Here is a 54,372-nt window from a genome sequence, read left to right on the forward strand (position 1 = left end):
GTCAGCTATCGCCTGCCCGTCGCCAGCGCGCAGGTGAAAAGCGCGGTGCTGCTCGCCGGACTGAACACTCCGGGCACGACCACCGTCATCGAGCCGGTCCCCACGCGCGATCATACCGAGCGCATGCTGCGCGGCTTCGGCGTGGATGTGGAGGTCGAGGAACAGAAAGGCGAGCGCATCATCAAGCTGACCGGACCGTGCGACCTCAGTCCTTGCGACATCACGGTGCCTGGCGACCCGTCCTCCGCAGCCTTCTTTGCGGTGGCTGCCAGCATTGTGCCGGGCAGCGACCTTACAATCGAGAACGTTGGCCTCAACCCTACCCGCAACGGCATATTCCGCGTGCTCGAACAGATGGGCGCGAGCATCGACTATCTCGACGCCCGCGAAGTCGGCGGCGAGCCGGTGGCCGACCTGCGGGTGCGCCACGCCCCGCTCAAGGGCATCGAAGTCGACCCCGCCATCGCGCCGAGCATGATCGACGAATTCCCCGTCCTCTTCGTCGCCGCCGCGCTGGCCGAAGGAACGACTGTCACCACCGGGCTCGAGGAATTGCGGGTCAAGGAGAGCGACCGCCTCTCCGCCATGGCCGCCGCGCTCGCGCTTGCCGGCGCCAGTGTCGAGGAGACCGAAGACGGGCTGACCATCCATGGAACCTCCGGCACGCCCCTGCCCGGCGGCGGCCCCGTCACCACCCATCTCGACCACCGCATCGCCATGAGCATGGCCGTTGCAGGGCTTGCGAGCCAGGGCGGTGTCGAGGTCGACAGCACCGAACCGATTGCGACCAGCTTCCCGAACTTCACGAGCCTCATCGAGCAGGCCAGCGCATGAGCGGGCAACTCGACATCTACACGCTCGTCGGCTTCGTCGGCATGGCCTGCATCATCGCAGCCTATGCCTACCTGACATATAAGGACGAGCCGAACCCCTTCGTGCTCCACGGCACGAACCTTACCGGCGCAGCCCTTTTGACGGTCTCGTTGCTCGTCCACACCAATTGGCCGAGCCTCGTGCTCGAAGGTTTCTGGGCTGCCATTGCGATTTGGGGCCTGGCGAAGGCCATGAAGGAACGGCGGAAAGCCGGGAACTGAATGAAGGCAGCGATCGTCCGGTTCTGGCGCAGGTTCAACGACGAGAACCTGCTTTTCAGCTTTCATGGGCGCGCCACGCGGCGTGAGTTCCTGTTGTGCCTCCTTATCGCCATCGCGTCGCTCGTGCTGACGATAATGGTGGGCGACGACGGCTTTTCGCTGTTCGTCGCGCTGCTTTGCTTCGGCATCTTCTTTGCGGCAGCGGCCCGGAGGTTACACGACGCAGGCAGCAGCGCATGGACCGCCCTTATTATCTTCGTTCCCTATGCAGGTATTGGCTTTTTGGCCGTCATCATGCTCAAGGGCGGCATGGAAGGTCCAAACGAGTTCGGGCCAGATCCACGCAACAAGCCAAAATACTACTGAGGTGAGCACCTGCATGATTATCGCCGTCGATGGACCGACAGCCTCTGGCAAGGGCACGATTGCCAAGGCCCTGGCTGAGCATTTCGGCCTGCCCCACCTCGACACCGGCCTCCTCTATCGCGCGGTCGGTCGGCAGGTCTTCCTCGACGGCGGCGACCCGGATGATGGCGATGATGCGCTGGCAGCGACGGCCTTCCCCGACAGCCTGCTGGACGACCCGCATCTACGCAACGAGGAAACCGGCGGTCTGGCAAGCCGCGTGTCGGTCCACTCGGCTGTGCGGCAAGCCCTCTACGAACGCCAGCGCAGCTTCGCGATGCAGGACGGCGGCGCAGTCCTCGACGGGCGCGATATCGGCACGGTCATCGCGCCCGAAGCCGAAGCCAAGTTATTCGTCACCGCCAGCGTCGAGGCGCGCGCCCAGCGCCGCTTCCTCGAGATGCGCGAGCGCGGCGTGCAGGTGACGCTGCTCGAAATCGAGGACGACTTGCGCCGCCGCGATGAACGCGACCGCAACCGCGACGTGGCTCCCCTCGTGCCCGCAGCCGACGCCATGGTCATCGACACAAGCGCACTCGGCAAGGAGGAGGCAATCGCGGCGGCAATCGAGGCGGTAAAAAGCGCCTGCTCGCAATAGGTCTTTCCTACATGCGGACCTCGGTGGCAGCTCCTCAGCCATGCCATCGAACACGCCCCTCAAACCCGCGCAATCCCGCGAAATCAGGGAGGGAATGGGCGGCCCGATTTTTTCGCCCATGGACCGTGTTCCATGTGTTCCATCCTGTAGGACGGCAGGCCACCAATTTCCTTGCTTTTCGGCGCGTTTCAGCCTAGGCGCGCGCCCGTTCACCAAATCTATCGGATTCGATGAACCTTCGCGGCGGCATCCGGCCTCGCGGAGAACTCGGCCCTCTTGCCCCGTACGGCCCGCGCAATGGTGTGCAGGCAGACGGAGAAAGACCCCGGTAAAACCGGTGGCCGGTAGCAAACGTTAGTTAGGACTACACAACTCATGGCAACCTCAGCCAATCCGACCCGCGACGATTTCGCGGCAATGCTCGACGAGCAGCTCGGCGGCGCAGACGAAGGCGGTTTCGAAGGCCGCGTCGTCAAGGGCACCGTCACCTCCATCGAAAACGGCATGGCCCACATCGATGTCGGCCTGAAGAGCGAAGGCCGCGTCGATCTCAAGGAATTCATGCGCGGCGAAGACGAGCACGGCCTGGAAGTCGGCTCGGAAGTCGAAGTTTTCGTCGACCGCATCGAGAACGCAGACGGCGAAGCCATGCTGTCGCGCGACCGTGCACGCCGCGAAGCCGCGTGGGACAAGCTTGAAAGCGAATTCGGCGAAGGCAAGCGCGTCGAAGGCCGCATCTTCGGCCGCGTCAAGGGCGGCTTCACCGTCGACCTCGACGGCGCCGTGGCCTTCCTGCCCGGCAGCCAGGTCGACATCCGCCCCGTGCGCGACGTCACCCCGCTGATGGACATGGCCCAGCCCTTCCAGATCCTCAAGATGGACCGCCGCCGCGGTAACATCGTCGTCTCGCGCCGTGCGGTCCTCGAAGAGACCCGTGCAGAACAGCGCAGTGAACTCATCGACAAGCTGGCCGAAGGCCAGGTCATCGACGGCGTGGTCAAGAACATCACCGATTACGGCGCCTTCGTCGACCTCGGCGGTATCGACGGCCTGCTCCATGTCACCGACATGAGCTACAAGCGCGTCAACCACCCCAGCGAAATGATCGAAATCGGCCAGACCGTGACCGTCCAGATCATCCGTATCAACGAAGACACCCAGCGCATCAGCCTCGGCATGAAGCAGCTGGAATCGGATCCGTGGGATGGTGTTTCGGCCAAGTACCCGGTCGGCATGAAGATGACGGGCACCGTCACCAACATCACCGAATACGGCGCATTCGTCGAAATCGAGCCGGGCATCGAAGGCCTGGTCCACGTTTCGGAAATGAGCTGGACCAAGAAGAACGTCCACCCCGGCAAGATCGTCTCGACCTCGCAGGAAGTCGAAGTCATGGTCCTCGAAGTGGACAGCGAGAAGCGCCGCATTTCGCTCGGCCTCAAGCAGGCCCAGCGCAATCCGTGGGAAGAATTCGCCGAAGCGCACCCCGTTGGCGCCAAGGTCACCGGCGAAGTCAAGAACGCCACCGAATTCGGTCTCTTCATCGGCCTTCCGGGCGACGTCGACGGCATGGTCCACATGTCGGACATCGCATGGGGCATCTCGGGTGAAGACGCCCTCGCCCTGCACCGCAAGGGTGAGGAAGTCGAAGCTGTCGTTCTCGATGTCGACATCGAGAAGGAACGCATCAGCCTCGGCATGAAGCAGCTCGAAAAGGGTGCTCCGACCGAAGCCGGCGCACAGAGCGACCTGCGCAAGAACCAGGTTGTCACCGTCACCGTCCTCGAAGTCCGCGATGGCGGCCTCGAAGTCCAGGTCGGCGAAGATGGCGCGACCGGCTTCATCAAGCGTTCGGACCTCGGCCGCGACCGCGACGAACAGCGTTCGGATCGCTTCCAGCCCGGCGCCAAGGTCGACGCCATGGTCACCGGTTTCGACCGTTCGAAGAAGCCCACCTTCTCGATCAAGGCACGTCAGATCGCCGAAGAGAAGGAAGCCGTTGCACAGTTCGGTTCGTCCGACTCGGGTGCATCGCTCGGCGACATCCTCGGCGAAGCGCTGAAGAAGAAGGAAGACTAAGCTCTTCCACCCTTCTCAAGGGTAATCAGGAAGGCCCGCTTGCCAGACCGGCAGGCGGGCCTTTCCTATTTGGGCTGACACGATTAGCCTCGGCGCCCTCAAGTACCGAAGCGGTAGGACAGACAAGAACCCATGCTCGAAATTCACCAGTTCCCCTGCCTGTCCGACAACTATGGCTTCCTCCTCCACGATCCCGATAGCGGTGAAACGGCTGCCATCGACACACCCGATGGCGCGGAGTACTTGCGACAGGCGGATGCCAAGGGCTGGACGATTACCCAGATCTGGAACACGCACTGGCATCCCGACCATGCGGGCGGAAACAAGGCGATTGTCGAGAAGACGGGCGCAAAGGTCGTCGCGCCGCAGGAAGTCGAAAAGCTGAGCGCAATCGATCGCGTGGTCGGCAATGGCGACCGTGTCTCGCTGGGTGACTGGCAGGCGCGCGTGATCGACGTCTCGGGCCACACCAACGGCCACATTGCCTATCACATTCCCGAGGCCGACACCGCCTTCGTGGGCGACAGCGTCTTCGCGCTCGGTTGTGGCCGCATGTTCGAGGGCGAGCCCGAGCAGTTCTGGCACAGCCTCGAGCGGATCCGGCAATTGCCCGACAACACGCTGCTCTATTGCGCGCACGAATACACGGAGGCCAATGCCAAATTTGCGCTTCACGCCGATCCCGACAATGCCGAGCTGCGCCTCTATGCTGGCCGGGTGGAGGAGAAGCGCGCCAAGGGCGAACCCACTGTGCCCACCCTGCTCTCGCGTGAACTCGCCACCAATCCCTTCCTTCGCGCCGACGATGCGGACATCCGCGATCGCTGGGGCGGATCCACACCCGCAGAGACATTTGCCACGCTGCGTGCCGCCAAGGACAATTTCTAGCCTGTGAAGGCACTTCGCGTATCGGAGTTGTCGGACGACCTGTCCGGTGCGGCGCTCACCGACGTCGATGACCCTGCGATTGGCGCAGGCGAAGTGCTGGTCCGCGTGCGCGCTGCCTCGCTCAACTATCCCGACCTGCTGATGACGCAGGGCAATTACCAGTTCAAACCGGAGCTACCCTTCACCTCAGGCCTCGAACTGGCAGGCGAAATAGTGGAAGCCAGTTCGGGCAGCGGGTTCGCTGTCGGGGACCGCGTCATGGGAGGTGCCAATACGGGGGCATTTGCCGAATTCGCTGCCCTGCCCACCACGGCTCTCCGGCACATTCCACAGCGGCTCGACTTCGCACAGGCCGCTGCCATGGGGGCGGCCTATCACACCGCCTATGTGGCGCTGGTGGAACTCGGCGGGCTTGAGGCGGGGCAGACAGTCCTCGTGCATGGCGCAAGCGGCGGTGTCGGCCTTGCCGCATGCGATCTCGCCAAAGCACTCGGCGCACGCGTCATCGCTGCGACGCATCGCGAGGAAAAGCTGGAAGCGCTGCGCACCATCGCCAAGCCGCAGGCGGCCATCCTCAACACGGGACGTTTTCGCGAGGATATCGCGCGGCTGACCGATGACAGGCTCTGCAACCTCGTCTTCGACCCGGTCGGCGGCGATGTATTCGACGAGAGCACGCGCTGCGTCACCTTCGGCGGCAAGCTGCTGGTGGTCGGTTTCGTCGCCGGCCGCATCCCCGAAATCGCGGTCAATATCCCGCTCATCAAGGGTTTCTCGGTCGTGGGAGTGCGCGCGGGCGAATACGCACGGCGCTTCCCCGAGCGCGGCAAGCAGGTGGCGGACGCCATCGACAGACTCGCTAGCGAGGGCCGCGTTACCCCGCACATCGACCGCATCCTGCCATTGGACCAGTGGCGCGAGGCATTCGAGGCCATGCAACGTGGCGAACTAGTCGGGAAAGTGGTCCTCGTCCCCTGAACAAAGGGGCCCTGAAACGAAAAAGGGCGGCCATATCGGCCGCCCCCATCGTTCCCGTCCAAGGGAAAATCAGATACCGGCGATGACCTTGTCGGCCAGGGCCTTGTCCGCTTCGGCATCATGCTTTTCGGCAATCAGCTTGCGGCTTGCGCCGGTGGCAGCAGAAACAGCGCGGTTGCGCACGTCCTGCACCGCTTCGCGCTCGGCAGCGGCAATCTTGTCTTCGGCCATGCGCTTGCGGCGTTCGACCATGGCCTTGCTGTCGGCTTCTGCCTTCTCGAGGATGGCGTCGGCTTCATGCTGCGCATTGGCGAGCATTGCCTCGGCATCCTTTTCGGCACCTGCGATCTTGTCAGCATATTCCTTGCGCAGGGCTTCGGTCTCGGCGCGGAGCTGCTTGGCTTCTTCGAGCTGCTCCTTGATGGCCGCGATCTTGTTGTCGAGGCCGCCGGCAATGGTCTTGTGGACCTTGGCGCCGAAGAAGGCGAAGATCAGCAGGACCAGCATCGAGATCGAGACGACCTGGAACGGCGCGAGGCCCCACAGTTCGGGCTCGACATGCTTGCCAGCGCCGTGATCGATTTCGGTCGTTGCTTCCGGGGTCTCGGTCGCGAAGACTTCGGGAGTAGTGGTGGTGGTGTTAGCCATGAGCCATCTGCTCCTTCACCGCCTTGGTGGCGACCGGCTTGGTCACCTTCACACCGGCGAGCGTCTTGACGATGTCCTGCGCGGCTTCGACGGCCACGGCTTCGACTTCGGCCAGCGCCGCAGTGCGGGCTTCGGCGATACGGGTTTCGGCATCGGCAAGTTTCTTGTCGATCCGGGTCTGGGCAGCCTTGAGCTTGGTCTCGCTCTTCCTGGCGCCCTCTTCCTTGGCCTTGGCAACGATAGCCTGCGCCGCAGCGCGGTTTTCGTTTTCCTTGACCCGCCAGGCTTCTTCCTGCTCGTCGGCGGCGTCGCGCGCGGCCTTGGCAGCGGCGAGGTCTGCGGCAATCTGTCCGTCACGCTGGGCAACGGTATCCATCACCTTAGGGACCATGCCCTTGCCGATGACGAAGAAGGTAATGCCGAAGAAGACCAGCAGCCAGAAGACCTGGCTGGACCATGTTTCGGCAAGCTGTGCTATCTGGGGCATTGCAGCTCTCGAAAAGCGTGAGGCAGGAAAGTACGGGGCCGGTCAGGCGAACCCGACCGGCTCCAATTCAAATCTCGTCGATTAGGCGACGAAGATCAGGATCATGGCAACGACGAACGCCAGCAGGCCGAGAAGTTCGGCAGCGGCGAAGCCGATGAACAGGCGGCCCTGCTGGCCGTCTGCTGCGCCGGGGTTGCGCAGGGCGCTTTCGAGGAACGAACCGAAGACGTTACCCACGCCGATTGCAGCCATGCCTGCACCGATTGCAGCGAGGCCAGCACCGATAAGCTTTGCAGCTTCCATTTCCATGACAAACTCCTTTGGAAAAACTTGAATTTAAAAGACTTAGTGAAGGTTCTCGGCGTCGTTGATGTACAGCGACGTCAGAAGGGCGAAAACATAGGCCTGGATGCCGGCGACCAGCAGTTCCAGGGCGCAGATGCCGATCATGAGCAGGAAGCTCGGCAGGCCGACCAGAAGGCCGAAACCGGCACCGGCATTCGTACCGTCGATGACGAAGCTCGACAGCACTTCAAGCAGCACGTGTCCGGCCATCATGGCCACGAAGAGACGCAGGCCGAGGCTGAAGGGACGCACCATGAAGGAGATGAATTCGATCGGCGCAATCACGGGCACCATCGGCAGCGGCGTGCCGTGCGGGACGAACAGGCTGAAGAAGTGCAGACCGTGGCGCCAGAAGCCCACGATGAGAACGATCGAGAAACTGATGATGGCCAAGACACCGGTGATGGTGAAGTGGCTCGTGAAGGTGAACGGGTGGATCCCGATAACACCCAGCGGCAGCAGGCCGAGGAGGTTCGCGAACAGGATGAACATGAACAGGCTGAAGACGTAGGGCACGTATTTGCGCCCGGCCTTGCCGATGTTCGCTTCGAGCATGTTGTCGATAAAGCCGGTGAAGCTTTCGACCATCATCTGCCAGCGTCCGGGAACGAGCTCGCGACGCATGCCGCCGAGCACGAAGACGAAAAGCACCACGGTGGTGATGAGCATCCACAGCGCGCTGTTGGTGAACGCGATGTTGAATCCTTCGGCCAGCTCCCACGATTCCGAGCCGCCGAGCGGCTTGATCGTGAACTGGTACATCGGATCGACTTTGGCCTGTTCGGCTGCCACGTCTGAAATTCCCTAAATCCTGTAACGAAAGCCCCGCAAAGCCCCTTTCGGGGTCACTCGCCGGGCTTCTGATTTGCCGCGCGGATAATATTCCTGAAGGCGACCACTATTCCAAGGAACAGCCCCACCAGCAGACCCCAAGGATTGGTATCGGTGAAATAGCCGATGGCGTAACCGATGACCGATCCCCCAAGAAGCCCCCCGAGCAAGTCTGCCAGAACACGGTTGCCGCTGCGATAGTTCGCATCGGCCCCGGAACCGGTCTTGCGGTTGCGCTGTTCTTCGCGCTGCTGGGCGGCACTGAGCCGCTTTTCCAGCGCGTCGATCCGCGCATCCTCCTCGATGGGTTTCCGTGCGGGTTCGTCGTCGCTCATGCCTTACTCCTTTGTGGGGTTGCGCGGCACGCGCAGGGACTTGCCCGCCAAGGGCGCGGCCCCCTTAGATGGGGGCTATGGGCGAGTCAACATGGAGCGGGCCCCAGATTGCTCCGAGTGTAACAAAAAAGCCTCCTGCCGGGGCGGTACCGGCAGGAGGCTTCAATATTCTGTGCGCAACAACCGTTACGGGCAGCGCGAATCGCGCATCGGAGGTGCGCTGGTGCGCGTCTGCCAGCTACCGTCGGGTGCCTGGTATTTTTCGCCCGGAACAGTCGCGAGGATCGCCTGGCAGCCGGCTGCGAGCGCATATTCCTCGAGCGTCGCATTCGACGCCTGCGCCTTTTGCGAATAGACCGCGCGGCGCTTGATGTTGATGTCGTTGACGATACGGCGCAGTTCGGCCGTTTCAGGGCCGACGATGCCGAGATAGCCGTCCATCTTTTCCCCGACTTCGCCGGCAGCGCGGGCTGCGGCATAGGCAGGGTCGCGCTGGGCATAGGCCGGAGCGGCGATGCCGCCGAGAGCCGTTGCGATGGCCGCGCCCGAAAGGACAGCCTTGGTGAGTCGCTTGGTCATAAGTTCACCCATCAGAAAATATCCGCATTCTCTTCGATCGTATTGCCCGCATCTTCGGCGAGGCGATAAATCACTTCCTGGCGGATGTTGACGTTGAGCTCGATCACGATGGGTTCCGTGGGTGCTTCCACCGTCACGCAACCTGCCAGCGCGAGCGAGGCCAAGCAGGCCGCCGCCGAAATCTTCAGACCCTTCATGGCTGCGTTCCCCTGCATATCGCAGTTTGTCGCACGCCCCTCGTGGTCGGTCAATTCATGGGGTTTCATAGCGCTTACTCGCTTTCCTGGTCCTGAATGGTGGGTTCATCGGGGATAACATCGGAAGGGTCGATATCGGGTTCAGCTTCCTCGCCGGTGATCGAGCGCCGAAGTAGGCGCTGGCCGTCGTCGCTCAGCAGGCCCAGTTCACGCGGGTCGCGCACCGATGACGGGTCGTACATTGCCTTGAGCGAGGTAATCAGCTGGTAGAACTGCGCGCGGATATTGATGCGGAACTGGATCGGCAGCTTGGCGAGCTGCTTGGTGATGAAATTGCTCTTCGCATCCTCGCCCTGCCGCACGCCATCGAAGCGCACCTGCGTCACGATTTCGCCGGTCAGCGGCCCGTTCATGGTCAGGCTCATCTGCGTGTAGTCGAGACTGCGTAGCGCATCGAAGGCGAAATTGGCGATGGCCGACAGGTCCTCGTAGGTCAGCTCGCCGACGTAGGAGATATTGCCGCCCGGCGCGCGCGAGATAAGCACGCCCTGCTCGATGCGGCCATTACCGTCCGCACCGAAGATAATCGGCACTGTCCCGTCGAAAATGCCGGTTGCCGAGATATTCTCGAGCTCCATCTGGGCGACGAATTGCGCGGCATTGAGGCCGACAATCTCGAAGATGTAGGAACGCTCCTCGCTTACCCCCAGATTGAGGTCGACTTCGCGCAGGATGAGTGTGCCGCCCATGAAGGGCCAGCTGCCTCCGCTCACCGCAAGCAGTTCGCCGTTCTGCAGGCTGAACTCGATCTCGCCATCGAGCACTTCGATGCCCGGATTGACCGAGCCGATGCGGATTTTCTGGTTCGGCGCGGTGGTGAGGCCAAGCAGGTCGGTGAACTCGACCGTACCGCTCGCGCCCGTCACCGGACCGAAAGCGGCCGCGAAATCGAGATTGTCGGAAGAGAAGGTGCCAGTGCTGGTGACCTCTCCCGAGGGCGACCAGTCGATCCGCCCTTCCCCCGTAATCGTGCCGTCCGCATTCGCGATGACACCCAAGGCCAGGTAGCTCAGGTCTTCGGGCTGCAACTGCTCGTCGAAGGTAAGTCCCTCGATGTCGAGATTGGCAAAGCCGCCGCCTGTGGAAAGGTCGTGCCGGATATCGACCAGCGTCACCACGCGGTCGGTCTCCGGATTGCGCAATGTGGCATCGGCATCGATGATATTGTCGACGAGCGTCAGCGATGCACCGCGCGCGACAAGCGGTTCGAACCGCTCCGGGCGCTCGCGGTCGACAAGGCGGAAGCTGGCACCTCCGATGGTCAAACGCCCATCGGTGTAGTCCCAATTTCCCGCAGTGTTCTGCAAGGTCATCGGCACCGCAGCGAGCGCGATTTCGGCATCGTCGAAGGTGCCGGCGATATTATCGCCGATTTGCGCGTCGAGGTCCGAAATCACAAAGCGGCTCGCCGTGTCTGCGGGGCCGAGCGTAATGTCGAGATTGCGGGCGGTCAGCGTGCCCGGATAGCCGAAGCCGACCGGCCCGCTGGCGATGCGGATGGGCGTGTCGCCGAGCGCGCCCTTGAGGTCGAGCGATGGTGCACCTGCTGCAAATCGCAGGCCCGCACTGCCATATTGCAACATCGGTTTGCCCGGCGGCGGACAGAGCGTGAGGCCCGGCCCTGCGAGGTTCAACTCGGCAAACGCCAGCCTGCGGAATTCAATACGCGTGCATTCGCGCCAGAGAGCCAGCTCGCCGCCCGGCTCCCAGCGACCGTTGACCGGAACGGACAGCCGGTCGACCGCGCCACCGGGAAGCGGACCCGTCGCCTCTACCTGCCCCGCAAAGCCCAGCGCCCCGGTGCTGCCTTGTGCGATGGACATGCGCGGGATGGCAATTTGGGACCCGCCCGCTGAGTAAGGCGCCATCGACAGCCGGAACAAGGCATCGCCGCTAGGCGCGCGCTCCATCCGACCGTTGATGCGCGGCAGGCCCGGACCACCCGTGGCGATGTTTCCCGCGATGCGCGGCGTTTCCCCGTCGCGCGAGGTGAACTCCATGCGCGACATCGACAAGAGCCGCGCCCCGCTTCTGCCGACAAGCTCGCCCTGCGGCACGAGCAGCGAATAGCCCTTGCGGTCCGAGCGATAACGCAGGTCGGCCGCCAGCGAACTGCCGCGCGTTTCCGCTTGCAGCGCGCGGGTAATGCGCCCTGCGATGGGTTCGAGCAGCGTGCCCTCGCCCGCAGCCTGCATGCCCTCGATGGAAGCAATGAGCGACTGGCCGAGACGCAAGCCACTGCCTTCGATATCGCTCTCCACTTCGAGCCTGGCGAAGTCATCACGCGCACGCACAACACCCTCTGCGGTCAGGACCGTTGCGAGCACTTGCGGAGTCTCTAGCCCGCGCGCCGCGAAGGAATAGCGAGAATTCATCGCATCCCCCCTCATTCGCGCGCGCACAGTCCCTTCGAGCGATTGCGCACTGTTTGCATTGTAATGCGCCGAATCGCTGGAAATGCGCGCTTCCAGTTCAGGATCGGCCAGTTCCTCGTTCGCCGTGAGGTCGAGTTCTGCCACGAGATCGGAGACGGCAAGTTGCTGGTCCTCGCAGGTGATGGTCGATGCTCGCAAGGGGCCGCTGAAGGACGGCTCGCCGGAAGCGGTCCTCAGCTTGCCATAGAGGGTCGTTCCGTCACCCTCGCACCCGCCAATCGCCAGACGGGGCGCCGTGGCAGCAAGGATTCCGGAAAAACCATCGGCGACATTTCCTTCGCCAGCGAGTTTGAAAGCTACCGGTCCGTAATCTGTCTCGAGGAGCCCCCGACCGTCGCGAACGGCGAGGTCGAAGTCGGGCAGGCTCGCGGGTTCGTCGCTGCTTTCGTCGAACAGCATGCTGTCGAGGCTGCCAAAGCTCAACTGACCATCGGTATACCGGCCATAGATACGCGGATTGACGAGCGTGATGCTGCCGATTTCGGGGATGCCGAAGCGGTGCTTGAGGCCGACGATGACCTTCTCGGCCGTGAGGTCGGGCGCATCCGGGTCGCCGATGACAAGATCGGAAATTATCTGGGTTCGACCGCCAATCCTCTCGACCGTATACGTAGCCGGAAGACCGTTCGCCGCCAGCTGGTCGTCGATGAAATCATTGGCGATATCGATGCGGTTGAACCACGCGACGAGGCCAGCCACGATGAGCACCGACAACAGCAGCGCCGGCACGTTGTAGCGCTTCTTGCGCCACCGCGGTCTTTTCGCCGCTTGCATGTGGTCTTCGCTACCGTCCATTCATCCCTGCACTTGCGCGCATCGCACCTTAAAGGCAATGCAAGGCATTGAAACGTCTGGGGGGAAGAAAAGGTTGCCCGAGCTCGCCAAAAAAGCGCCGGAGCACGCAGGGGCCGGTCATCGCGAGCGCTTGCGTCAGCGCCTGCTGAAGGGCGGCGCAGAGGCGCTGGCCGACTATGAACTGCTCGAATACCTTCTCTTTGCCACCTTCAGGCAAGGCGATACCAAGCCGCTGGCAAAGCGGCTCATCGACCAGTTTGGCTCCTTTTCAGGGGTGCTGAACGCAGCGCCCGGAGCGCTGGCTCAGGTCAAGGGCATGGGCGAGGCAAGCGCGGCCTCGCTGCATGCGGTCTCGCTGGCAGCCCGGCGCATGGCTCGCGGCACTGTTCAGGAACAGCCGGTCCTCGGCAGCTGGCAGGCGCTGCTGGATTATCTCGCCATCGATATGGGTAACCTCAAGCACGAACGCGTGCGCGTGCTGTATCTCGACACGCGCAACCGCCTCATCGACGACCATCTCGCCGCCGAAGGCTCGATCGACGAAGCCGCCATCCATCCGCGCGAGGTCATCCGCCGTGCTTTCGATGTGGGCGCGAGCGCGCTCATCCTTGTGCACAACCACCCGAGCGGGGACCCCGAGCCGAGCCGCGCCGACATCCAGATCACCAACCGCATTGCCGAGGCGGGACGGCTGCTCAATATCACCGTCCACGACCACGTCATCGTCGGACGCGGAACGCATGTCTCGCTCCGCGCCAAGGGGCTGATCTAGCCTATTTCGGCGAAATGCCGTGCTGGGCGTACTCGGCCTCGAGCTGGGGCGCGAGACGCAGGGCAATGTCGATGTCTTCCTGACCCGACTTGTCTCCCTGTTCGAGCAGGATGACACCGCGCAGGTAATGCGATGCGGCAAGGCCTGGCGTAAGGGTCAGCGCGCTGTCGAGGTCGGCTTTCGCCTCTTCCAGCATGCCCTTGCGATAATAGACCATCGCCCGGCTATCGAGCATGGGCGCGCTGTTGCTGGCCCGTTCGATGGCGCGGGTGCAGACCTCCAGCGCATCCTCCAGCCCGACCGCGAAGAGCCCGCGATACCAGCAGTCGCCATTGAGGGCAGAGGCATTCTGCGGCTTGTCGGCCACCTCCTCCTTTGTGATTTCCAGACCGCGTGCCGTGTCGCCCGAGAGGCCGGCAACGATGGCGTAGGTGCCTGCGTAGAAAGGCTCCTCCTCTTCGGTCAGCGGCAAGCCATCGAGTATTTCGAAAGCCTCCTCATACTTGCCCGCATATCCCAGTCGCTCGGCGAAAGTGATGGCGAGGCCGCTATTGGGATCGATATCATAGGCCCGTTGGAAATCGGCCAGGGACGCTTCGGTGTTGCCCAGCGCCTGATGCACGCCCGAGCGCCATTGCAGGACCCATGCCGAGGTATCCTTCTCCACCAGCGTATCGAGGTCGGCGAGCGATTCTTCGAACCGGCCGATATCGCCGTAGAACGCAGCGCGTTCCTGAAGCGGGCCGAAGTCGTCCTTGTCGGCATAGGCAATCGCTTCGCCATAGGCGGCGAGCAACGGCTCGGCGCGCCTGTCGAGCGTCTTGCGGTCCACCTCCCAACGCCAGGTCACGTCTTCCGGCGCGATGAGGCGATTGGTCTTGCTGGCAAGGCGGCGGACTGCGCGCTTGGCTTCGGGCAGCTCGTCGGGAGCGATTTCCCCGAGCACCTGCACGACCTCATACTCGCCCGCAAAACGGTTTCCGCTCAGCGAATTGTTTGCCGAAACGACGGTATTGGCAAAGCTTGTTTCAAGCGTTTCCTCGCCCTCGAACGCGAATCCTTTCGCCTCGTGCGGTAGGATAAGTTCGGCGAGAATACGCCGGCGCGAGGGGCCATTCGTCGCCACCGGGATATTGCGCCATTCAGGCTTTGCACGGTTGGCATCGAAGGAGGCATCTCCGCCCACTTCGGAATCGACGACCAGCCGGCCATCCTTCCATTCGAATTCCGAAGCGGCGATCCCGCTGACCTTCATCACCCCGACAGCGCGTTCATCGTCATAGTCGATGGCGACCGAACGCACGGCAACAGAGCCTTGCTGCGAGGCGAAACTCTTGCCGATCTTCTTGAGCTGGTCTTCGTCGCCCTGATCGACCAGTTGCCGAATCCCCGCCCCTTGCGGGCCATAAAATTCCATCTCGAAAGAGAAGAGCGCAGGCAGGTCGATGCCTGCAGAATAGTCCGAGACGACCGACATCACCAGATTGGGCGAGGATTGCTCGCGCTGCGTCATCGGCACCAGCCCTGCCCCGTCAGTGGTCAGCGGCAGCGCGTAATGGAATGGCGGGACCCAGCCAATGTTCGCGATGCGCGTGGCAGCGCTGGTCCCGTCGAGCCAGTAATCCTGCCCGTCGATGATGGCGCGCACGATCATGTGGTCGAAATTGCCCGGCACGGGCAACAGTTCGGGAATGGCATCACCGCCGCGCGTCTGCACCAGCACGGTCTGCGAAGTGATGCCCATCTGGCTGAGCAAAGCGTGCAGCAGGACCGACTTGGCCTTGCAGTCACCGTAGCGCTTTTCCCACGTCTCTTCGGCGTCCTGCGGCAGGTAATTGCCGCCATCCAGACCGTTGAGGAGATAGCTCACCTCGTCCTGCACAAGCTGTGTTGCCAAAGCAGCACGTTCCAGCGGGTCCTTCGTCTTCGCCATGATGGCGCGGGCTTGCTCTGCGACGGGACTGTCCGCAGCGACTTGGGCGGCCTTGCTGAAATGCGGGGCCATGGTGCGCGACAGTTCCTGCCAGTCGGCATAAGTCCCTACACGCAGAACCGGATTGCGGAGATAGCGCGAGGGCGCATCGTTCGGCATCTCGGGCATTTCGGCCAGCGGCAAGGTGATTTCGAGGCGGCTCTCGCCATCTTTTGTGACGGGTGCTGCGACGCCGGCATGCTCCTCGGCTCGCCAGAACACTTCCTCGTCCTGAGGCCAGCTCGCGATGACGCGCGAGAAACCGACCTGCCACGGCTTGGCGGGAAGGAACTGTAGCGCCTGCATCTCGTCGCCCAGCGCCTGGTCGTCGATCGTAACAGAGTGGGTCACGCGAAGGATGTCACCCACCTGCAGCCCGGGCACCGCCAGCGTCGCGGTGAGCTGCCCGTCGAGCAGGCGTTGTTCCAGCCCCTGTTCGCGGCGCAGGATGTCGAACTCGGTGCCATTGCCCAGCACGTCGATACCCTCGCCGCCGCGCAGGATTTGTACGCGGTGCACGGTCAGGTCGCCCTTGTCGGGCAGCCATCCGAGCGAGATGGTCCCCTGCTGCATGAGCGTCTGCGGATTGTCGATACGGAAGGCCATGTCGGCATAAGAGGTGACGACGCCATCTTCGAGCCGGTACTGCCAGTCGGCCAGCAATTGCGCAGGGCCGGATTTCACAACATCGGCATCGAGCGTCGCCTCCTCCACCCAATCGGGAGCAGCGCCGTAAATTATCTCTTCTCCGGCCATGGCAGGAGAGGACAAAGCTGCGGCGAATGCCGAACCGGCGAGCAGGGTCTTGCGCATCACGCGTACTGACGTCTTGTCGTTCATATGCCACAGCTTACCGACGGAGGCGCAAAGCGCAATCAATGTGCGACGAACCGGTAAACGCTGCGGAAACCATAACATCCCGCGGATAGCAGTGCGCCGCCCTTGCCAGCGCGCGCGCGTCTCTCTAGCGGGACGCCAAACCCCACCCACGCACCCTATACGGAGTCGACCCATGGTCCCCCGCTACGCCCGCCCCGCCATGACCGCCATCTGGGAGCCGGAAGCGCGCTACCGCATCTGGTTCGAGATCGAGGCGCACGCGACAGAGAAGCTGGGCGAGCTTGGCGTGGTCCCGAAGAGCGCGGCCAAGGCGCTGTGGGACTGGTGGGCGACCGATCCGGTCATCGACGTTCCGGCCATCGACGCAATCGAGGCCGTGACCAAGCACGACGTTATCGCCTTCCTGACCTGGGTCGCGGAGAATGTCGGCGATGAAGCGCGCTTCATGCATCAGGGCATGACCAGCAGCGATGTGCTCGACACCACGCTCGCGGTGCAGCTGGCGCGCTCGACCGACCTATTGCTCGAAGACCTCGACCAGCTCCTGGCCGCCATCAAGCGCCGCGCCGAAGAGCACAAGTACACCCCCACCATCGGCCGTAGCCACGGCATCCATGCAGAGCCGGTCACCTTCGGCCTCAAGCTGGCACAAGCCTATGCCGAGTTCGACCGCTGCAAGAAGCGCCTGATTGCCGCGCGCGAGGAAATCGCCACCTGCGCCATCTCGGGGGCGGTAGGCACCTTCGCCAATATCGACCCGAGCGTGGAAGCCTACGTGGCCGAGAAGATGGGCCTCAGCGTCGAGCCCGTCTCCACGCAGGTCATCCCGCGCGACCGCCACGCCATGTACTTTGCGACGCTGGCCGTCATCGCGGGAAGCATCGAGCGGCTTGCGGTCGAGGTTCGCCACCTCCAGCGCACCGAGGTGCTCGAAGCCGAGGAGTTCTTCTCCAAGGGCCAGAAGGGTTCGAGCGCGATGCCGCACAAGCGCAATCCTATCCTCACCGAAAACCTCACCGGACAGGCGCGCATGATCCGCGCCTACGCCCTGCCCGCGCTGGAGAACGTCGCGCTGTGGCACGAGCGCGATATCTCGCACTCCTCGGTCGAGCGGTTCATCGGACCCGATGCTACCATCACGCTCGATTTCGCGCTCGCGCGCCTCACCGGCGTGGTCGACAAGCTGCTCGTTTATCCCGAGCGCATGCAGGCGAACATGGACCGCATGGGTGGCCTCATCCACTCGCAGCGCGTGCTGCTGGCCCTCACCCAGAACGGCGTGAGCCGCGAGGATGCCTACCGCCTCGTCCAGCGCAACGCGATGAAGGTGTGGGAATCGGACGGCAGGCTGATGCTGCTCGACCTGCTCAAGGCCGACGAGGAAGTGACCGCAGCGCTCACCGAGGAACAGCTCGAGGAACGCTTCGACCTCGACTACCACTTCAAGCAGGTCGACACGATTTTCGACCGGGTGTTCGGCTAGACGCGACGGATTTCTGCGCCTAGCGTGCCACCCAAGGGATAATTGGGGAGCCGCAATTCCATGCAAATCGTTCGTACCATCCTCTGGGTCCTGTTGCTGGTAGGCGTACTCGCCTTTTCCTTCGGCAATTGGGACAGGCAGATCGATGTCCGCATCTGGCCGGGTATCGTCTGGGATACGCGCGTGCCTGCGCTGGTGATCGTGAGCTTCCTACTCGGCCTCCTGCCGATGTGGCTCTACCACCGCGGCGTTCACTGGCGTCTGTCACGCCGCATTTCGGGGCTCGAAGCAGCAACCACGAAACTGGCCACACCGCGGGCCGAAACCACCACCCCTACCCCGCCCGTCCGCCCCGAGCCTGTCCGGAAGGACCTGCCCAGCGAGCCGGCCAATCCTGTCGATCCGGAGCCGACGACAAAATCATGAGCAATCCTGTCTACCTTGCCCTCGATGTGCCGCGCCTGCACGATGCGGTTGCCTTGGCCAAGCAGGTCAAGGACCATGTCGGCGGCGTGAAACTGGGTCTCGAGTTCTTCAATGCCCACGGCGCGCATGGCGTCCACATGATTGCGCAGCTGGGCCTGCCGATCTTTCTGGACCTGAAACTGCACGACATACCCAACACCGTTGCAGGCGCAATGCAGGCCATCCATGTGCTGGAGCCGGCCATCGTCACCGTCCATGCATGCGGCGGCCGCGCGATGATGGAAGATGCCAAGGCTGCGGCGGGCGAGAACACCAAGGTGGTCGGCGTGACCATGCTCACGAGCCTCGACGAGCGCGATATCCGCGACATGGGGATCAATGACTCGCCCGAGGACCACGTGCTGCGCCTCGCTGACCTCGCACACAGCGCGGGTCTCGATGGCGTGGTCTGCTCCGGCCAGGAGATCAGCATGGTCCACAAGCAGTGGAAAGACGGTTTCTTCGTCGTTCCGGGCCTACGCCCCGAAGGCAGCACGGTCGGCGACCAGAAGCGCGTCGTCACTCCGCGCCAGGCACGCGATGACGGCGCCAGCGTGCTCGTAATCGGCCGCCCGATCAGCCGGGCCGAAGACCCAGCCGCCGCGGCCCGCGCGATCGAGGCTACCCTCTAGGAGGCGAGCTTTGCTGCCTGCGATAAAGATCTGCGGCATTGCAACCACCGACGCGCTCGACGCAGCCATCGAGGCGCGCGCCGACTATATTGGTCTCGTCTTCTTCCCGCCCTCCCCGCGCCATGTCGACGGGCACGCTGCGAGTGCTCTGGCGATGAGAGCGGGCGCGGGTATCGGGCGCGTGGGATTGTTCGTCGATGCCGATGACAGCCTGATTTCCGAAGGCCTGAAAGCGGGCCGGCTGGATGCGCTCCAACTCCATGGCAAGGAAACGGCGCAACGCGTCGCCGAGGTGAGGTCGCGTTTCGGTGTCCCGGTCTGGAAGGCCATTTCGGTTGCGACAGCGCGCGACATGGAAACTGCGGAAGCCTACCGCAGCGCCGCCGACCTACTGCTCTTCGATGCCAAGACCCCGGCGGATGCCGCTTTGCCCGGCGGGATGGGACTTCGCTTCGACTGGTCGTTGCTGGAGCGCTGGAAGGGCCGTCCCGGATGGGGGCTGGCGGGCGGCCTGACGCCTGACAATGTCGGTGATGCCATCGCGCTCACACGACCGCCGCTGGTCGACACATCCTCCGGGGTAGAGAGCGCTCCCGGGGTGAAGGACCCCGATCGCATCAGGGCATTCTGCAAGGCAGCCCGTCCGGCCTCGTGACACCATGAAAAAAGGGGCGGAACCGCAGCGCGGCCCGCCCCCCATTTACTCGCGTCGTGCGCCTTAGAAGGCAGCGCCGACCGAAACGGTTGCAGCGTCGAGATCACCGAAGTCGCTGAAGAAGTGACGGTATGCAGCGCCAACATAGATGGTGTCGTTGAGCTTGTGCTCATAACCTGCGCCGAGAACGATCGAATCGTAGAAGCTGTCGTTCTCGAAGGTGTAGCCGAGCGTCGCGTAGAGCTTGCCAGCGTCCGACGTCGTCGTGCCGAGACGCGAGCTCACGCCGAAAACGGCATCTGCACCGTCGACGAGAACCTTGTCGAGCGATCCTTCGACACCAACGAACAGCGTTTCGCCGAGGTCGAAATCGTAACCGATGGCAGCACCGGCGGTTGCTTCGCTTTCGTCATAGGCCCACACGATACCGCCACGCGCTTCGACGCGGACTTCACCACCGTCCTGTGCGGCGGCGGGGGTTGCGAGGGCAGCGACGGCCACTGCGGTTGCTACTGCGAACTTGCGCATTTTATTTCCTTTTTGTGTTTTCAAGCCAGCCCCGGTCGGGGCGTGGGGAGCGCGCCTATCCTTCCAGTGTGCTATTCGATCAACACAGGAATTTTGCCAAGAGCCACGCAGTTGGTTAATGCGGCCAATGCGCAACAAATTTGCGCAGGATTGTATCTTTTGATAAGTCAGTCTCAGCGACTGAGGGAATTGATGACCTCTCCTAACAAGGCGTTTCGAAGGTTGACGCGGCGCACAATCCTGCTATTCGCGCGCCTTCGCTGATTGGCCCCGCACCCCGGTGAAGCGGTGGCCGCGCCCGAACTTTCTGGTTCAGGTGGTGCGATGCCGGGTTGGATGGCCACCGATGGGGTGGCTCAAGCAAATTGAAGGAAAGACTTATGTCGAAGCGCAAGAGCGCCAAGTACAAACTCGACCGCCGGATGGGTGAAAATATCTGGGGTCGTCCGAATTCCCCGGTCAACAAGCGTTCGTATGGCCCCGGCCAGCACGGCCAGCGCCGCAAGGGCAAGATGTCCGACTTCGGCCTGCAGCTGCGCGCCAAGCAGAAGCTCAAGGGCTACTACGGCGACGTGACCGAGAAGCAGTTCAAGCGCACCTACAAGGAAGCGTCGGCCATGAAGGGCGACACCGGTCAGAACCTGATCGGCCTGCTCGAACAGCGTCTCGACATGGTTGTGTACCGCGCCAAGTTCGCACCGACCATCTTCGCGGCCCGCCAGATCGTGAGCCACGGCCACATCTACCTGAACGGCGTGAAGACCAACATCGCATCGGCCCGCGTCAAGGTCGGCGACGTCGTCAGCCTCGGCAGCAAGGCTAAGGAAATGGCTCTCGTCATCGAAGCCCAGAGCCTGCCCGAGCGTGAAATTCCCGATTACGTCGCACCCGACGGCAACGACAAGGTGACCTTCACCCGCGTGCCGAAGCTCGACGAAGTGCCCTACCCGGTCACCATGGAACCGAACCTGGTCGTCGAGTTCTACTCGCGCTAATCGGTCCGGCAACGGAACAGCAAAAGGGCGGTCCTTCGGGGCCGCCCTTTTCGTTTGCGCGTCACTCGGTTCGTCGCATTTTACGAAACCGATTCCGCCACTTAGGCGTTTCGATGATACTATGACACAATATCGTTTCGTCACCCGCGACCGTGCGGGGAAATGGTACGCCACCCTCGCCGAAGCACAGCGCCAGGCCAACCGTATCGGTGCAGGCTTCACCGATGCATTGGGCAGGTTCGTCGCCTATCGCGGCACAGTCCTCGAAATGCGCGAAGCCGGGGCAACCTAGCGCCGGTGCGCGATTTTCAGCGCGTAGAACACCATCACAATGATCAGCGCGGTAATCAGCCCGCCCCAGAACCAGTAGGGCAGGACGAGTGCCTGCTCGATATGGCCGGTGTCGGACATTTGCATGCGCCCTTCCATCATGCCGCCTTCGGTGAAGAGATAGCCGAAATCGCGGTAGATGCTGATGCACCCCTGCACGCCGAGAAACTGGACGGAAAAGCGCCGGTGTTGCTCGCGGCCATAAAAGGCGAGGCCGAGGCATATCGCCCCGAGTGCAGGCAGTACCATCCACCCCGTTGTCGAGCGCACCCAGATCAGTGTCGAACCTATCAGCGCCACGCCAAGCGCGATCAACGCCCCCTTGGTCATCTTGTGGGCGCGCGACGCGAGGATGAGCAGGCACCCCGCGACCGTCGGCCCGAGGAGGCCTGCCGCAGCGATGGCAGCCTGCGAAACGCGTCCCGGCTCGCCTTCGCCGATATGAAGCGCATAGCCCGAGCCATCGGGAAAGATCACGAGCCTCTCGAAATCATTCCCGAACGCCATCGCGGCAAGACCATGACCCATCTCGTGGAACCATGTCGCGAGTATGCTGAAGGGATAGAGGAGATAGCCGCCGTAGGGCGAGTGCCACAGCAGGATGGAGATGAAGCCGAGCAGCACCAGCAACACGATTTCGCGATTGTCCGCCTCGCGTTTCTGGTTCGCGGGGCGCATCCGCCAGACGTTGCTATTGTTTTGCCAACCCATCCGATGCTCCCGAAACCCTGGCGCATCAGGTGCGCGCTCAGGGCTCTATTTCCTTGCCGTCCCATGCGAATATGCGCCCGCTATGCGCGGGTTCAAGCGATTCGAGCACCGCGAGCAATTGCTGCGCCGAATAGTCCGGGCTGAAGAGCTTGCCCTCGGGGACGTTGCCCTGAAAGGGTTTGGAGAGGTCGGTATCGACCGTACCCGGATGCATGGCGACGCAGAAGGCATCGGGCCTTTTGCGGGCCAGTTCGACCGAAAGTGTCCGGATAACCTGGTGGAGTGCAGCCTTGCTGGCACGATAGCCGTACCATCCACCAAGACGATTGTCCGAAATACTCCCCACCCTCGCGGAAAGTCCGGCAAAGCCGGTCCTGCCTTCGCGCGCGAGCAGTGGCAGGAAATGCTTCGCCACCAGCGCCGGTCCCGCAGCGTTGACGGCGAAATTGCGCGCCAGTTCGGAGGCGTCGAGATGGCGCCAGTCCTTTTCCGGCCCCTCTCCATCCTCGTGCAGGTAACCACTCGCCACGAATACGAGGTCTAACGGGCCATGCTCGCGCACCGCGTCGGCGGCTGCGGCGATGCTCGCTTCGTCGGTAAGGTCGAGCGGGATGTGACCTCGCCCGCGGCGGGAGAAACGATGAACTTCGGTTCCGCCCTTCTCAAGCCTGTCGCACAGGGCAGCGCCGATACCTCCGGAGGCGCCAACGACCGCTGCGCGCCTCCAGCCCATCAGCTATCCTTGGCCAGGTAGTCGCGACGGAAATCCGCGGCGAAGGCAGCAAAGCGTCCCTCCCCGATTGCATCGCGCATCGCCTGCATCAGCTGCTGGTAGAAGGCGATGTTGTGCTCGGTCATCAGCATCGCACCGAGGATTTCGCCCGCCTTGTTGAGGTGATGGAGATAGGCGCGGCTGTAGGTGCCGCAGGTGTCGCATGAGCAGCGCTCGTCGAGCGGCCCGGTGTCCTCCGCGTGGCGGGCGTTGCGGATGTTGAGCGGGCCGTTCCAAGTAAACGCCTGTCCGTTGCGTCCCGAGCGGCTCGGCAGCACGCAGTCAAACATGTCGACCCCGCGCTCGACCGCACCGACGAGGTCGTCGGGCTTTCCCACACCCATCAGGTAACGCGGGCGGTCCTCGGGTAGCTGCCCCGGCGCGAAGTCGAGCGTGGCGAACATCGCCTCCTGCCCCTCGCCCACGGCAAGCCCGCCGATGGCATAGCCGTCGAAACCGATTTCGGTGAGTTTCTCGGCGGAGATCTTGCGCAATTCCTCGTCGAGTGCACCTTGCTGGATGCCGAAGAGTGCTGAGCGCGCGGCATGCTCGCCGCCGCTGTCGAAACCGTCGCGGCTGCGCTTGGCCCAGCGCATCGACATTTCCATGCTCGCGGCAATCTCGTCACGCGGCCGGTCGGCGCGCGGGCATTCGTCGAAGGCCATGACGATGTCGCTGCCGAGCAGGCGCTGGATTTCCATGCTGCGCTCGGGCGTGAGCATATGTTTCGAGCCGTCGATATGGCTGCGAAATTCGACGCCCTTTTCGGTCAGCTTGCGCAGGTCCGACAGGCTCATCACCTGGTAGCCGCCGCTGTCCGTGAGGATGGGCCGATGCCAGTTCATGAATTTGTGAAGGCCGCCAAGTTTCGCCACCCGCTCCGCACCCGGGCGCAGCATCAAATGGTAGGTGTTGCCGAGGATGATGTCCGCGCCAGTCTTGCGCACGGCTTCGGGCTTCATCGCCTTGACCGTAGCCGCCGTGCCGACGGGCATGAAGGCAGGCGTGCGGATATCGCCGCGCAGCATCCGGATGGTGCCGGTGCGCGCCGCGCCGTCACGGGCATGGATGTCGAATGCGAAGCGTGTGCTCATCGTGGTCAAAAGCCGTAGATAACAGTGAAGCGGGTCAGCGTGTCGGTGCCGACAGCGCCTTCGGGCGGGTTGCTGTCGTAGTCGACTGCATAGGACAGGCGCGAACGTAGTTTTTCGGAAATCCTGAAGTCGAGCCCGCTGACGAGGTTGATCGACGTGTTGCTGCCGTCGACCAGCACCTGCACTTCGCCCCCGCCTTCTGCCAGCGCGTTGGCATCCTGCGTGAAGGTGAGGCCCTTGACGATTTCCCAGTCGAAATCCGCGCCGAAAAGGCCGGCAATGCGGCTCGCGCTGGTGCCGTCGGTGTAATCGGTCACACGGTATGCGGGGCCGGCCTTGATGGCGAGCTTCAATCCCTCGCGGTCGAAGACCTTGTAGCCGAGGCCGCCACTCACCGCATAACGGCGCGTGAGGCCCTGCAGCCGGTCGCGCTCAATCTGCGCGAGGCCATAGACGAACATGTCATTGCTGAATTGCCAGCGCGGTTCATAAGCGGCGAGCAATTGTTCGCGCTTGGTCTCGCCATCCTGGCGCTGCAAATCGACACGGGCGCGCAGGTGGTGACTCCATTTCAGGCCTTCGCGCTTGGCCTTGACCGAGGCTGCGATACCAAGGCTGTCGGTATTCCCGGTGGACTGGAAAGCGCCAATCTCGCCTTCGCCGCTCCACAGTTCGAGGATTCCGGCTGTCCGGATTTCCTCTTCCTTTGCAGCCTTCGTCTCGGCTGCCTTGGCTGTCTGCGCCGCCTTCCATTGCGCAGCGATCGTATCGAGTGCGTCCGCCTCGTCGGGATTGGTTAGACGCGCAAGTTCAAGCACCGTCTCGACCTTACCCGCATCGCCGGTAGCGATTGCGGCATCGATCATCGCTTGCACGCCTTCGGGCAGTTCCGCGGCGGCAGGAACGGCTGGAAGGCACATCGCGGCGAGCATGAGGGGAAGTCTGAAACGCATCATGCCGCGCCGCCTAGCGGTTGCTGCGCCGCCCCGCTACCCCCGCAAAGCAAAGGGGCGAGCCTCTGTCCGAGACCCGCCCCCAAAATCAGCGAAGAAGTCCCGCTTAGAACTTCAAGCCGACACCCGCAGTCGCGCGGACGGTGTCGAAGCTGACCGTGTCGAGATTGACGCGCAGCAGCGTGTTGCCGAGGCCGAAGTCTGCGCCGAGGCCGAGGATATAGTCGCCATCGCTATCATCGAGACCGTCGAAGATGGTTTCGTCATCTACACCGGTAATCTCGGACAGGTCGAATTCGACTTCCTGATAACCACCGCGAGCATAAATCTTCGCACCGCCGGGCAGTTTTGCGCCGAGACGGCCGGCAATGCCGTACTCGCTATCGATCGCGCCGAAGCCGAAGTTGTAGTTCACTTCCGCGCCGACGAATGCACCCGGACCGAGCGGAAGGTCGTAACCTGCAAATGCACCGACGATGGTGCCGCTGCTCTCGAGGTCGATGTCGAACCCGTCTTCGATTTCGCCGAGATCGAGGTCGTGGACACCAGCCTGGACACCGATGAAGCCTTCACCGGGCAGGACGTCCTGCGCCTGCGCTGCGGTCGGAAGGGCGAATGCTGCGCCTGCAGTGGTTGCGGCGAGCAGGAATGCTTTGGTCTTCATTATTTTCCCTCATTTTCAGGTCCGCTCCTGAATGCGGACTGCGCCCTATCTGCGCCGCAATTGCTTGCGCGACTCTGAATGGAAAATGCTTAACGCAGCAAGTTTCGTTAAATTTTGTTCAGGCGCGCAATCGCCAGCCGGTTTTGAAAATGTAGGCGATGACCGCAGTGCAGGCGGCGAGGAAGCCGAGCGTGATGCCGAAGCTGACCCAGATATTCACATCGCTGCTGCCGTAGAAAGTCCAGCGCAGGCCGCTCACAAGGTAGACGATGGGATTGGCCAGCGCGATAGTGTCCCAGGGCTTGGGCAGCATGTCGATGGAATAGAAGGTCCCACCAAGGAACGTCAGCGGGGTGAGGAAGAGCATGGGGATGATGCCCAGTTTCTCGAAATTGTCCGCCCAAATGCCGAGGATGAAGCCGAACAGGCTGAAGGCGGCCGCCACCAGCATGATGTAGAGCACCGCCAGCAGCGGGTGCGCGATGGAATAATCGACGAACAGGCGCGCGGTGAGCAGGATGATGGCGGCGAGGATGAGGCTCTTGGTCATCGCTGCCCCGACGAAGCCGATGAGCGTTTCGGCCACACCCACGGGCGCGCTTAGCAGCTCGTAAATCGTGCCGGTGAAGCGCGGCATGTAGATGCCGAAACTGGAATTGCTGGTCGTCTCGCCGAGCAGGGTCAGCATCAGGAGGCCGGGGATGATGAAGGCCCCGTAATCCACTCCGCCAAGGTCGGGCATGCGCCCGCCGATGGCCGCGCCGAAGACGATGAAATAAAGCGAGGTCGTCAGCACGGGCGCGAGCACCGACTGGAACGCCGTGCGCAGGAAACGCATCAACTCACGCGTGTAGATGGACCAGGTTGACCGCCAGCCAATCATGCCGGTTGTTCCTCTTCCTCGCCCAGCAAGGACACGAAGATGTCCTCCAGGCTGCTCTCGCGCACGTCGATGCCTTTGTAATCGATACCGCTGCCAATCAGCGCCTTGGTGATGTCGGCGACTTCTGCCTTGCCGCGTCCTGTCCCGTCGCCGCCCCGATAGCAAAGCGAGGTGCCGCCCTCCTCCAGCTCAATCGGATATTGCGCTAGCGCAGGCGGCAATTCGGATAAGGGGCTGGCGAGCGAGATATGCGCCTCGGTCCGCCCCAACCGCGCCATCATCGCTTCCTTTTCGTCGACCATGATGAGCTGGCCCTTGCGGATGATGCCCACGCGGTCGGCCATTTCCTCGGCTTCTTCGATGTAGTGGGTGGTGAGGATGACGGTCACGCCCTTGGCGCGCATCTGGTCGATGATGGCCCACATGCCCTTGCGCAGTTCGACGTCGACGCCAGCGGTGGGTTCGTCGAGGAACAGGAGGTCGGGCTCGTGCGCCAGCGCCTTGGCTATCAGCACGCGGCGCTTCATCCCGCCCGACAGCGCCATGATGCGCTCGTCCTTCTTGTCCCACAGGCTGAGCGACCGCAGGATTTCCTCGATGCGTGCGGGGTCGGGCGCGAGGCCGAAAAGCCCGCGCGAATAGGCCACCGCGCGCTGGACCGGCTCGAACATGTCGGTCGACAATTCCTGTGGCACCAGCCCGATGCGCGCGCGGGCCTTGCGCCAGTCGGTCGCGAGGTCGTGCCCGAAGGCCCGGATGGTGCCGGAAGTCGGGCGAACCAGCCCGCAGACCGCGCCGATAAGCGTCGTCTTGCCCGCACCGTTAGGCCCCAGAAGCGCGAAAATCTCGCCCTTGCGAATGGTGAGGTTTACATCGTCGAGGGCCTTGAGCCCGCCGGGATAGACCTTGGAAAGACCGTCGAGCTCGAGGATGGCTTCACTCATGCGAGCGAGCGTTACGGCAGCAGGAGCGAGGAGTCACCATAGGAATAGAAGCGGTACTCTTCCGCAATCGCATGGGCATAGGCTTGCTGCATGCGCTCGCGGCCCATCAGCGCGCTGACGAGCATGAAGAGCGTCGACTTGGGCAGGTGGAAATTGGTCATCAGCCCGTCGATGGCGTTGAAGGTGTAGCCAGGCGTAATGAAGATGTCGGTGTCGCCGGCGAAGGGACGAATGACCTTGTCCGCGCCGGTCGCGCTTTCGAGTAGGCGCAGGCTGGTCGTGCCCACTGCGATGATGCGGCCACCCTTGGCGCGCGCCGCGTTGAGGCGGTCGGCAGTGTCCTGCTCGATGCGGCCCCATTCCGAATGCATCTGGTGGTCGTCGGTGTCGTCGGCCTTTACGGGCAAGAAGGTGCCTGCGCCAACATGCAAAGTGAGCGTTTCGGTGGCGATGCCCCGCTCGGCGAGGCTCGCCATCAGGCGGTCGGTGAAGTGCAACGCAGCCGTCGGAGCGGCGACGGCGCCGTCTTCCTTGGCGAACATGGTCTGGTAGTCTTCGCGGTCCTGCGCATCGGTCTCACGCTTGCCCGCGATGTAGGGCGGCAGCGGCATGGTGCCGGCGCGCTCGAGCAGGACTTCGACCGGCTCCTCGCCCTCGAAGAAGAGGATGAAGCTGCCGTCGGCCAGACGCTCTTCGGCAACCGCCGTCACGCCCCCACCAAACTCGGCCACCTCGCCCAACCGCAGCCGCTTGGCGTTGCGGATGAAGGCCTGCCAGCGGCGGAGGTCCACACGCTTGTGCAAAGTCGCGCCGATTTTGGCCTCGCCGCGGCGGCCCTCGAGCTGTGCAGGAATGACCCGCGTATCGTTGAAGACCAGCACATCGCCCGGCTGCAGCAGGTCCGGCAGGTCGCGCACATGGCGGTCTGCGAGCGGCTCGCCCCCGCGCACCAGCAGCATGCGCGCAGCATCGCGCGGGCGCGCCGGACGCAGCGCTATACGTTCGTTGGGAAGTTCGAAATCGAAAAGGTCGACGCGCATGCCAGCGCCCCTATACGCTGGTTGCGCACAAGAAAACTCGGGAATTGAACCTTACGAGTTCAAATCGTCGAGCGTGACCTCTTCCTCGCCCATGATGGCAGGCGCGGCGGCGGGCATCGGGGCCGGAACCGGCTTGTTTTCCGAAGCCATCGAGGCCTGCAGGATGCGCGTCGGGTTTGCGGGCGGTTCGCCGCGGTTGATGGCATCGACGGCGGCCATGTTCGAAATCACGCGGCCGAAGTTGGTGTACTTCTTGTCGAGGCTGAAGCGCGGGTAGAACACGATGAAGAACTGGCTGTTCGCGCTGTCTTCGCTCGAGGCGCGCGCCATCGAGAGCGTGCCGCGGATATGCGGCATCGGATTGAACTCTTCCTTGAGGTCGGGAAGCGGGCTGCCGCCCTGCCCCGTGCCGGTCGGATCGCCGGTCTGCGCCATGAAACCTTCGATGACGCGGTGGAAGATCACACCGTCGTAAAAGCCTTGGGCGGCGAGCGTCTTGATACGTTCGACATGGTTGGGAGCCCATGCGGGCATCAGGCGAATGCCGACACGCTCGCCGTTCGACAGGTCGAGGAACAGGATGTTCTCGCGGTCTTCGTTGAGATTGTAATTGACCGGCTCGTATTTGAAGGTCGAGGCGGTCGCGGCCTCAGCCTCGGCTTCCTGCGCGATGGCGGAGACCGGAAGCGTGACTGCAAGGGCAGCGGCAGCAAGGGCAAGCGAAGACTTGAGCATCATATTTCCGTCGAATTGTCCTGTATGCGAAACGCCCTAGCGGCGCAGCGCTGTCGGTTCAATGAATGGATTCGAGTATCCACCACCGTTCGTGTCGAGCGCAGTCGAGACACGCTGGTCTGGCGCAACATTACCGTATCCCGACTTCGCTCGATACGAACGGAGCTAATAGTCGCCCAGCCGCCCCTTTTCCTTGACGCGCGCGACCACGTCCTCGCACACGGGTTTGCTGACGAAGGGCGTGATGTCGCCGCCGAACAGCGCGATTTCCTTGACCAGCTTGGAGGCGATGGGCTGGAGCGAGACATCGGCCATGAGGAACACGGTTTCGATATCGTCGTCGAGCTGCTGATTCATGCCCGCCATCTGGTACTCATATTCGAAGTCGGCGACAGCGCGCAGGCCGCGGATAAGGACGCTCGCCCCCATCTTCTGCGCGAACTTCACCAGCAGGGCGTTGAAGCCGACCACCTCGACGTTATCGAGCCCCATGGCGGCAATCTCGCGCTCGACCATGGCAAAGCGCTCCTCGGTCGAGAACATGGGGTTTTTCGACGGATTGGTCGTCACCCCGATAATGAGCTTGTCGACCAGCTTGCTGCCGCGCCGGATAATGTCGGCATGGCCCAGCGTGATGGGGTCGAATGTGCCCGGGTAGATACCGATACGTGTCGCCATCAGTGGTCCCTCTTCACGACGAAATGCGCGAGGTCGACGAGGACGCGCGCTTCGTCGCCATAGCCTGCGAGGTGTTGCCCTGCCTGCTCTACCAGCATCTCGGCCTGTTGCCGTGCGGGTTCGCGGCCCATCAGGGTGACGAAGGTCTGCTTGCCCTGCCCTTCGTCCTTGCGGAGCGCCTTGCCGGCCTTGGTCTCGTCACCCTCTACGTCGAGCAAATCGTCGGCAATCTGGAAGGCGAGGCCGATGTCGCGGGCATAGGCGCGCAGGTGGGCGCGGCCTTCGGGCGGGACCTTGCCGAGGATGGCACCCATCTCGACGCTCGCCGCCAGCAATGCGCCGGTCTTCAACTGCTGCAGCCGCGTGACCTGCCGCAAGTCGTATTCTTCCTCGTCCGAGACGATGTCCATCATCTGGCCGCCCGCCATTCCGGCATGACCGCTGGCCTTGGCGAGCGTCGCCACCAATTCGCTGCGCACGAAGGGGTCGCTGCTGGTGCCGGGCATGGTGAGAATGTCGAAGGCGAGCGCATGGAGGCAGTCGCCCGCCAGCACCGCGGTCGCCTCGTCATAGACCTTGTGCAGCGTCGGTTTTCCGTGACGCAAATCGTCATCGTCCATGCAGGGCAAATCGTCGTGGATGAGCGAATAGGCATGGATGGCCTCGACCGCGCATCCCGCCGCTACCGCAGCGTCGCGGTCCACGCCGAACAGTTTGGCTGTCGCGCAGACCAGCAGCGGGCGAACCCGCTTGCCGCCGCCGATGGCCGCATAACGCATCGCCTCGACCAGCCTTGCGCGCGTGTCTTGCGGAACGGGAAGGAAGGCGTCGAATGCCGCGTCGACATCCTGCTGGACCTGTTCGAAGGCCTCGGCAAGGCGGTCGGGCATGGCGGTCATCGCGTTCACGCCTCAGCTATCCGCATCGAAGGGCACGGTGCCGGTCGGCTTGCCTTCGCTGTCGGAGACAATCTTGTCGATTTTCGCCTGCGCCGCGTCGAGCCGCTTCTGGCATGCCTTGCGCAATTCCTCGCCGCGTTCGTAGAGCGCAATGCTTTCATCGAGCGGCACGTCGCCGCTTTCGAGGCTACGCACGGTGCGTTCAAGTTCGCGCAGAGCCTCTTCGAAGCTCATGTCGCCAATCGGTTTGTCTTGACCCTCTGTCATCGCCGCGGAGCATTGACGGGGCGCGGGCGCGCGGTCAAGAAGGCGAAAAGAACGGGGAGCGGATATGACGTGGATTGTCGCCTTTATTGCGGCCGCCGTGGCGTTCGGCGCGCTGGACGCGCTGTGGCTCGGCTGGGCGGGGCCTAATTTCTATCGCCCGCGGCTGGGCGATATGCTGGCCGACAGCTTCCGCATGGCGCCCGCGCTCGCTTTCTATACCGCCTATATCGCCGCCATCGTGTGGTTTGCCGTTAGGCCGGGCCTTGCGGGCGGGCTTGGCGCAGCGGCGCTCAATGGCGCGCTGCTGGGAGCAATTTGTTACGCGACCTACGACCTCACCAACCAGGCGACGCTCAAACAGTGGTCGACCACGGTGACGATTGCCGACATTTGCTGGGGCGCCTTCGCCACGGCCATCGCGGCCACCATCGCCACTTTCGCTGCAACCAAGCTCGCCTGAGGGAAGCAGGACAATGTTCATCGGACACATGGCTCCGGCCTTCGCCGCGCGCGCCATCACCAGCGAAGCCCCGAAACTCGGCACGCTGTTTATCGCCGCCCAATTGGTCGACATCGCCTTCTTCCTCTTCGTACTCGGCGGTATCGAGCATTTGCGGATGGTTCCGGGCATCACCGCGATGAACCCGCTCGACCTTTATGACATGCCCTATACGCATAGCCTCGTCGGGACGGCGGCATGGGCCTTCGGATTTGCCCTCCTCGTGGCGATACTGCTGCGCAATGCGGTTGCCGCGACATGGGCGGCGCTGGTGGTGCTCTCGCACTGGGTTCTCGACTGGATTAGCCACCGTCCCGACATGACCATCACGCCTGCAGGCGAGAAAATCGGGCTCGGCCTGTGGAATTACCCCGTCGCCGCCATCGTGGTGGAACTCGCCATTTTCGGTCTCGCCTTCTGGTGGTGGCTGAGGCGCACCAAGGGTCCTTCGCTGCCGCCCGTCATCCTCGCGGTCGTGATGCTCGCGATGCAGGCCTACAACTGGTTCGGGCCTGAACCGCAAAGCGCGGACCCTGCCTTCCTGCTGCTGGGCCTGTTCGCCTTCGCGCTGATGATTGGTCTTGCCTACTGGGTCGGCTCGACCCGCTGGCACCGCGACGAAGTCGGTCTGGGGGTCGCCAGCCCACCGCTCTAAGTCGCATGGATATTGCGCCATCGCGCCCTGCCCTTTAAGGGCGCGGGCCATGAGCGAAATCACTCCCGACATCGTTGCCCAGCACGGCCTCTCCGAAGAAGAATACGAGCGCGTCCTCCACGCGCTGGGCCGCGAGCCCAACCTCGTGGAACTGGGCATCTTTTCGGTGATGTGGAGCGAGCACTGCTCCTACAAATCCTCGCGACTCCATCTGAAGAAGCTGCCGACCGAGGCGCCGTGGGTGATTTGCGGCCCGGGCGAGAATGCGGGCGTCATCGATATCGGCGACGGTCAGGCCGCCATCTTCAAGATGGAGAGCCATAACCACCCCAGTTACATCGAACCTTATCAGGGCGCGGCGACCGGCGTGGGCGGCATCCTGCGCGACGTTTTCACCATGGGCGCGCGTCCGGTGGCGAATGCAAATGCGCTGCGCTTCGGCCGTCCCGAGCATCCGAAGATGAAGCATCTCGTGCAGGGCGTGGTCGCGGGAATCGGCGGCTACGGCAATTGCGTCGGCGTGCCGACGGTGTGCGGCGAGACCAATTTCAACCCGGCCTATGACGGCAACATCCTCGTCAATGCGATGACCGTCGGCGTCGCCGACGCGGACAAGATTTTCTACAGCGCGGCGACGGGCGTGGGTAACCCCATCGTTTATGTCGGCTCCAAGACCGGCCGCGACGGTATACACGGCGCGACCATGGCCAGCGCCGACTTCGAGGAAGACGCCGACGCCAAGCGCCCCACGGTGCAGGTCGGCGATCCCTTCACCGAGAAGCTGCTGATCGAAGCCTGCCTCGAGCTGATGGCAACCGATGCTATCGTTGCCATCCAGGACATGGGCGCAGCGGGCCTTACCTCATCCAGCGTCGAAATGGCGACCAACGGCAAGGCCGGCATCCGCCTCGATATGGACAAGGTGCCCTGCCGCGAAGAGGGCATGACGCCCTATGAAATGATGCTGAGCGAAAGCCAGGAGCGCATGCTTATGGTGCTGAAGCCCGGCAAGGAAGCGATGGCTGCGGCCATCTTCGAGAAGTGGGAGCTCGATTTCGCAGTCATCGGCGAAGTCACCGATACGCGGCACATGGTGCTCGAATTCGGCGGCGAGGTCGTGTGCGACATCCCGCTCGGCCCCCTCGCGGCCGATGCGCCCGAGTACGACCGCCCCTACCTCTCGAAGGAAGAATACACCGCGTGGGCGGGCATCGCTCCGATGACCAATCGCCCGGACACGGACGATGTCGGCGGCGACCTGATGAAATTGCTCGCTTCGCCCAACCTGTCCTCGCGCAAGTGGATTTCGGAACAGTACGACAGCCAGGTCGGCGCCGACACGCTCCAGACCGGCGGCGATGCGGGCGTGGTCCGCGTCCACGGCACGAAGAAGGCGCTCGCGATCAGCACCGACTGCACCCCGCGCTATGTCCATGCCGACCCCTACGAGGGCGGCAAGCAGGCGATTGCCGAGGCCTATCGCAACCTCTGCGCAGTAGGTGCGCGTCCGCTGGCAGTCACCAACTGCCTCAACTTCGCCAACCCGCAGCGCCCGGAAATCATGAGCCAGTTCGTCCACGCACTGGAGGGCATGGGCCGCGCCTGCCGCGTGCTCGACTTCCCGATCGTGAGCGGCAATGTCAGCCTCTACAACGAGAGCAAGGCAACCGGCGGCGGCAGCGCCATCCTGCCCACCCCTGCCATCGGCGGCGTCGGCCTCATCGACGACTACGACCACATGATGACCATGCCGTTCAAGGCCGAGGGCGAGGCGATATACCTCATCCACGCCGAGGAATGGGCGACCGCAGACCCAGAGCGTTCGCATCTCGGCAAGTCGCTGTGGCTGTCGGAAATCCACGGCCGCGACGAAGGCCGCACCCCGCCGACCGACCTCACAGTCGAAAAGAACGCGGGCAAGATTATCCTCCAGCTCATCGCCGACGGCCTCGTCAGCGCAGTCCACGACGTGTCGGATGGCGGCCTCGCCATCGCCCTTGCCGAAATGGCGATGGCGGGCGGCATCGGCGCCGAGGTCGAGTGGAACGAGGAATATTCCAAGGCCGCATGGTGGTTCGGCGAAGACCAGGGCCGTTACGTCGTGACGGTCCCCGACACGCAGGCGCTCAACGAGGCGCTCGCCAAGGGTACGGAAAACGACGAAACTGCTTCCATCGGCTTCCGCCGCATCGGCAAGACCGGCGGCTCCACGCTGTTCGGCAAGACGGTCGACGAAATGCGCGCCGCACACCGCAGCTTCTTCGACGAGTGGATGGAGAGCTGAGGCAGCGTAATTGGCGCTGCTCCAGTTCATCCTGCATTACGGCGGGCACTGGCTCGCCCCGCTTCTCTTCGCGCGTCTGACGCAAGGCGTGAAGTGGCTGCGTTTCGGCGCGGTCATGCTGGCGGCGAACCTCATCGACCTCGACCACTTGCTGGCCGACCCGATGTTCGATCCGAACCGCTGCAGCATCGGCTTTCACCCGCTGCATGGCTGGATTGCTGCGGCAATCTACGTCGCTCTTCTCGCCGTGCCGCGCTGGTGGACACGCGCCTTCGGGCTGGGGGCATTGTGGCATCTCGCGGTCGACTATGGCGATTGCGTGATGCAAGGGTGGTGACATGACCGCAGGATATTCCGGAACGCCGCTCGCCAACAAACTCTCGCTGCGCGACGGGCAGCGCGTGTGGTTCGACGGCATGCCCGAAGACGTCATCGACGAGATCGACGAATACGCGCTCGAACTGACCTTCGTCGAAGGCCCGGAGGATGCTCCCGATGCGGCGCATATCTTTGTAACCGAACGCGCCGCGCTGACGGAAAAGCTTGAGGTGCTGAGGAACAGCATCGCGCAGGACGGGCATGTCTGGGTCAGCTGGCCCAAGCAGGCCTCGGGCGTAGCGAGCGAAATTGGGGAGCACGATGTCCGCGAAGCCGGTCTCGCGCTCGGGTTTGTCGATACGAAGAAATGCGCGGTGGACGAGGTCTGGTCGGGCCTCAAGTTCGCGATACGCAAGGAACTGAGAACGTGAAAGACCACGATAGCGTCCCTTACTCGCTTGAACGGCTGGACGATGCGGATGCCGTCAGCCGCGCGCAGGCTTTGCGCGACCGGCTGAAGCAGCGGCGCACCTGCCGCTATTTCTCGGGCGAGCCCGTACCGCGTGAAATCATCGAAGCCGCCATCGAGGCCGCAGGGACCGCACCCAATGGCGCCAACCACCAGCCCTGGCACTTCGCCGTTGTCTCCTCGCCAGAGAAGAAGCGCGCCATCCGCGAGGCTGCGGAAGAGGAAGAGCGCAATTTCTACGCGGGCAAGGCAAGCGGAGAATGGCTCGACGCCCTCGCCCCGCTCGGCACGGACGAGGACAAGCCTTTCCTCGAAACCGCGCCATGGCTCATCGTGGTTTTCGCCCAGCGCAAGGGCGGCATCGAGGAAGACGGCAAAACACAGAACTACTACGTCAACGAAAGCGTCGGCATCGCCTGCGGCATGCTGATTGCGACGCTGCACGAGGCTGGGCTGGCAACACTCACCCACACGCCCTCACCCATGGGTTTCCTGCGCGAGATTTGCGGAAGGCCCGAGCACGAGAAGCCGCTGATGGTTGTCGTCGTGGGTCACCCTGCAGAGGGCGCGACGGTTCCGGCACATGCCTTGAAGAAAAAACCGCTGGAGCAGATTTCCAGCTGGCTTTGATGCGCTAGGCCGCCAGCTTTTCCGGCTGCTGCGGCTCTGCGAGCAGGTCGTAGGGGTCGATACCCTCGCTGCGCCAGATGCGGTGGCATTCCTTGTACCAGTGCGGGGCCGGAATGTTGAACTTCGCCCGCGCCTCTTCGAGGTCGGTCGCCAGCAGTTCGCGGATGGACACTCCCACCAGCGGTGGACAGGCAACGCCCGTTTTGTGCGCCTGGCGGCAGGCCTTGAAGACGGGAGCCTTGCTCTTGACCGTCTTCTTGATTTGCAGCGCTCCGGCATAGCCGATGAGCAAGTGCCCGTGGCTCGGGCTCTGGCCGTGGGTGAAGAGCAGCACGCACTGCTCGCCCAACCCGTCGCGGCCATAGCCGGTGAGGACATGCATCAAGTCATGCGTGTCGCGCTGGCGAAAGCCGAACCACTCGACGAGGTCGCCATATTTCGGATTGCCGAGCTTTTCCGCCTCTTCCACCAGCCCGGCGGCCGACAGCCCCTCGGTCTCCATGAAATCGCAATAGGCATGCGCGACGGTGCCCTTCGGCAATTTGCGCAAGGCCGCGTGGTCATCGAGAATAGGCGGCAAGTATGGTTCATCCGCGCGCAGCTTCTCGCCATGCTCGCTCAGCGTGAGTGCGCGCACGCGGGGCATGAAGGTCTTGCTGGGCAGCGATTCGAAAATCTTGAAGACATGGCTCGTCTCTTCCTTGTCCTTCAAGAGGTCGCGGAAGTGGCCGTAGGCCTTGGGGAGCGAATATTTCGGCTGCGGACGGCGCGGATCGCGCAGCAGCGTACCGTCACTGGCAGCTTCGATGTCGGGGCGGTTGGTCGAATGCTGGTTCATGCGCGGGCCTCTACTGACAAAAGTGTCAATATCAGGTTTCGGTTCCGAAACAAAACCGAAATCAGCCCATCACCCAGTCGCTCTCCGGAATGCCCAACAATTTGAGGATGACTGTCAGGTCCTCGCTGGCAATCCGGCCATTGGCGGCATCGCGTGCCTTGGGCTTGGCCCGATAGGCGATGCCGTAATCTGCTGCTTCAATCATCGGGATGTCGTTCGCCCCGTCACCGGTAGCCAGCACACGCGCGCCCTCGCCCAGCTTTTCGCGCTCTTCCTCGAGCGTGGCGAGCTTGGTCGAGGCATCGCTGACGGGCCCCGCGAGCTTACCGGTGAGCTGGCCCTGCGAGACCGCGAGCCGGTTGCCCACCACTCGCTCGAACCCGAGCTGGTCGGCAACGCGGTCGGCAAAATGATGGAACCCGCCGGTCACCAGCACCGTGCGGCAGCCCTTGCTCTTCAGCGTCTGCACCAGCGTACGCGCGCCGATCACCGGGAAAATCCGCTCGGCAAGGCAGTTGTCGATGGCGCGTTCGCCAAGCCCTTCGAGCAGGCCCACGCGCTCGCGCAGGGCGCTTTCGAACTCCAGCTCGCCGCGCATCGCGCGCTCGGTAATATCGGCGACCTTGTCCTTGATGCCCGCGAAATCGGCGAGTTCGTCGATGCATTCCTGGCCAATCATGGTCGAATCCATGTCGGAAACGAACAGGCGCGGGATCTCGATGGCGTGGTCGGCCACCAGAAGGTCGCTCTCGCCGAAGTGTTCGCTCAGGATCGCGGCCGCCTCGCGGGCCTCGCCTCCGGGGAGCGAAATTTCCAGCACATCGCTGCAGAAATCAAGCATGGCTGCTGCGGCCACCGGCATGCCAGCTTGCCCGAGCGCCTCGCTCACCGCGTCGAGGCGGGTTTCCACACTCGAAGCCTCTGCTATCAGCCGTGCGATGAGCATCAATACGTCCCCTGATTTGCCACCTGTCGCGCTCATTGCAGGGCCGACCGCCAGCGGCAAGAGCGATTTGGCGGTCCGCCTGGGACAGAGGCTGGAAGCACAGGGTAAGCGCGCGGTCGTACTCAATGCCGACAGCGCGCAGGTCTATGCCGATCTGCGCGTGCTCTCTGCCCGTCCAAATAAAGAGGAAATGGGCGGCATCGAGCACCGCCTGTTTGGCGCATGGGACGGCGCGACACCGTGTTCGGCGGCCGATTGGGCGGCTGCGGCCAAGCGCGAGATTGCCGCCCTGCACGCGGAAGGCGCGGTGCCCATCCTGTGCGGCGGGACCGGCCTGTATATGCGGACCCTGCTCGACGGCATCGCGCCAGTGCCGGAAATCGATGGCGAAGTTCGTGCGCAGGTGCGCGGGTTGTCGCAAGGTGAAGCGCGCGCTGCCCTCGAAAAGGAAGACCCCGAAGCCGCCTCTCGCCTCGCACCCGCCGATGCTTCGCGCACCACGCGCGCGCTGGAGGTGGTACGCTCGACCGGACGGACACTGAAAGATTGGCAGGCCCATAAGGTGGGCGGTATCGGCGAGACCATCTCGCTTTACCCGCTGCTGCTGCTGCCCGACCGGGAATGGCTCTACGAGCGCTGCGATCGGCGCTTCGTCATGATGCTGGACGGCGGCGCGGTGGAAGAAGTCGAAGCGCTTCTCGCCCGAAATCTCGACCCTGCCCTCCCCGTCATGCACGCCATCGGTGTGCCCGAGATCACCGGCCTCCTCCAAGGCGAACTATCGCGCGATGAATGTATCGTCGCTGGCCAGCGCGCGACACGCCAGTACGCCAAGCGCCAATACACCTGGTTCAGGCACCAGCCGCCGGAGTCGTGGCCGCGCGACGATAACAAACCTATCGATGAATACGATATTTTTGTATCATTGTTGCGCAGAACTGGTTGACAGAGGACTGTTCGTTTCCCATACGAAAGCTCTGTCGGCCCGGCGCTACGACCCCAGCGCCGGGCCGATATGTGTCTAGTGACGGAGGAAACAGTGTCGGAAGAGCGCAGCGGAGCTGCCATATTGATCGAATGCCTCAAGCGGCAGGGAGTCGAATTCGTGTTCGGCTATCCCGGCGGCGCTGTGCTGCCGATCTATGACGAACTCTTCGCCGACAGCGACATCCGCCACATCCTCGTGCGCCATGAAGCGGGCGCGGCGCATGCAGCCGAAGGCTATGCGCGCTCGACCGGCAAGCCCGGCGTGGTGCTGGTCACCTCCGGCCCCGGTGCGACCAATGCGGTGACCGGCATTGCCGATGCCTACATGGACTCCATCCCCATGGTGGTCATCACCGGCCAGGTGCCGACCGCGCTCATCGGCACGGATGCTTTCCAGGAAGCCGATACAGTTGGCCTGACCCGCCATTGCTCCAAGCACAATTACCTCGTGAAGGACCCCGAGCGGCTGCGCGCCACCATCGAGGAAGCCTTTCGCATTGCGACCACGGGCCGCCCGGGTCCGGTGGTGGTCGACATTCCCAAGGATGTGCAGATCGCGCTTGCCGAGTGGAGCGATCAGGACGAAACACCCCTTCCCTCGCACCGCTACCAGCCGCGCATGGTCGGCGCAGCGGACGAGATTGCCGAGGCGGTGGAAATGCTCGCCAAGGCAGAGCGCCCCGTGTTCTACACCGGCGGCGGCGTCATCAACGCGGGGCCTCGCGCTTCGGAAAGCCTGCGCAAGCTGCAGCGCGCGACCGGCGCTCCGGTGACGAGCACGCTGATGGGGCTCGGCGCATTCCCCGCCGACCATCCCGACTGGCTCGGTATGCTCGGCATGCACGGCACCTATGAAGCCAACATGGCGATGAACCGCGCCGACCTCATCGTGGCCATAGGCTCGCGCTTCGACGACCGGGTGACCGGCCGTCTCGACGCCTTTGCGCCCGAGGCGAAGAAAATCCACATCGACATCGACCGCGCGCAGATAAACAAGATTGTCCCCATCGACCTCGGCATTGTTGGCGACTGCGGCCATGTGCTCGACCAGCTGCTCGAAGGCTGGGGCAGCCGCAAGGGCCGCGACCTCTCCGAATGGAAGGCGCGCATCCTCGGCTGGAAGGCGCGCGATTGTCTCGCCTATCCGGAGAAGTCCGAGCAGATCATGCCGCAGAAGAGCATCGAACGCCTGTTCGCGCTGACTAAGGACCGCGACCCCATCATCACCACCGAAGTCGGCCAGCACCAGATGTGGGCGGCGCAATATTTCGGTTTCATGGGCCCGAACAAGTGGCTCACCAGCGGCGGTCTCGGCACGATGGGCTACGGTCTCCCCGCAGCGATCGGCGCGCAGCTTGGCAATCCGGACAGTCTCGTCATCGACATCGCGGGCGAGGCGAGCATCCAGATGAACATCCAGGAACTGGGCACCGCGAGCCAGTTCCGCCTGCCGGTGAAGGTGTTCATCCTCAACAACGAATACATGGGCATGGTCCGCCAGTGGCAGGAACTGACCTATGAAAGCCGCTATTCGAACAGCTATTCGGACAGCCTGCCCGATTTTGTGAAACTGGCCGAAGCTTACGGCTGGAAGGGCATCCGCATCGAGGACGAAAGCCAACTCGACGCCGGCATCGAAGCGATGCTCGCGCATGACGGTCCGGTGATGGTCGATTGCCAGGTGGCGAAGGAAGCAAACTGCTTCCCGATGATCCCCAGCGGCGCGGCGCATACCGATATGCTGCTCTACGGCGACCAGGTCGGCGGCACGATGGACGACGAAGCGAAGGCACTCGTATAATGGTTATCTCGAAGGAACTTCCAGCGGCGCTCGCCGCCAAGGCGCAGCGCCGCAATTGGTACACGCGCGAAAACGCGAATCAGCTGCTCGACTGGATCGAGGAGACGGGCCAGCGCTTCCTCGGCGTCGATGTGGCGCAGGCGCAGGACGATGGGAGCTGGCTGCTCATCGACGAGGGGCTGGACCTCTCGCGCCAGACCGAGAATTTCGAGGCCGTGCGCCGCGGCCGCCAGTTCGTCGCCGAATATGACGGCGCAGGCCGCATGTTCGCGCCCGTGTGGCAGGACCGCGGTGCATGAAAATCGCCGAGCAATCCTCCGAGCGGCACGTGCTCAATGTCATCGTCGACAACGAGGCAGGTATCCTTGCGAAGATATCTGGCCTCTTCACCGCGCGCGGCTACAATATCGACAGTCTGACCGTGGCCGACATTTCCGAGGACCACGCCATCAGCCGCATCACCGTGGTGACGCGTGGTCCGGAGCCGGTCATCGACCAGATCCGCGCCCAGCTCGAACGGCTGGTACCTGTGCACCGCGTGATCGACCTCACCGAAAGCGGCGCGCACGTCGAGCGCGAACTGGCGCTAGTGAAGGTAGCGGGCAAAGGCGACGCGCGCGTCGAGGCGCTGCGCATCGCCGAGCTCTTCCGCGCCAATGTCGTCGACACCACCACCCAGAGCTTCGTGTTCGAGCTGACCGGCTCGCCCGACAAGGTGGACAGTTTCATCGCCCTGATGCGCGAATTGGGCCTCGTCGAGGTCGGCCGCTCGGGGATCGTAGGAATGATGCGCGGACCCGCTGCCGAATAGCAGTCCGCAAGAGAGAACGAGGAATCCAATGCAAGTCTATTACGATGCCGATTGCGACCAGCAGCTGATCAAGGACAAGAAGGTCGCGATCGTCGGCTATGGCAGCCAGGGCCACGCCCACGCCCAGAACCTGCGCGACAGCGGGGTTGGCGAAGTCGTCATCGCGCTGCGCGAAGGTTCGGCCACGGCGAAGAAGGCAGAAGGTGCGGGCTTCACGGTGAAGACCGTGTCGGAGGCCGCCGAGTGGGCCGACGTGCTGATGATCCTCGCGCCCGACGAGCATCAGGCGGCGATCTACGCCAATGAAGTCGCCGGCAAGATGCGCCCCGGCACCGCGCTCGCCTTTGCGCATGGTCTCAACATCCACTTCGGCCTGATCGATCCGCCCGCCGATATCGATGTCATCATGATCGCGCCCAAGGGTCCCGGACACACGGTGCGCGGAGAATATATCAAAGGCGGCGGCGTGCCCTGCCTCATCGCGGTCCATCAGGAAAGCAACCAGTCGGGCGGCAACGGCTTCGCCAAGCAGCTTGCGCTGTCATACGCCAGCGCCGTCGGCGGCGGTCGTTCGGGCATCATCGAAACCGACTTCAAGGAAGAGTGCGAAACCGACCTCTTCGGCGAGCAGGCGGTACTATGCGGCGGTATCACCCACCTCATCCAGGCCGGTTTCGAAACACTGGTCGAGGCCGGTTACGCGCCCGAAATGGCCTATTTCGAGTGCCTCCACGAAACAAAGCTTATCGTCGATCTGCTCTATGAAGGCGGCATCGCCAACATGCGCTATTCGATCTCGAACACTGCCGAATATGGCGACATCAAGACCGGCCCGCGTATCATCACCGAAGAGACCAAGGCCGAAATGGGCCGCGTTCTCAAGGACATCCAGTCCGGCCGTTTCGTAAAGGACTTCGTGCTCGACAACCAGGCGGGCCAGCCCGAACTGAAAGCCAGCCGCAATGCCGCTGCCGCGCATCCAATCGAGAAGACCGGCTCGCAGCTTCGCGCGATGATGCCCTGGATTGGCGCAAACAAGCTGGTGGACAAGGACAAGAACTAGCGGGATAGGTCGCGTCCATCAGAATTCCTTGGGAGAGGATGCACATGGGCGCGGCCGACAACCTCCATTTCAAATGCCACTGCGGCGCAGTCGCGGGTGAATTGCGCGACGTCGGCCCCAAACAGGGCGACCGCTACACGTGCTATTGCAACGACTGCCGCGATTTCCTGCGCCTGATGGACCGCGAGGATGCGCTAGACAGCGCGGGCGGCTGCTCGGTTTACCAGACCCGTGTAGGTCACCTCCATATCGACAAGGGGCTGGACAGCCTCGCCTGCATCAATCTTACCGGCGGCCAATTGCTGCGCTGGTATTGCGAGACCTGCCGCACGCCCCTCTTCAACACGATGGACAATGGACGCTGGCCATTCCTGTCGATGGTGACGACCAGCATCGATGAGGAGGCACGCGACAAGGTCCTCGGCCCACCGCGCGGAAGTGTCTTTGCAAAATTCGCGACCGGTCCGGATGTGGTCACCCCGCCCGTTTCGGCTTTCACCATGATACGCCGGGTCATCGCCCGCCTCTTCGCCGACCGCTTCTCCGGTGCACGCAAGGGCTTCCAGCTTTTCGACCCGGCCAGCGCAGCCCCGATTGCCGAACCCCGCAGCCCAACCGATGAGGAAAAGCAGGCGCTCGGCAGGATTTGACGGGCTGAACCGCTCGACAAGAGCAACTCTTCACGCCATGCCTCCACCAATGGGGGACGCAAACACCAACAAGCTGCTCTACGTACTCTGCGCGATTGCCTTCGCCGCGGTCATCTTCAACCAGCTGACCCGCGAACGCTCGCCCGCTTACGAGCCGCAGTCGAGCCTCGACGAGATTACCCGCTACACACGCGCAACGCTCGAGGATTTGCAGGAACGCTCCATCACGCAGAACCAGGAATTCTGCGGCGTCGTCTATGAAGACGAGGCGGGCAAGCTGCACACCGCCAAAATCTATGACGGCACACGCGCGACCTGCGCTTTCGACTGGGGCCTCCCGCTCGGCAACAATGTCGTCGCCAGCTTTCACACGCATGGAGGCTACGACGTCGGTTTCGACAGCGAAATGCCCTCGATTGAGGATCTCGCCAGCGATATCGACGCGCGCATCTACGGCTTCATTTCCACCCCCGGCGGGCGCCTCTGGCAAACCGACTGGAGGCAAGAAACCGTAATCCAGATTTGCGGCGAAGCCTGCTTGCGCCAAGACCCGCGCTATGCCGGCACGCAGAAAGAGCGGCTTGCCCTCTCCTACACTTTCGATGACTTGCAGACACGCGGTGGCTACGGCACTCGGGCGGAGTGAACCTTTCCGACTGCCATAACATCGACGATTTCCGCACACTGGCGAAGAAGCGCCTGCCGTGGCCGGTGTTCGACTACATCGACGGCGCGGCGGATGACGAGCTGACCAAGGCGCGCAACACTGCCGCCTTCGATGATGTCGACCTCGTGCCCGACGTACTGGCAGGCGTCGAGACCATCGACACCAGTTGCTCCATCATGGGCTGCCGCAGCGAACTGCCGCTGATGCTCAGCCCGACCGCCCTCCAACGTGCATTCCACCGCGATGGCGAGCGGGCAGTGGCGAAGGCGGCAGAGAAATTCGGCGTGTGGTTCGGCATCTCCAGCCTCGCGACGCATTCCATCGAGGAAATTGCCGCGCTCACGTCTGCGCCCAAGCTGTTCCAGCTCTATGTCCACAAGGACAAGGGCCTGAACGCCAGCATGATAGAGCGCTGCAAGGCCGCCGATTTCGATGCCTTGGCGCTGACGGTGGACACTATCGTATCGGGCAAGCGCGAGCGGTGCCTGCGTTCGGGCTTCACCACCCCGCCCCGCTTTTCCGCTTCCTCGCTATGGAGCTACGCCACGCGCCCACGCTGGACGCTCGACTATGTCTTCGGCCCCAAATTCCGCCTGCCCAATCTCGACGGCTATGTCAGCGAAGGCACCGGCAAGGCGGTGAGCATCCAGGAATATTTCAACACCATGCTCGACACCGGCATGGACTGGGACACCGCCGCGCGCATCCGGCAGGACTGGGGCGGGACTTTTGCCCTCAAGGGCGTGATGAGCGCAGCCGATGCGCGCCGCGCGGTCGACATCGGCGCCGATGCCATCTGGATTTCCAACCATGGCGGTCGGCAACTGGACGGCAGCCGTGCGCCCTTCGACCAGCTGAAGGAAATCGTCGACGAGGTCGGCGGGGAAATCGAAATCATTCTCGATGGCGGAGTACGGCGCGGTACGCATGTGATGAAAGCCCAAGCCATGGGGGCCACCGCCGCCTCGGGGGGAAGGCTTTACCTCTATGCTCTGGCAGCAGCGGGACAGGATGGCGTCGAGCGCGCGCTCACCATCCTCAAGGAGGAAATCGAGCGCGCCATGCGCCTGATGGGCGTAACCAGCGTGCAACAATTGAACCGCGAGCGGCTGCGCATTCGATAATTTCGCAAACTCGCGCTTGAATTCGTGGCAATATTGCGCAATGCACAATGTCATGACCCGCATCGGAACCCTACTGCGACTTACCCGCCCTTGGGCGTGACACAGGCGTGCCATCAGGGTGCGCCGCGCACCCAAGGGCAGACCCCGCGATAAGCCGCCACCGATACGAGTACTTTTTCATGTCCATGCTCAAGAACCCGAGCGTCAAATATTCGCCCTTCCCGCAGGTCCCCCTCGTGGACCGGGAGTGGCCCACACGCACCATCACCGCCCCGCCCCGCTGGCTGTCGACCGACCTTCGCGACGGCAACCAAGCGATTGTCGACCCGATGGACGCGCACAAGAAGAACCGCTTCTTCAACCTGCTCGTGGAAGTGGGGGTGAAGGAAATCGAGGTCGGCTTCCCCAGCGCGGGCGCGACCGAGTTCGATTTCATTTCAGGCCTCGTCAAATCGGGCCGCATTCCTGACGACGTCATCGTGCAGGTCCTGACGCAAAGCCGCGAGGACCTCATCCGCACCAGCTTCGCCAGCCTCTCCGGCGCACGTGCGGCCATCGTCCATCTCTACAACGCCGTCAGCCCCGCCTGGCGCGAGGTCGTCTTCGGCATGACCAGGGACCAGGTGCGCGATATCGCGGTGCACGGCGCAAAGGTGATGCGCGACGAGGCGGGTATGCAGCCTGATACCGACTGGCATTTCCAGTATTCGCCGGAGACCTTCTCGACTGCCGAACTCGATTTCAGCCTCGAGGTTTGCGAGTCGGTGATGGAAGTGCTCGCACCCACGCCAGACCATCCCATCATCCTTAACCTGCCCGCCACAGTGGAGGCAGCGACGCCCAACATCTATGCCGACCAGGTCGAATATTTCATCCGCAACCTGCCGAACCGCGAAAGCGCGGTCATCAGTCTCCACACGCATAACGACCGCGGCACGGGCGTGGCGGCGGCGGAGCTCGCGCTGATGGCGGGCGCAGACCGCGTCGAAGGCTGCCTCTTCGGCAATGGCGAGCGCACGGGCAATTGCTGCCTCGTGACCATGGCGCTCAACATGTACACGCAAGGCGTCGACCCGAAGCTCGACTTCTCCGACATCGACCGCGTCATCGAGACGGTCGAATATTGCAACGAACTGCCCGTCCACCAGCGCCACCCCTATGGCGGCGAGCTGGTCTACACGGCCTTTTCCGGCAGCCACCAGGACGCGATCAAGAAGGGCTTCGCCGCGAACGAGCGCCAGAACGATCCGCACTGGCGCGTGCCCTACCTTCCCATCGACCCCGCTGACCTCGGGCGCAGCTATGAAGCGGTCATCCGCGTCAATTCGCAGTCGGGCAAAGGCGGTTTTGCGTGGGTGCTCGAGCAGGATCAGGGACTCAAGCTGCCGAAGAAGATGCAGGCCGATTTCAGCCCGCACGTCCAGCGCATGGCCGACGAACTGGGCCGCGAACTGGGCGCTGCCGACATCTGGCAGGCCTTCAAGCAGGCCTATCACGTCCAGACCGAGGAAAAGCACTTCCAGCTGGTCGATTACGAGGAGCGCCGCGCGACGGACGGCACGCGCCTGTTCAGTGGCACGATTGCCGTCAAGGGACAGGAGCAGAGCGTCTCGGGCCGCGGCAATGGTCTTATTTCCTCCGTGCTCTCGACCATCGAGGACAGCTTCGGCCTTGCCCTGGAGATCGTCGACTACACCGAACACGCGCTCACAACCGGGCGCGACAGCCGCGCGGCAGCCTATCTCGAATGCAGGACGCCCGACGGTCGCACGATCTGGGGTGTCGGCATCGACGAGGACGTCGCGACTGCCAGTGTTCGCGCGGTCCTCAGCGCGGCCAATTCAGCAGTCGCGGACGCATGAAATGAATAATAAAGTCCATTTTTGGGCCAGATGTCGGATACGTACTTTGCGAAATAGGTATTTTTCGACTACCTACTGACACATGGGCGATTTGGGGGAACCTGCGCATGCTTATGTCGTAAAGGCGGCAGAACTGCCTGCACTTTACTTCCTCGACGAGGCGCACCCTCGTCCGCTCGAGCTCGAATGGATCAATCGCGGCACGGACCAGAAGCTGCGGCGCACCACGATCGAGATGTTGCTCCGCACGCTGTTCGCCAAGGCCCAGACCCCCAGCGTCAAAAAGCTCCACGACTCCGCAGGGCTGCGCGCCAACTTCCGTAGCGAGCGCGAGCGCGAGCGTTTTTCGCGGGCGTTTTCAAAGGCTCTCGACGAGATGGCGCGTGACCGCCAGCACCTCCTCACCGCCGTATTCGACAAGCCTGAGGCAGCCAGCCGTACCGTTGAGGCCCTTGCCGAAAACGGCGTGCCCGAGGATGCCATCGCCATGCTGTGGCGGGCCAGCGAGTACCTTGAAGAAAAATACGAACCGGCGCGCGGACACAGCCCGGGGACTGTCGCGGGGACAATCACCGGTGCGGGCGTGGCAGGCGCCATGCTCGGCGTGGGGATGCTGATGATACCCGGCCTCGGCCCGGTCGCGGTGGCCGGAGCGATGACCAGCGCAGCGATCGGCCCGGTTGCAGCGGTCAGCGGCGTCATCGGCGCGACCGGCGGCGCAATCGCGAAAATGCTGACCGACCACGATGTCGATGGAGTTTCAGCAACTCTTTACGAACGCGAGATAAAGAAGGGAAAGATTTTTGTTTCCGTCGATACGAGCTATGACGGAATTGACCCTGAGAAGGTCCGCAGCCTGCTCGATGCCCATGGGGGACATCGGCCGGAGGCATAATCACGGTTCGCACGTGAGATAAGAAGCAAGAAAATAACAACCGGTCGCGATGGAGCAGTTTCTTTAGGGAGGCCATCGCATGCCCCTGTCGAATGTGGTCGACGAGGAAGGTTTCCTCGTCGTGCACGAAAGCAGAAGCTACAAATCCGAGGTCTTTCGCGAGACGCTCTCGGGCATCCTGCTTGTCGAGCGGCGAAACCTGCCGGCACAGGCGATGCTGTGGCTTGTCATGGTGCTTGCCGCCACGCGGATGCCCAATAGCGAATTCTTTTTCCTGCCCCTGATGGCGCGCCTGTTCGCGCTGCTCCACACGCGTTTCGCATCGCATAGGCTCGGCATGGCCCTGGAACGCGGCAAGCGCATTCGCAAACAGCTCGCCTACGCCGTTTTCGCCATGCTGTTGGGGGGAGCGAGCTGGGGCTTCGTCCTGGCTGCCGTGATGAGCGACCCCGTGCTCCACCCCGCGCGGCTTATCCTCGGAGGCGGAACACTGGTCGGTGCCAGCCTCATCACCGCCATCGTCGGACCGGCCTATCGACTGCTGTTCGCCTTCCTCGCCGGTTTTGTCTCAAGTACCGTCCTCGGCATGTGGCTTTGGGAAGCCTCGATGCTGCTGCCGGCGACATTCGGCACCCTGTGCCTTTCCCTGATCTTCCTGGCCTTCGCCTACGCCCTGTCCGGCCAGCGCATACTGACATCGCGTACCCTGGTCGAAAACCGCATCCTGTCGGAGGAACTGGCGGATTCGCTGGCGCATGCCGAATTCCTGGCGTTCCGCGATCCGCTCACCGGACTGATGAACCGGCGCGCCTTTTTCGAATGCGCAGGGGATTACGACGAGGGGCAAGAGCGCTACCTGCTCTCGCTCGATCTCGACGATTTCAAGTCCATCAACGACCGGTTTGGCCATGCCGTGGGCGACAAGGTACTGGTCAAGGTCGGAGAGACGATCAAGCAAGTGCAGGAATCGCTCCCTGCGGGCGATCATTGCGCAGTGCGGCTCGGCGGCGAGGAATTCGTCATGCTGCTGGATTGCAGCGGGAAGGGATGCGCCAGCGCGGCTGCAGAAAGGCTGCGCTGCGCCATTGAGGGGATTTCGGACCAATTGCGCCTCCCCGGCCTGCGCACGACCTGCTCCATCGGCCTGTCCCGCTGGCATCGCGACACTCCGATCGACGAGGTGCTCTGCAACGCGGATGACGCCCTCTACAAGGCGAAGGCGCGCGGACGGAACCGGGTGGAAAATACGGCCGCCTGAGCGAGCCCTTGCCGGTGCGCCTAGCTGTCCTCGCTCTCGATGCGCTCGAGAAGGATTTCGCTCCCTTCGCGGCCATCTGACAGCCGCATCCGGTCTCCGTTGAAGGTATAGCGCAGGACGAGGTCGGTATCCTCGATATGGAGCCGCTTCTCGTTGACCTCGAAATACTGGAAGATTTCGTCGCCATCGCCATAGCGGCCTTCGCGATAGGTGATGAACTCATTGTCCTTCGTGATTTCGACCCGGTCTCCGCGCCCGATGTCGTCCACGCCGCGGTGGCGCAGCACTCTCCACGTCCCGACCACCCCGAAATGCCGCATCTCGCGCGGCAGTTCTCCGGCATAGCCAGCAAGGTAGGCCGCCCTGCCCTTCAAGCTATCGACCAGTTCCGCTTCGTTCTCGAAACCCTCGACATCAGCCGCGGCAATCCGCTGCGAGAGCGCATCCAGCCGGTGGAACACCGATTTGCGTTCGCCCTTCTGGTGATAGTCGCCAAGCGCCGAAGACAGGGTGAGGTACTGGTCCACGAGCAAGTGTGCAGCGCGCAGGCGCTCGGGCGCTTTCGCAACCCCACCGACACCATCGCTGTCTGTATGACTCTGGCCTGACAGCGCATCGGTATAGCTCACGGCAATCTGCGCCGGCGAGGTCTGCCCCAGTTCACGCGCTGGCAGGAATTCACGTTCTGCGTCCTTGCCAAGCGAGAAGTAGATGCCCCCGCCATTGGAGGACAGGAACGCCGAACCAATCGTCACGGTGACCAGCCCGTCGTCTGCCTCGGACATCAGGCCGTCGGGCACGCCGAACACGCCGGTGACCTTGTAGCCTTCTGCCGGGTCGATGGTGATGGCGACGTCATGCGCGACCTCGCTGACCATGTTGTAAAATTCCGTGTCGAACAGCTTTGCGGCATCGTCCTCGTCATCGAGGAAGAAGAGGTTCCCCCCGCGCACGCTCGACACGCGGCTGGCCAGCGCGCCATCGAAATGCACGCCGACGCCAATGGTGGTGAGGCCGATACCCATGCGCGAGCCACGCGTGGCCTGCCCCATGAACCCTTCGGCGGAAGTGTTGCCGACATTCGGGTTCTCGTCGGTGAAGAGCATGAGCCGGGTCTTGCCGCGGCTCTGCTTCAGTTCTTCGACGGCTGTTTTGTAACCGAGCTCGAGACCCGCCTCCATGGCAGTCGAGCCATTACTTTCGATGGTCGCGATGGCTTGCCGGATGGCAGCCTCGTTGCCGTCGACATCGGTAACGGGCAGGTGCACCACGGTTTCCGAGCCGTAGATGACGATTCCCATCCGGTCGCCCGGGCGCAATTGCTTGAGCGCCGAGTTCAGCCCTTCCTTCACCCGTTCGAGCGGCGACCCGCTCATCGAACCCGACCGGTCGACCACCGCAATCAGGCTGACCGGCTCGGCGCGATAGGCATCGGCATCGATAGCGCTGTCGAAGCCGAGGCCGACGAAATAGGCATCCTGCTCGCGGCCCGGTAGCGAGGCCTCCATCGCGTGCGAAGATATACAGAATAGCTGCGTGCAATCGCCGGTCGAGGGGAGCGTCAAGTCATGCTCGCCCAACAGGCCTTCCAGCGTCAGGCTGCTGGTCGGCGGCAGGAAATCGCCGTCGAGCGAAACCGAGCGGAAATGCTTGATGTCCTGCGCCCCGCCCTGGCGTACGCGTGTTGCGGTGACGATAATCGAACCGGCATCGGCAGCTTCCTGCTCGTCCTCGTCGGGAACGTCCTGCGCCGAAGCTGGTGAGGAGAGGAACAGCGCGAGGCTGGCCGTGGTGAAAAGCGAAACGCGCGAAAACGACATGCGACTCTCCTCTGATTTTTCAGATGAAGACTATCGCGAAATCAGCGGATTACCAAACTGCTTCGTCGGTTTGACTTTCCTACATTTGGGCAGGCCTACTAACAGGTCCGAATGACACCTTCGCTTTTCTTCAAAACACACGCAATTCCGCCGCTCACAAACACCTCTTTGCTTTTTGCCCCGGACCGTGTTCCAAGTGTTCCAAGCTGTAGGAATGGCCTGAGAGGAGCCGCGACATGAGCGAAGACATCATCGATCCCGACCTGTCCATCATCGACCCGCACCATCACCTGTGGGACCTGCGCCCGCTGGTCCCCGCCTTCCCCGAACCGCGGCATGATTTCATCGAGGCGATTGCGGGTGCGGCCTATTACACCTTCGACGAGTTGCAGCATGACACGCGCGGCGGCCTCGAAGGCGGCCACAACATCGTCGGCACGGTCTTCATGGAATGCGGGGCCTTCTACGATGCCAGCCGCGGCGACGCCATGAAGAGCGTGGGCGAGGTCGAATTCGTCAACGGCGTCGCGGCGCAAGGGGCGAGCGGCCTCTACGGCGATTACCGGCCTTGCGCAGGCATCGTGGGCCATGCCGACCTCACGCTGGGCGATGCGGTCAAGCCGGTGGTCGAGGCTCTGGTAGCGGCAGGTAACGGGCGTTTTCGTGGTATCCGCCATGCCGCGGCCTGGGATGCCGACCCCGATGTGCTCGGCCCTCCCTTCCATGCGCCCGAAGGCCTCTACGGCTCCGACGCCTTCCGCGCCGGTTTCGCCGCCTATGCCGAGCATGGGCTGACCTTCGACGCCTGGCTGCTCGAGCCGCAATTGGGCGACGTGCTGGACCTAGCCAAGGCCTTCCCCCAGCAGACCATTGTGCTCGACCATTGCGGCACGCCGCTCGGTATTGCCTGTTACAAGGGCAAGCAGCACGAACATTTCGACCGCTGGCGCGCCTCCATCAAGGCGATTGCCGAGTGCGAGAATGTGGTGGTCAAGCTGGGCGGGCTGGCGATGGCTTTCTGCGGCCTGCCCGAGGACGGGCCGATGAAGGGCCATAGTTCCGAACATCTCGCCGCGCTGTGGCGGCCCTATGTCGAGACCTGCATCGAGGCCTTCGGCGCGGACCGCGCAATGTTCGAATCGAACTATCCGGTCGACCGCTGGGGCGCGAGCTACGAGGTCTTGTGGAATGCCTTCAAGCGCCTCTCGCACAGCCATTCCGAAGACGAGCGCCAAGCGCTGTTCGCAGGTACGGCGGCGCGGGTCTACGGGCTGGAGCACCTGCTGGAAGCTGCCTGACGTTTACGTAACGTCACACTCGACAAGCGCGCAAACGCGCCATACGCCCTGCTCCAACTGCAATCGAGGAGCCTTTCCGCATGACCCTTCCCGTCCCTTTCGACAAGCTGCGCATCCCTGTCATCGGTTCGCCGCTGTTCATCGTGTCGGGCCCCGAGCTGGTCATCGCGCAGTGCAAGGCGGGCATCGTCGGCAGCTTCCCGGCGCTGAACGCGCGTCCGCAGAGCCAGCTCGACGAATGGCTGCACCAGATTACCGAGGAGCTGTCCGCGCATAATCGCGACAATCCCGACCGCCCGGCAGCACCCTTCGCGGTCAACCAGATCGTCCACCGCTCGAACGACCGTATCGAGGCGGACATGGCGACCTGCGCGAAATGGCAGGTGCCGCTGATCATCACCTCGCTCGGCGCGCGCGAGGAAATCTTCAACGCGGTGCGCGGCTGGGGCGGCATCACCATGCATGATGTCATCAACAATCGCTTCGCCCACAAGGCGATCGAAAAGGGCGCGGACGGGCTTATCCCCGTTGCCGCCGGTGCCGGTGGTCATGCCGGCACGCTCAGCCCCTTCGCCTTGATGCAGGAAATCCGCGAATGGTTCGACGGGCTCGTGGCGCTCTCGGGCTCCATCGCGCATGGTCGCTCCATACTCGCAGCCCAGGCGCTAGGGGCGGACTTCGCCTATATCGGCTCGCCCTGGATTGCGACCGAGGAGGCCAATGCGGTCGATGGCTACAAGCAGGGCATCGTCGAGGGCAGCGCGGACGGCATCGTCTATTCCAACCTCTTCACCGGCGTGCACGGCAATTACCTGCGCTCTTCCATCGAGAACGCAGGACTCGACCCCGACAACCTGCCCACCAGCGACCCGTCGAAAATGAACTTCGGCAGCGGCGGCAACACCAAGGCCAAGGCGTGGAAGGACATCTGGGGCTCGGGCCAGGGCATCGGCACGGTGAAGAGCGTGGGACCAGTCGAGGACATGGTCGCGCGTCTCGAAGCCGAATACGTCGCCGCCAAGGAAGCGCTGGCAGGCAAGACCGCCTAGGCAGCAGCTGCGAACAGCGCTTCGGCCATTGCATCGAGTTCGGAGAAGTCGGGCTTGACCAGCGCCGGGTCGCGGCGATTGAGAACGAGCTTCCGCGACTGGTCGAGTAGGCGTTTGCGCAAGGCCGATTGCAGCAGGCCGAGACGAAGCAATGCCTCCTCGCCCGCCTGCTGCGAACAGAGCTTCTTGCGGTGCGACCAGCGGCCCTCGATGATACCGACCCGCTCGATGACCATCGCGTTGTAATCGCGATGCGGGCCGCGGTGGAGCGGCAACAGGGTCCGCCAAACCGCCTCGTCGCGGGCTGGCAGGAGGATGCCGTTGCGGCGGAAATCGTCGAACCCCAGCGCCTCGCGCCCGACCTCGGAAAAGAGACGCGAAAAACATCGACGGGTGAGCAATTGCCTCGGCAGCAGGTGATGCTTTTGCAGCCCGGCATCATGGCCCGGACAGCCGCGCCTGTTCACGCTGCGAAACGGCAGAGTACCGCGCGCCTGGTTCCCGATTGCTCTCCCCATCCCGACGCGACGCTACATGCGCGACACCTCCACGATGTCGCAGTCGGGCAAGGGGCTGAGCGAGTATCTCTCGCCATCTTCGGTCACGAATTCGCGCGCCTCGCCGACCCGTCCGGCACTTACGATATCGTGCACCAGCCGCATGCCGAGACGAGTGGCAGCCAAGCGGTCTTGCGCCAGCGTCGGATGGAAACGAAGCTCCTGCCCGACGAAGAAACCCAGCCCCTCGCTAGCAAACTGCCCTTCACCATTCGCAGCGAACGATGTGAGGCCGAGCGCAGGGAATGGCCCTCCCTCGGTCCAGCCTTCGACCGAGCGGCAGAACAATTCTGTAGCGGTCGCGCTGCGGGCGGGGCTCCAGCAAATCGCTTCCACCCCTTCGAGCCGCCTGGCCATCTTGCAGCCAAGGTCGAGCATGGCGCGCACAATGGGCAGGCTGTTCGCTCCGTCGGCAAGATGCGGGCCAGGCACCAGCACCAATGCCTCCTTGCCATGCGGGTCGCATTCGGCACCCAGCGCCACGCGATGTACCACTTGGGGCACCGCAACGCCCGGGGCAGGTGCCATGCCGAGCAGGTCGAAGGTGAGACCCGACATCATCAGTTCGAGCCACTGCCCCGAATAGCCATCGCGACCTTGCGCAGCATCCTGCGGGTCGGCGGGGCTGCCGGCGGGGTCATGGCTCACCCAGACGAGGTCGAGCGCCTCCACCATTGCCAGCACATCGCTGCGCTGCGGGCGTGCGCCGGGTTCGAACAGGAGATACAACCCCTGCGGCGAACGCGCCTCTTCCCCTAGCGATGCCTGTGATGCTGGCATTCCGCCCGCTTCCCCCCGATACAATCCCGCGCCAATTCTTGGCGA

Annotated in this window: 60 protein-coding genes (1 of these 60 running past the window's edge); 33 read left to right on the forward strand and 27 right to left on the reverse strand. The window is 63.2% G+C overall.

The annotated features are described in order from the left end of the window. The 7 genes from aroA to K3152_RS05015 form a co-directional block, all read left to right on the forward strand. Positions 1-834, forward strand: the 3' portion of a protein-coding gene (gene aroA / locus K3152_RS04985; protein WP_221572928.1) for a 3-phosphoshikimate 1-carboxyvinyltransferase. Its footprint begins 474 nt before the window's first position; the window shows 834 of its 1,308 coding nt (coding positions 475-1,308); the start codon falls outside the window, past its left edge; its stop codon occupies positions 832-834. Further along, positions 831-1,094 (forward strand): CBU_0592 family membrane protein, encoded by a 264-nt coding sequence (locus tag K3152_RS04990; RefSeq protein WP_221572929.1) that lies wholly within the window; start codon positions 831-833, stop codon positions 1,092-1,094. Before aroA ends, K3152_RS04990 begins: the two co-directional genes overlap by 4 nt. Further along, positions 1,095-1,460: a DUF805 domain-containing protein gene (locus tag K3152_RS04995; protein ID WP_221572930.1), complete on the forward strand. Its 366-nt coding sequence runs from the start codon at positions 1,095-1,097 to the stop codon at positions 1,458-1,460. Positions 1,461-1,473: 13 nt separating this feature from the next. Beyond that, complete coding sequence (locus K3152_RS05000; protein ID WP_221572932.1) at positions 1,474-2,097, forward strand: (d)CMP kinase; 624 nt, start codon at positions 1,474-1,476, stop codon at positions 2,095-2,097. Positions 2,098-2,472: 375 nt separating this feature from the next. Further along, the gene (rpsA, locus tag K3152_RS05005; RefSeq protein ID WP_221572934.1) at positions 2,473-4,176 is read left to right on the forward strand and encodes a 30S ribosomal protein S1; all 1,704 of its coding nucleotides are present in this window, start codon (positions 2,473-2,475) and stop codon (positions 4,174-4,176) included. A 132-nt stretch (positions 4,177-4,308) separates the two neighbouring features. Beyond that, positions 4,309-5,064 (forward strand): hydroxyacylglutathione hydrolase, encoded by a 756-nt coding sequence (gloB, locus tag K3152_RS05010; protein WP_221572936.1) that lies wholly within the window; start codon positions 4,309-4,311, stop codon positions 5,062-5,064. Positions 5,065-5,067: 3 nt separating this feature from the next. Next, positions 5,068-6,042, forward strand: a complete 975-nt coding sequence (locus tag K3152_RS05015; protein ID WP_221572938.1) for an NADPH:quinone oxidoreductase family protein — start codon at positions 5,068-5,070, stop codon at positions 6,040-6,042. Between the two features lie 69 nt (positions 6,043-6,111). On the opposite strand, the gene K3152_RS05020 is transcribed toward K3152_RS05015, so the two are convergent. The 8 genes from K3152_RS05020 to K3152_RS05055 form a co-directional block, all read right to left on the reverse strand. After that, complete coding sequence (locus K3152_RS05020) at positions 6,112-6,690, reverse strand: F0F1 ATP synthase subunit B family protein (RefSeq protein WP_221572940.1); 579 nt, start codon at positions 6,688-6,690, stop codon at positions 6,112-6,114. Beyond that, positions 6,683-7,177, reverse strand: coding sequence for a F0F1 ATP synthase subunit B family protein (locus K3152_RS05025; RefSeq protein WP_221572942.1), 495 nt, complete (start codon positions 7,175-7,177; stop codon positions 6,683-6,685). Before K3152_RS05025 ends, K3152_RS05020 begins: the two co-directional genes overlap by 8 nt. Before the next feature lie 81 nt (positions 7,178-7,258). Further along, the gene (locus K3152_RS05030) at positions 7,259-7,486 is read right to left on the reverse strand and encodes a F0F1 ATP synthase subunit C (protein WP_006832363.1); all 228 of its coding nucleotides are present in this window, start codon (positions 7,484-7,486) and stop codon (positions 7,259-7,261) included. Between the two features lie 36 nt (positions 7,487-7,522). Further along, positions 7,523-8,314, reverse strand: a complete 792-nt coding sequence (locus K3152_RS05035) for a F0F1 ATP synthase subunit A (RefSeq protein WP_345719763.1) — start codon at positions 8,312-8,314, stop codon at positions 7,523-7,525. Positions 8,315-8,367: 53 nt separating this feature from the next. Beyond that, positions 8,368-8,688 (reverse strand): AtpZ/AtpI family protein, encoded by a 321-nt coding sequence (locus K3152_RS05040; RefSeq protein ID WP_221572943.1) that lies wholly within the window; start codon positions 8,686-8,688, stop codon positions 8,368-8,370. Positions 8,689-8,874: 186 nt separating this feature from the next. Beyond that, positions 8,875-9,267 (reverse strand): YdbL family probable chaperone protein, encoded by a 393-nt coding sequence (locus tag K3152_RS05045; protein WP_221572945.1) that lies wholly within the window; start codon positions 9,265-9,267, stop codon positions 8,875-8,877. Between the two features lie 11 nt (positions 9,268-9,278). Then, a complete protein-coding gene (locus tag K3152_RS05050; RefSeq protein WP_247713149.1) occupies positions 9,279-9,464 on the reverse strand; it encodes a YnbE family lipoprotein in 186 nt (61 codons plus the stop codon). A gap of 74 nt (positions 9,465-9,538) precedes the next feature. Then, the gene (locus tag K3152_RS05055) at positions 9,539-12,754 is read right to left on the reverse strand and encodes an intermembrane phospholipid transport YdbH family protein (protein ID WP_221572947.1); all 3,216 of its coding nucleotides are present in this window, start codon (positions 12,752-12,754) and stop codon (positions 9,539-9,541) included. Positions 12,755-12,791: 37 nt separating this feature from the next. Between K3152_RS05055 and radC the strand changes: the two genes are divergently transcribed. Further along, on the forward strand, positions 12,792-13,526 hold the full coding sequence (radC, locus tag K3152_RS05060) for a RadC family protein (protein ID WP_425594666.1): 735 nt from the start codon (positions 12,792-12,794) through the stop codon (positions 13,524-13,526). Position 13,527: 1 nt separating this feature from the next. Here radC and K3152_RS05065 read toward each other — a convergent pair whose 3' ends face one another. Then, positions 13,528-16,338 (reverse strand): DUF3857 domain-containing transglutaminase family protein, encoded by a 2,811-nt coding sequence (locus K3152_RS05065; RefSeq protein ID WP_221572950.1) that lies wholly within the window; start codon positions 16,336-16,338, stop codon positions 13,528-13,530. Between the two features lie 172 nt (positions 16,339-16,510). On the opposite strand from K3152_RS05065, the gene purB reads away from it, so the two are divergent. The 4 genes from purB to K3152_RS05085 are packed head-to-tail and all read left to right on the forward strand — an operon-like array spanning position 16,511 to position 19,573. Next, the gene (gene purB / locus K3152_RS05070; RefSeq protein ID WP_221572952.1) at positions 16,511-17,821 is read left to right on the forward strand and encodes an adenylosuccinate lyase; all 1,311 of its coding nucleotides are present in this window, start codon (positions 16,511-16,513) and stop codon (positions 17,819-17,821) included. 60 nt (positions 17,822-17,881) lie between these two features. Continuing rightward, positions 17,882-18,247, forward strand: coding sequence for a DUF1049 domain-containing protein (locus tag K3152_RS05075; protein WP_221572954.1), 366 nt, complete (start codon positions 17,882-17,884; stop codon positions 18,245-18,247). Then, on the forward strand, positions 18,244-18,918 hold the full coding sequence (pyrF, locus tag K3152_RS05080; RefSeq protein WP_221572956.1) for an orotidine-5'-phosphate decarboxylase: 675 nt from the start codon (positions 18,244-18,246) through the stop codon (positions 18,916-18,918). Before K3152_RS05075 ends, pyrF begins: the two co-directional genes overlap by 4 nt. A gap of 10 nt (positions 18,919-18,928) precedes the next feature. Beyond that, positions 18,929-19,573 (forward strand): phosphoribosylanthranilate isomerase, encoded by a 645-nt coding sequence (locus K3152_RS05085; protein WP_425594667.1) that lies wholly within the window; start codon positions 18,929-18,931, stop codon positions 19,571-19,573. A gap of 63 nt (positions 19,574-19,636) precedes the next feature. Here the strand turns inward: K3152_RS05085 and K3152_RS05090 are convergent, their stop codons facing one another. Then, positions 19,637-20,101 carry an outer membrane protein gene (locus tag K3152_RS05090; protein ID WP_221572958.1) on the reverse strand — a complete coding sequence of 155 codons (465 nt, stop codon included), beginning with the start codon at positions 20,099-20,101 and terminating at the stop codon, positions 19,637-19,639. Between the two features lie 380 nt (positions 20,102-20,481). On the opposite strand from K3152_RS05090, the gene rpsD reads away from it, so the two are divergent. Further along, positions 20,482-21,096, forward strand: a complete 615-nt coding sequence (rpsD, locus tag K3152_RS05095; protein ID WP_221572966.1) for a 30S ribosomal protein S4 — start codon at positions 20,482-20,484, stop codon at positions 21,094-21,096. A gap of 121 nt (positions 21,097-21,217) precedes the next feature. After that, the gene (locus tag K3152_RS05100) at positions 21,218-21,388 is read left to right on the forward strand and encodes a hypothetical protein (RefSeq protein WP_221572968.1); all 171 of its coding nucleotides are present in this window, start codon (positions 21,218-21,220) and stop codon (positions 21,386-21,388) included. Here the strand turns inward: K3152_RS05100 and K3152_RS05105 are convergent. The 12 genes from K3152_RS05105 to K3152_RS05160 all read right to left on the reverse strand — a co-directional run bounded on the left by K3152_RS05105 (position 21,385) and on the right by K3152_RS05160 (position 31,066). Beyond that, complete coding sequence (locus K3152_RS05105; protein ID WP_247713150.1) at positions 21,385-22,137, reverse strand: M50 family metallopeptidase; 753 nt, start codon at positions 22,135-22,137, stop codon at positions 21,385-21,387. The genes K3152_RS05100 and K3152_RS05105 overlap by 4 nt on opposite strands. A gap of 37 nt (positions 22,138-22,174) precedes the next feature. Continuing rightward, entirely contained in the window at positions 22,175-22,870 is a 696-nt protein-coding gene (locus K3152_RS05110; protein ID WP_221572969.1) for an SDR family NAD(P)-dependent oxidoreductase, read from the reverse strand. Next, entirely contained in the window at positions 22,870-24,003 is a 1,134-nt protein-coding gene (tgt, locus tag K3152_RS05115; protein ID WP_221572971.1) for a tRNA guanosine(34) transglycosylase Tgt, read from the reverse strand. The genes K3152_RS05110 and tgt overlap by 1 nt, the downstream gene beginning before the upstream one ends. A gap of 5 nt (positions 24,004-24,008) precedes the next feature. Continuing rightward, a complete protein-coding gene (locus tag K3152_RS05120; RefSeq protein WP_221572973.1) occupies positions 24,009-24,959 on the reverse strand; it encodes a DUF481 domain-containing protein in 951 nt (316 codons plus the stop codon). A gap of 103 nt (positions 24,960-25,062) precedes the next feature. Further along, entirely contained in the window at positions 25,063-25,620 is a 558-nt protein-coding gene (locus K3152_RS05125; RefSeq protein WP_221572975.1) for a hypothetical protein, read from the reverse strand. Positions 25,621-25,738: 118 nt separating this feature from the next. Continuing rightward, positions 25,739-26,503: an ABC transporter permease gene (locus tag K3152_RS05130; RefSeq protein WP_221572977.1), complete on the reverse strand. Its 765-nt coding sequence runs from the start codon at positions 26,501-26,503 to the stop codon at positions 25,739-25,741. Then, positions 26,500-27,447: an ABC transporter ATP-binding protein gene (locus tag K3152_RS05135; RefSeq protein WP_221572979.1), complete on the reverse strand. Its 948-nt coding sequence runs from the start codon at positions 27,445-27,447 to the stop codon at positions 26,500-26,502. Before K3152_RS05135 ends, K3152_RS05130 begins: the two co-directional genes overlap by 4 nt. Positions 27,448-27,458: 11 nt before the next feature. After that, positions 27,459-28,487, reverse strand: coding sequence for a tRNA preQ1(34) S-adenosylmethionine ribosyltransferase-isomerase QueA (queA, locus tag K3152_RS05140; protein ID WP_221572981.1), 1,029 nt, complete (start codon positions 28,485-28,487; stop codon positions 27,459-27,461). Between the two features lie 51 nt (positions 28,488-28,538). Next, on the reverse strand, positions 28,539-29,225 hold the full coding sequence (locus tag K3152_RS05145; RefSeq protein ID WP_221572982.1) for a peptidylprolyl isomerase: 687 nt from the start codon (positions 29,223-29,225) through the stop codon (positions 28,539-28,541). 162 nt (positions 29,226-29,387) lie between these two features. Further along, positions 29,388-29,900: a pantetheine-phosphate adenylyltransferase gene (gene coaD / locus K3152_RS05150; protein ID WP_221572984.1), complete on the reverse strand. Its 513-nt coding sequence runs from the start codon at positions 29,898-29,900 to the stop codon at positions 29,388-29,390. Continuing rightward, positions 29,900-30,790, reverse strand: a complete 891-nt coding sequence (locus K3152_RS05155; RefSeq protein ID WP_221573101.1) for a polyprenyl synthetase family protein — start codon at positions 30,788-30,790, stop codon at positions 29,900-29,902. The genes coaD and K3152_RS05155 overlap by 1 nt, the downstream gene beginning before the upstream one ends. A gap of 21 nt (positions 30,791-30,811) precedes the next feature. Next, positions 30,812-31,066, reverse strand: coding sequence for an exodeoxyribonuclease VII small subunit (locus K3152_RS05160; RefSeq protein WP_040964063.1), 255 nt, complete (start codon positions 31,064-31,066; stop codon positions 30,812-30,814). A 64-nt stretch (positions 31,067-31,130) separates the two neighbouring features. Between K3152_RS05160 and K3152_RS05165 the strand changes: the two genes are divergently transcribed. The 6 genes from K3152_RS05165 to K3152_RS05190 are packed head-to-tail and all read left to right on the forward strand — an operon-like array spanning position 31,131 to position 35,921. Beyond that, entirely contained in the window at positions 31,131-31,526 is a 396-nt protein-coding gene (locus K3152_RS05165; RefSeq protein ID WP_221572985.1) for a DUF2177 family protein, read from the forward strand. A 13-nt stretch (positions 31,527-31,539) separates the two neighbouring features. Then, complete coding sequence (locus K3152_RS05170; protein WP_221572987.1) at positions 31,540-32,220, forward strand: metal-dependent hydrolase; 681 nt, start codon at positions 31,540-31,542, stop codon at positions 32,218-32,220. A gap of 49 nt (positions 32,221-32,269) precedes the next feature. Then, positions 32,270-34,504: a phosphoribosylformylglycinamidine synthase subunit PurL gene (purL, locus tag K3152_RS05175; RefSeq protein ID WP_221572988.1), complete on the forward strand. Its 2,235-nt coding sequence runs from the start codon at positions 32,270-32,272 to the stop codon at positions 34,502-34,504. A gap of 10 nt (positions 34,505-34,514) precedes the next feature. Beyond that, on the forward strand, positions 34,515-34,841 hold the full coding sequence (locus K3152_RS05180; protein WP_221572990.1) for a DUF6122 family protein: 327 nt from the start codon (positions 34,515-34,517) through the stop codon (positions 34,839-34,841). Position 34,842: 1 nt separating this feature from the next. Then, positions 34,843-35,253: a DUF3052 family protein gene (locus K3152_RS05185; protein WP_221572991.1), complete on the forward strand. Its 411-nt coding sequence runs from the start codon at positions 34,843-34,845 to the stop codon at positions 35,251-35,253. Further along, positions 35,250-35,921 (forward strand): nitroreductase family protein, encoded by a 672-nt coding sequence (locus tag K3152_RS05190; RefSeq protein WP_221572993.1) that lies wholly within the window; start codon positions 35,250-35,252, stop codon positions 35,919-35,921. The genes K3152_RS05185 and K3152_RS05190 overlap by 4 nt, the downstream gene beginning before the upstream one ends. Before the next feature lie 4 nt (positions 35,922-35,925). Here the strand turns inward: K3152_RS05190 and K3152_RS05195 are convergent, their stop codons facing one another. Together K3152_RS05195 and serB are read right to left on the reverse strand one after the other, a co-directional pair. Then, positions 35,926-36,759, reverse strand: a complete 834-nt coding sequence (locus tag K3152_RS05195; protein WP_221572995.1) for a Coq4 family protein — start codon at positions 36,757-36,759, stop codon at positions 35,926-35,928. Positions 36,760-36,820: 61 nt separating this feature from the next. Next, on the reverse strand, positions 36,821-37,705 hold the full coding sequence (gene serB, locus K3152_RS05200) for a phosphoserine phosphatase SerB (RefSeq protein ID WP_221572997.1): 885 nt from the start codon (positions 37,703-37,705) through the stop codon (positions 36,821-36,823). On the opposite strand from serB, the gene miaA reads away from it, so the two are divergent. The 11 genes from miaA (at position 37,698) to K3152_RS05255 (ending at position 48,823) form a co-directional block, all read left to right on the forward strand. Beyond that, the gene (gene miaA / locus K3152_RS05205) at positions 37,698-38,651 is read left to right on the forward strand and encodes a tRNA (adenosine(37)-N6)-dimethylallyltransferase MiaA (RefSeq protein ID WP_221572999.1); all 954 of its coding nucleotides are present in this window, start codon (positions 37,698-37,700) and stop codon (positions 38,649-38,651) included. The genes serB and miaA overlap by 8 nt on opposite strands. 93 nt (positions 38,652-38,744) lie before the next feature. Continuing rightward, positions 38,745-40,493 carry a biosynthetic-type acetolactate synthase large subunit gene (gene ilvB / locus K3152_RS05210; protein ID WP_221573000.1) on the forward strand — a complete coding sequence of 583 codons (1,749 nt, stop codon included), beginning with the start codon at positions 38,745-38,747 and terminating at the stop codon, positions 40,491-40,493. Continuing rightward, positions 40,493-40,792 (forward strand): hypothetical protein, encoded by a 300-nt coding sequence (locus K3152_RS05215; protein WP_221573002.1) that lies wholly within the window; start codon positions 40,493-40,495, stop codon positions 40,790-40,792. Before ilvB ends, K3152_RS05215 begins: the two co-directional genes overlap by 1 nt. Further along, positions 40,789-41,304: an acetolactate synthase small subunit gene (gene ilvN, locus K3152_RS05220; RefSeq protein WP_221573004.1), complete on the forward strand. Its 516-nt coding sequence runs from the start codon at positions 40,789-40,791 to the stop codon at positions 41,302-41,304. The genes K3152_RS05215 and ilvN overlap by 4 nt, the downstream gene beginning before the upstream one ends. Before the next feature lie 28 nt (positions 41,305-41,332). Further along, positions 41,333-42,367 carry a ketol-acid reductoisomerase gene (gene ilvC, locus K3152_RS05225; RefSeq protein ID WP_221573005.1) on the forward strand — a complete coding sequence of 345 codons (1,035 nt, stop codon included), beginning with the start codon at positions 41,333-41,335 and terminating at the stop codon, positions 42,365-42,367. 44 nt (positions 42,368-42,411) lie between these two features. Beyond that, positions 42,412-43,017, forward strand: coding sequence for a DUF6151 family protein (locus K3152_RS05230; RefSeq protein WP_221573007.1), 606 nt, complete (start codon positions 42,412-42,414; stop codon positions 43,015-43,017). Positions 43,018-43,066: 49 nt separating this feature from the next. Continuing rightward, positions 43,067-43,663 (forward strand): DUF4329 domain-containing protein, encoded by a 597-nt coding sequence (locus K3152_RS05235; protein ID WP_221573008.1) that lies wholly within the window; start codon positions 43,067-43,069, stop codon positions 43,661-43,663. After that, positions 43,660-44,808, forward strand: coding sequence for an alpha-hydroxy acid oxidase (locus K3152_RS05240; protein WP_221573009.1), 1,149 nt, complete (start codon positions 43,660-43,662; stop codon positions 44,806-44,808). The genes K3152_RS05235 and K3152_RS05240 overlap by 4 nt, the downstream gene beginning before the upstream one ends. Positions 44,809-44,987: 179 nt before the next feature. Further along, the gene (gene leuA, locus K3152_RS05245; protein ID WP_221573011.1) at positions 44,988-46,670 is read left to right on the forward strand and encodes a 2-isopropylmalate synthase; all 1,683 of its coding nucleotides are present in this window, start codon (positions 44,988-44,990) and stop codon (positions 46,668-46,670) included. 82 nt (positions 46,671-46,752) lie between these two features. Further along, positions 46,753-47,565, forward strand: coding sequence for a hypothetical protein (locus tag K3152_RS05250; RefSeq protein ID WP_221573020.1), 813 nt, complete (start codon positions 46,753-46,755; stop codon positions 47,563-47,565). 79 nt (positions 47,566-47,644) lie between these two features. Further along, positions 47,645-48,823, forward strand: a complete 1,179-nt coding sequence (locus K3152_RS05255; RefSeq protein ID WP_221573026.1) for a GGDEF domain-containing protein — start codon at positions 47,645-47,647, stop codon at positions 48,821-48,823. 20 nt (positions 48,824-48,843) lie between these two features. Here K3152_RS05255 and K3152_RS05260 read toward each other — a convergent pair whose 3' ends face one another. Continuing rightward, positions 48,844-50,643 carry a vWA domain-containing protein gene (locus K3152_RS05260; RefSeq protein WP_221573027.1) on the reverse strand — a complete coding sequence of 600 codons (1,800 nt, stop codon included), beginning with the start codon at positions 50,641-50,643 and terminating at the stop codon, positions 48,844-48,846. Between the two features lie 236 nt (positions 50,644-50,879). Between K3152_RS05260 and K3152_RS05265 the strand changes: the two genes are divergently transcribed. Both K3152_RS05265 and K3152_RS05270 read left to right on the forward strand, forming a co-directional pair. After that, positions 50,880-51,941 (forward strand): amidohydrolase family protein, encoded by a 1,062-nt coding sequence (locus K3152_RS05265; RefSeq protein ID WP_221573028.1) that lies wholly within the window; start codon positions 50,880-50,882, stop codon positions 51,939-51,941. 80 nt (positions 51,942-52,021) lie between these two features. Continuing rightward, positions 52,022-52,990 (forward strand): NAD(P)H-dependent flavin oxidoreductase, encoded by a 969-nt coding sequence (locus K3152_RS05270; protein WP_221573029.1) that lies wholly within the window; start codon positions 52,022-52,024, stop codon positions 52,988-52,990. On the opposite strand, the gene K3152_RS05275 is transcribed toward K3152_RS05270, so the two are convergent. Then, complete coding sequence (locus K3152_RS05275) at positions 52,987-53,508, reverse strand: AHH domain-containing protein (protein ID WP_221573030.1); 522 nt, start codon at positions 53,506-53,508, stop codon at positions 52,987-52,989. The genes K3152_RS05270 and K3152_RS05275 overlap by 4 nt on opposite strands. 12 nt (positions 53,509-53,520) lie before the next feature. Next, positions 53,521-54,327, reverse strand: coding sequence for a hypothetical protein (locus tag K3152_RS05280; RefSeq protein ID WP_221573031.1), 807 nt, complete (start codon positions 54,325-54,327; stop codon positions 53,521-53,523). Positions 54,328-54,372: the final 45 nt, after the last annotated feature.

The organism is Qipengyuania polymorpha, from assembly GCF_019711435.1.
Classification (GTDB): domain Bacteria; phylum Pseudomonadota; class Alphaproteobacteria; order Sphingomonadales; family Sphingomonadaceae; genus Qipengyuania; species Qipengyuania polymorpha.

Excerpts from the sequence above, each read along its gene's own strand:
- pyrF (WP_221572956.1), top strand. The coding sequence starts at position 18,244 with ATGAGCAATCCTGTCTACCTTGCCCTCGATGTGCCGCGCCTGCACGAT.
- K3152_RS05125 (WP_221572975.1), bottom strand. The coding sequence starts at position 25,620 with ATGAAGACCAAAGCATTCCTGCTCGCCGCAACCACTGCAGGCGCAGCA.
- K3152_RS04990 (WP_221572929.1), top strand. The coding sequence starts at position 831 with ATGAGCGGGCAACTCGACATCTACACGCTCGTCGGCTTCGTCGGCATG.
- K3152_RS05255 (WP_221573026.1), top strand. The coding sequence starts at position 47,645 with ATGCCCCTGTCGAATGTGGTCGACGAGGAAGGTTTCCTCGTCGTGCAC.
- K3152_RS05020 (WP_221572940.1), bottom strand. The coding sequence starts at position 6,690 with ATGGCTAACACCACCACCACTACTCCCGAAGTCTTCGCGACCGAGACC.
- K3152_RS05000 (WP_221572932.1), top strand. The coding sequence starts at position 1,474 with ATGATTATCGCCGTCGATGGACCGACAGCCTCTGGCAAGGGCACGATT.
- K3152_RS05130 (WP_221572977.1), bottom strand. The coding sequence starts at position 26,503 with ATGATTGGCTGGCGGTCAACCTGGTCCATCTACACGCGTGAGTTGATG.
- K3152_RS05135 (WP_221572979.1), bottom strand. The coding sequence starts at position 27,447 with ATGAGTGAAGCCATCCTCGAGCTCGACGGTCTTTCCAAGGTCTATCCC.
- K3152_RS05170 (WP_221572987.1), top strand. The coding sequence starts at position 31,540 with ATGTTCATCGGACACATGGCTCCGGCCTTCGCCGCGCGCGCCATCACC.
- K3152_RS05120 (WP_221572973.1), bottom strand. The coding sequence starts at position 24,959 with ATGATGCGTTTCAGACTTCCCCTCATGCTCGCCGCGATGTGCCTTCCA.
- K3152_RS05185 (WP_221572991.1), top strand. The coding sequence starts at position 34,843 with ATGACCGCAGGATATTCCGGAACGCCGCTCGCCAACAAACTCTCGCTG.
- K3152_RS05260 (WP_221573027.1), bottom strand. The coding sequence starts at position 50,643 with ATGTCGTTTTCGCGCGTTTCGCTTTTCACCACGGCCAGCCTCGCGCTG.
- K3152_RS05030 (WP_006832363.1), bottom strand. The coding sequence starts at position 7,486 with ATGGAAATGGAAGCTGCAAAGCTTATCGGTGCTGGCCTCGCTGCAATC.
- coaD (WP_221572984.1), bottom strand. The coding sequence starts at position 29,900 with ATGGCGACACGTATCGGTATCTACCCGGGCACATTCGACCCCATCACG.
- tgt (WP_221572971.1), bottom strand. The coding sequence starts at position 24,003 with ATGAGCACACGCTTCGCATTCGACATCCATGCCCGTGACGGCGCGGCG.
- rpsD (WP_221572966.1), top strand. The coding sequence starts at position 20,482 with ATGTCGAAGCGCAAGAGCGCCAAGTACAAACTCGACCGCCGGATGGGT.
- K3152_RS05215 (WP_221573002.1), top strand. The coding sequence starts at position 40,493 with ATGGTTATCTCGAAGGAACTTCCAGCGGCGCTCGCCGCCAAGGCGCAG.
- rpsA (WP_221572934.1), top strand. The coding sequence starts at position 2,473 with ATGGCAACCTCAGCCAATCCGACCCGCGACGATTTCGCGGCAATGCTC.
- K3152_RS05040 (WP_221572943.1), bottom strand. The coding sequence starts at position 8,688 with ATGAGCGACGACGAACCCGCACGGAAACCCATCGAGGAGGATGCGCGG.
- gloB (WP_221572936.1), top strand. The coding sequence starts at position 4,309 with ATGCTCGAAATTCACCAGTTCCCCTGCCTGTCCGACAACTATGGCTTC.
- K3152_RS05105 (WP_247713150.1), bottom strand. The coding sequence starts at position 22,137 with ATGGGTTGGCAAAACAATAGCAACGTCTGGCGGATGCGCCCCGCGAAC.
- ilvC (WP_221573005.1), top strand. The coding sequence starts at position 41,333 with ATGCAAGTCTATTACGATGCCGATTGCGACCAGCAGCTGATCAAGGAC.
- K3152_RS05110 (WP_221572969.1), bottom strand. The coding sequence starts at position 22,870 with ATGGGCTGGAGGCGCGCAGCGGTCGTTGGCGCCTCCGGAGGTATCGGC.
- K3152_RS05165 (WP_221572985.1), top strand. The coding sequence starts at position 31,131 with ATGACGTGGATTGTCGCCTTTATTGCGGCCGCCGTGGCGTTCGGCGCG.
- K3152_RS05090 (WP_221572958.1), bottom strand. The coding sequence starts at position 20,101 with ATGCGCAAGTTCGCAGTAGCAACCGCAGTGGCCGTCGCTGCCCTCGCA.
- K3152_RS05270 (WP_221573029.1), top strand. The coding sequence starts at position 52,022 with ATGACCCTTCCCGTCCCTTTCGACAAGCTGCGCATCCCTGTCATCGGT.
- purL (WP_221572988.1), top strand. The coding sequence starts at position 32,270 with ATGAGCGAAATCACTCCCGACATCGTTGCCCAGCACGGCCTCTCCGAA.
- K3152_RS05280 (WP_221573031.1), bottom strand. The coding sequence starts at position 54,327 with ATGCCAGCATCACAGGCATCGCTAGGGGAAGAGGCGCGTTCGCCGCAG.
- K3152_RS05145 (WP_221572982.1), bottom strand. The coding sequence starts at position 29,225 with ATGATGCTCAAGTCTTCGCTTGCCCTTGCTGCCGCTGCCCTTGCAGTC.
- leuA (WP_221573011.1), top strand. The coding sequence starts at position 44,988 with ATGTCCATGCTCAAGAACCCGAGCGTCAAATATTCGCCCTTCCCGCAG.
- K3152_RS05025 (WP_221572942.1), bottom strand. The coding sequence starts at position 7,177 with ATGCCCCAGATAGCACAGCTTGCCGAAACATGGTCCAGCCAGGTCTTC.
- K3152_RS05265 (WP_221573028.1), top strand. The coding sequence starts at position 50,880 with ATGAGCGAAGACATCATCGATCCCGACCTGTCCATCATCGACCCGCAC.
- K3152_RS05230 (WP_221573007.1), top strand. The coding sequence starts at position 42,412 with ATGGGCGCGGCCGACAACCTCCATTTCAAATGCCACTGCGGCGCAGTC.
- K3152_RS05100 (WP_221572968.1), top strand. The coding sequence starts at position 21,218 with ATGACACAATATCGTTTCGTCACCCGCGACCGTGCGGGGAAATGGTAC.
- K3152_RS05155 (WP_221573101.1), bottom strand. The coding sequence starts at position 30,790 with ATGCCCGACCGCCTTGCCGAGGCCTTCGAACAGGTCCAGCAGGATGTC.
- K3152_RS05195 (WP_221572995.1), bottom strand. The coding sequence starts at position 36,759 with ATGAACCAGCATTCGACCAACCGCCCCGACATCGAAGCTGCCAGTGAC.
- radC (WP_425594666.1), top strand. The coding sequence starts at position 12,792 with ATGCAAGGCATTGAAACGTCTGGGGGGAAGAAAAGGTTGCCCGAGCTC.
- K3152_RS04995 (WP_221572930.1), top strand. The coding sequence starts at position 1,095 with ATGAAGGCAGCGATCGTCCGGTTCTGGCGCAGGTTCAACGACGAGAAC.
- miaA (WP_221572999.1), top strand. The coding sequence starts at position 37,698 with ATGAGCATCAATACGTCCCCTGATTTGCCACCTGTCGCGCTCATTGCA.
- queA (WP_221572981.1), bottom strand. The coding sequence starts at position 28,487 with ATGCGCGTCGACCTTTTCGATTTCGAACTTCCCAACGAACGTATAGCG.
- K3152_RS05075 (WP_221572954.1), top strand. The coding sequence starts at position 17,882 with ATGCAAATCGTTCGTACCATCCTCTGGGTCCTGTTGCTGGTAGGCGTA.
- K3152_RS05045 (WP_221572945.1), bottom strand. The coding sequence starts at position 9,267 with ATGACCAAGCGACTCACCAAGGCTGTCCTTTCGGGCGCGGCCATCGCA.
- K3152_RS05050 (WP_247713149.1), bottom strand. The coding sequence starts at position 9,464 with ATGAAGGGTCTGAAGATTTCGGCGGCGGCCTGCTTGGCCTCGCTCGCG.
- serB (WP_221572997.1), bottom strand. The coding sequence starts at position 37,705 with ATGCTCATCGCACGGCTGATAGCAGAGGCTTCGAGTGTGGAAACCCGC.
- K3152_RS05055 (WP_221572947.1), bottom strand. The coding sequence starts at position 12,754 with ATGGACGGTAGCGAAGACCACATGCAAGCGGCGAAAAGACCGCGGTGG.
- K3152_RS05065 (WP_221572950.1), bottom strand. The coding sequence starts at position 16,338 with ATGAACGACAAGACGTCAGTACGCGTGATGCGCAAGACCCTGCTCGCC.
- K3152_RS05160 (WP_040964063.1), bottom strand. The coding sequence starts at position 31,066 with ATGACAGAGGGTCAAGACAAACCGATTGGCGACATGAGCTTCGAAGAG.
- K3152_RS05275 (WP_221573030.1), bottom strand. The coding sequence starts at position 53,508 with ATGGGGAGAGCAATCGGGAACCAGGCGCGCGGTACTCTGCCGTTTCGC.
- purB (WP_221572952.1), top strand. The coding sequence starts at position 16,511 with ATGGTCCCCCGCTACGCCCGCCCCGCCATGACCGCCATCTGGGAGCCG.
- ilvN (WP_221573004.1), top strand. The coding sequence starts at position 40,789 with ATGAAAATCGCCGAGCAATCCTCCGAGCGGCACGTGCTCAATGTCATC.
- K3152_RS05250 (WP_221573020.1), top strand. The coding sequence starts at position 46,753 with ATGGGCGATTTGGGGGAACCTGCGCATGCTTATGTCGTAAAGGCGGCA.
- K3152_RS05235 (WP_221573008.1), top strand. The coding sequence starts at position 43,067 with ATGGGGGACGCAAACACCAACAAGCTGCTCTACGTACTCTGCGCGATT.